The 56916-nt window shown below is 60.1% G+C and carries 53 protein-coding genes (2 of these 53 cut by a window edge); 24 read left to right on the forward strand and 29 right to left on the reverse strand.

The window, feature by feature from the left end:
- The 3 genes from BJF91_RS16105 to BJF91_RS16115 all read right to left on the reverse strand — a co-directional run.
- Positions 1–431: the 5' portion of a 2-hydroxyacid dehydrogenase gene (locus tag BJF91_RS16105; protein ID WP_075615443.1), read on the reverse strand. It extends 526 nt beyond the left edge of the window; the window shows 431 of its 957 coding nt (coding positions 1–431); it begins with the start codon at positions 429–431; the stop codon falls past the left edge of the window.
- Between the two features lie 30 nt (positions 432–461).
- Positions 462–1484 carry a LacI family DNA-binding transcriptional regulator gene (locus tag BJF91_RS16110; protein WP_075615444.1) on the reverse strand — a complete coding sequence of 341 codons (1023 nt, stop codon included), beginning with the start codon at positions 1482–1484 and terminating at the stop codon, positions 462–464.
- 156 nt (positions 1485–1640) lie between these two features.
- Complete coding sequence (locus BJF91_RS16115) at positions 1641–2192, reverse strand: MarR family winged helix-turn-helix transcriptional regulator (protein WP_075615445.1); 552 nt, start codon at positions 2190–2192, stop codon at positions 1641–1643.
- Positions 2193–2412: 220 nt separating this feature from the next.
- On the opposite strand from BJF91_RS16115, the gene BJF91_RS16120 reads away from it, so the two are divergent.
- The 4 genes from BJF91_RS16120 to BJF91_RS16135 all read left to right on the forward strand — a co-directional run bounded on the left by BJF91_RS16120 (position 2413) and on the right by BJF91_RS16135 (position 7471).
- Entirely contained in the window at positions 2413–3234 is an 822-nt protein-coding gene (locus BJF91_RS16120) for a creatininase family protein (RefSeq protein ID WP_075615446.1), read from the forward strand.
- Positions 3235–3296: 62 nt separating this feature from the next.
- On the forward strand, positions 3297–4400 hold the full coding sequence (locus tag BJF91_RS16125) for a CobW family GTP-binding protein (RefSeq protein WP_075615447.1): 1104 nt from the start codon (positions 3297–3299) through the stop codon (positions 4398–4400).
- Positions 4401–4455: 55 nt separating this feature from the next.
- Complete coding sequence (locus BJF91_RS16130; RefSeq protein ID WP_075615448.1) at positions 4456–5442, forward strand: WD40 repeat domain-containing protein; 987 nt, start codon at positions 4456–4458, stop codon at positions 5440–5442.
- 223 nt (positions 5443–5665) lie between these two features.
- Positions 5666–7471, forward strand: coding sequence for a methyl-accepting chemotaxis protein (locus BJF91_RS16135; RefSeq protein ID WP_075615449.1), 1806 nt, complete (start codon positions 5666–5668; stop codon positions 7469–7471).
- 88 nt (positions 7472–7559) lie between these two features.
- Here the strand turns inward: BJF91_RS16135 and BJF91_RS16140 are convergent, their stop codons facing one another.
- On the reverse strand, positions 7560–8264 hold the full coding sequence (locus BJF91_RS16140) for an OmpW/AlkL family protein (protein WP_075615450.1): 705 nt from the start codon (positions 8262–8264) through the stop codon (positions 7560–7562).
- 383 nt (positions 8265–8647) lie between these two features.
- Here BJF91_RS16140 and BJF91_RS16145 point away from each other — a divergent pair, with 383 nt between their 5' ends.
- Together BJF91_RS16145 and BJF91_RS16150 are read left to right on the forward strand one after the other, a co-directional pair.
- Positions 8648–10291 carry a phospholipase C gene (locus BJF91_RS16145; protein ID WP_075615451.1) on the forward strand — a complete coding sequence of 548 codons (1644 nt, stop codon included), beginning with the start codon at positions 8648–8650 and terminating at the stop codon, positions 10289–10291.
- A gap of 17 nt (positions 10292–10308) precedes the next feature.
- Complete coding sequence (locus BJF91_RS16150) at positions 10309–11727, forward strand: cytochrome-c peroxidase (RefSeq protein WP_075615452.1); 1419 nt, start codon at positions 10309–10311, stop codon at positions 11725–11727.
- A gap of 270 nt (positions 11728–11997) precedes the next feature.
- On the opposite strand, the gene BJF91_RS16155 is transcribed toward BJF91_RS16150, so the two are convergent.
- Together BJF91_RS16155 and odc2 are read right to left on the reverse strand one after the other, a co-directional pair.
- Complete coding sequence (locus tag BJF91_RS16155; protein ID WP_075615453.1) at positions 11998–12588, reverse strand: GNAT family N-acetyltransferase; 591 nt, start codon at positions 12586–12588, stop codon at positions 11998–12000.
- Between the two features lie 80 nt (positions 12589–12668).
- On the reverse strand, positions 12669–13802 hold the full coding sequence (gene odc2, locus BJF91_RS16160; protein ID WP_075615702.1) for an ornithine/lysine decarboxylase: 1134 nt from the start codon (positions 13800–13802) through the stop codon (positions 12669–12671).
- 548 nt (positions 13803–14350) lie between these two features.
- Here odc2 and BJF91_RS16165 point away from each other — a divergent pair.
- From BJF91_RS16165 to BJF91_RS16175, 3 genes are all read left to right on the forward strand, one after another.
- Positions 14351–15283 carry a LysR family transcriptional regulator gene (locus BJF91_RS16165; RefSeq protein WP_075615454.1) on the forward strand — a complete coding sequence of 311 codons (933 nt, stop codon included), beginning with the start codon at positions 14351–14353 and terminating at the stop codon, positions 15281–15283.
- Positions 15284–15429: 146 nt separating this feature from the next.
- Positions 15430–16071 (forward strand): DUF1007 family protein, encoded by a 642-nt coding sequence (locus tag BJF91_RS16170; RefSeq protein ID WP_075615455.1) that lies wholly within the window; start codon positions 15430–15432, stop codon positions 16069–16071.
- On the forward strand, positions 16065–17201 hold the full coding sequence (locus BJF91_RS16175; protein WP_075615456.1) for a nickel/cobalt transporter: 1137 nt from the start codon (positions 16065–16067) through the stop codon (positions 17199–17201). Before BJF91_RS16170 ends, BJF91_RS16175 begins: the two co-directional genes overlap by 7 nt.
- On the opposite strand, the gene BJF91_RS16180 is transcribed toward BJF91_RS16175, so the two are convergent.
- From BJF91_RS16180 to BJF91_RS16195, 4 genes are all read right to left on the reverse strand, one after another.
- The gene (locus BJF91_RS16180) at positions 17183–17395 is read right to left on the reverse strand and encodes a hypothetical protein (protein WP_075615457.1); all 213 of its coding nucleotides are present in this window, start codon (positions 17393–17395) and stop codon (positions 17183–17185) included. The two genes, BJF91_RS16175 and BJF91_RS16180, sit on opposite strands and share 19 nt — an antisense overlap.
- Positions 17392–18096: a GNAT family N-acetyltransferase gene (locus BJF91_RS16185; RefSeq protein ID WP_075615458.1), complete on the reverse strand. Its 705-nt coding sequence runs from the start codon at positions 18094–18096 to the stop codon at positions 17392–17394. Before BJF91_RS16185 ends, BJF91_RS16180 begins: the two co-directional genes overlap by 4 nt.
- 110 nt (positions 18097–18206) lie before the next feature.
- Positions 18207–18911, reverse strand: coding sequence for a tellurite resistance TerB family protein (locus BJF91_RS16190; protein ID WP_075615459.1), 705 nt, complete (start codon positions 18909–18911; stop codon positions 18207–18209).
- A gap of 207 nt (positions 18912–19118) precedes the next feature.
- Complete coding sequence (locus BJF91_RS16195; protein ID WP_075615703.1) at positions 19119–19757, reverse strand: 2-dehydro-3-deoxy-phosphogluconate aldolase; 639 nt, start codon at positions 19755–19757, stop codon at positions 19119–19121.
- 159 nt (positions 19758–19916) lie between these two features.
- On the opposite strand from BJF91_RS16195, the gene BJF91_RS16200 reads away from it, so the two are divergent.
- The 5 genes from BJF91_RS16200 to trhO all read left to right on the forward strand — a co-directional run bounded on the left by BJF91_RS16200 (position 19917) and on the right by trhO (position 23511).
- Entirely contained in the window at positions 19917–20411 is a 495-nt protein-coding gene (locus BJF91_RS16200) for a CYTH domain-containing protein (RefSeq protein WP_075615704.1), read from the forward strand.
- Positions 20389–21315: a CHAD domain-containing protein gene (locus tag BJF91_RS16205; protein ID WP_075615460.1), complete on the forward strand. Its 927-nt coding sequence runs from the start codon at positions 20389–20391 to the stop codon at positions 21313–21315. The genes BJF91_RS16200 and BJF91_RS16205 overlap by 23 nt, the downstream gene beginning before the upstream one ends.
- 13 nt (positions 21316–21328) lie before the next feature.
- Complete coding sequence (locus tag BJF91_RS16210) at positions 21329–22027, forward strand: helix-turn-helix transcriptional regulator (protein WP_075615461.1); 699 nt, start codon at positions 21329–21331, stop codon at positions 22025–22027.
- Positions 22028–22095: 68 nt separating this feature from the next.
- Positions 22096–22488, forward strand: coding sequence for a VOC family protein (locus BJF91_RS16215; protein WP_075615462.1), 393 nt, complete (start codon positions 22096–22098; stop codon positions 22486–22488).
- A gap of 75 nt (positions 22489–22563) precedes the next feature.
- On the forward strand, positions 22564–23511 hold the full coding sequence (gene trhO, locus BJF91_RS16220; protein ID WP_075615705.1) for an oxygen-dependent tRNA uridine(34) hydroxylase TrhO: 948 nt from the start codon (positions 22564–22566) through the stop codon (positions 23509–23511).
- 18 nt (positions 23512–23529) lie between these two features.
- Here the strand turns inward: trhO and BJF91_RS16225 are convergent, their stop codons facing one another.
- The 10 genes from BJF91_RS16225 to BJF91_RS16270 form a co-directional block, all read right to left on the reverse strand.
- Positions 23530–23865, reverse strand: coding sequence for a hypothetical protein (locus BJF91_RS16225; protein ID WP_075615706.1), 336 nt, complete (start codon positions 23863–23865; stop codon positions 23530–23532).
- Between the two features lie 108 nt (positions 23866–23973).
- Positions 23974–24726, reverse strand: a complete 753-nt coding sequence (locus BJF91_RS16230) for an EAL domain-containing protein (protein WP_075615463.1) — start codon at positions 24724–24726, stop codon at positions 23974–23976.
- 123 nt (positions 24727–24849) lie between these two features.
- A complete protein-coding gene (locus BJF91_RS16235; RefSeq protein WP_075615464.1) occupies positions 24850–26223 on the reverse strand; it encodes a GH1 family beta-glucosidase in 1374 nt (457 codons plus the stop codon).
- Positions 26224–26372: 149 nt separating this feature from the next.
- Positions 26373–27545 (reverse strand): Gfo/Idh/MocA family protein, encoded by a 1173-nt coding sequence (locus BJF91_RS16240; protein ID WP_075615465.1) that lies wholly within the window; start codon positions 27543–27545, stop codon positions 26373–26375.
- 162 nt (positions 27546–27707) lie between these two features.
- Positions 27708–28760, reverse strand: coding sequence for a sugar phosphate isomerase/epimerase family protein (locus tag BJF91_RS16245; RefSeq protein ID WP_075615466.1), 1053 nt, complete (start codon positions 28758–28760; stop codon positions 27708–27710).
- Positions 28761–28857: 97 nt separating this feature from the next.
- Complete coding sequence (gene xylA / locus BJF91_RS16250) at positions 28858–30165, reverse strand: xylose isomerase (protein ID WP_075615467.1); 1308 nt, start codon at positions 30163–30165, stop codon at positions 28858–28860.
- Between the two features lie 192 nt (positions 30166–30357).
- Positions 30358–31806, reverse strand: coding sequence for a xylulokinase (gene xylB, locus BJF91_RS16255; RefSeq protein WP_075615468.1), 1449 nt, complete (start codon positions 31804–31806; stop codon positions 30358–30360).
- Positions 31807–31816: 10 nt separating this feature from the next.
- On the reverse strand, positions 31817–32854 hold the full coding sequence (locus tag BJF91_RS16260) for a LacI family DNA-binding transcriptional regulator (protein WP_075615469.1): 1038 nt from the start codon (positions 32852–32854) through the stop codon (positions 31817–31819).
- 285 nt (positions 32855–33139) lie between these two features.
- Positions 33140–34717: a DHA2 family efflux MFS transporter permease subunit gene (locus BJF91_RS16265; RefSeq protein ID WP_075615470.1), complete on the reverse strand. Its 1578-nt coding sequence runs from the start codon at positions 34715–34717 to the stop codon at positions 33140–33142.
- A gap of 133 nt (positions 34718–34850) precedes the next feature.
- A complete protein-coding gene (locus BJF91_RS16270; protein WP_075615471.1) occupies positions 34851–36128 on the reverse strand; it encodes an HlyD family secretion protein in 1278 nt (425 codons plus the stop codon).
- A 165-nt stretch (positions 36129–36293) separates the two neighbouring features.
- Here BJF91_RS16270 and BJF91_RS16275 point away from each other — a divergent pair, with 165 nt between their 5' ends.
- The 3 genes from BJF91_RS16275 (at position 36294) to BJF91_RS16285 (ending at position 38696) form a co-directional block, all read left to right on the forward strand.
- Positions 36294–37001, forward strand: coding sequence for a TetR/AcrR family transcriptional regulator (locus BJF91_RS16275; RefSeq protein WP_075615472.1), 708 nt, complete (start codon positions 36294–36296; stop codon positions 36999–37001).
- Between the two features lie 91 nt (positions 37002–37092).
- Positions 37093–37860, forward strand: a complete 768-nt coding sequence (locus tag BJF91_RS16280) for a TerC family protein (RefSeq protein WP_075615473.1) — start codon at positions 37093–37095, stop codon at positions 37858–37860.
- A 107-nt stretch (positions 37861–37967) separates the two neighbouring features.
- A complete protein-coding gene (locus BJF91_RS16285; protein WP_075615474.1) occupies positions 37968–38696 on the forward strand; it encodes a sulfate transporter family protein in 729 nt (242 codons plus the stop codon).
- Here BJF91_RS16285 and nth read toward each other — a convergent pair.
- Positions 38683–39435, reverse strand: a complete 753-nt coding sequence (gene nth / locus BJF91_RS16290; protein ID WP_407639887.1) for an endonuclease III — start codon at positions 39433–39435, stop codon at positions 38683–38685. The genes BJF91_RS16285 and nth overlap by 14 nt on opposite strands.
- Positions 39436–39570: 135 nt before the next feature.
- On the opposite strand from nth, the gene BJF91_RS16295 reads away from it, so the two are divergent.
- From BJF91_RS16295 to BJF91_RS16305, 3 genes are all read left to right on the forward strand, one after another.
- Positions 39571–40053, forward strand: a complete 483-nt coding sequence (locus tag BJF91_RS16295; RefSeq protein ID WP_075615476.1) for a DUF2244 domain-containing protein — start codon at positions 39571–39573, stop codon at positions 40051–40053.
- 270 nt (positions 40054–40323) lie between these two features.
- Positions 40324–41208 (forward strand): methylated-DNA--[protein]-cysteine S-methyltransferase, encoded by an 885-nt coding sequence (locus tag BJF91_RS16300; RefSeq protein WP_075615477.1) that lies wholly within the window; start codon positions 40324–40326, stop codon positions 41206–41208.
- 31 nt (positions 41209–41239) lie between these two features.
- Positions 41240–41770: a hypothetical protein gene (locus BJF91_RS16305; RefSeq protein ID WP_139310717.1), complete on the forward strand. Its 531-nt coding sequence runs from the start codon at positions 41240–41242 to the stop codon at positions 41768–41770.
- Positions 41771–42498: 728 nt separating this feature from the next.
- On the opposite strand, the gene BJF91_RS16315 is transcribed toward BJF91_RS16305, so the two are convergent.
- Positions 42499–42951, reverse strand: coding sequence for an Lrp/AsnC family transcriptional regulator (locus tag BJF91_RS16315; protein WP_075615480.1), 453 nt, complete (start codon positions 42949–42951; stop codon positions 42499–42501).
- 118 nt (positions 42952–43069) lie between these two features.
- Here BJF91_RS16315 and BJF91_RS16320 point away from each other — a divergent pair, with 118 nt between their 5' ends.
- A complete protein-coding gene (locus BJF91_RS16320) occupies positions 43070–44044 on the forward strand; it encodes a nucleoside recognition domain-containing protein (protein ID WP_075615481.1) in 975 nt (324 codons plus the stop codon).
- A 43-nt stretch (positions 44045–44087) separates the two neighbouring features.
- Here the strand turns inward: BJF91_RS16320 and BJF91_RS16325 are convergent, their stop codons facing one another.
- Entirely contained in the window at positions 44088–45065 is a 978-nt protein-coding gene (locus BJF91_RS16325) for a sugar-binding transcriptional regulator (RefSeq protein WP_075615707.1), read from the reverse strand.
- 274 nt (positions 45066–45339) lie between these two features.
- Here BJF91_RS16325 and tal point away from each other — a divergent pair, with 274 nt between their 5' ends.
- Positions 45340–46296: a transaldolase gene (gene tal / locus BJF91_RS16330; protein ID WP_075615482.1), complete on the forward strand. Its 957-nt coding sequence runs from the start codon at positions 45340–45342 to the stop codon at positions 46294–46296.
- Positions 46297–46382: 86 nt separating this feature from the next.
- Here tal and BJF91_RS25180 read toward each other — a convergent pair whose 3' ends face one another.
- Positions 46383–46985: an SH3 domain-containing protein gene (locus BJF91_RS25180; protein ID WP_075615483.1), complete on the reverse strand. Its 603-nt coding sequence runs from the start codon at positions 46983–46985 to the stop codon at positions 46383–46385.
- A gap of 408 nt (positions 46986–47393) precedes the next feature.
- Between BJF91_RS25180 and BJF91_RS16340 the strand changes: the two genes are divergently transcribed.
- Together BJF91_RS16340 and BJF91_RS16345 are read left to right on the forward strand one after the other, a co-directional pair.
- Positions 47394–48299, forward strand: a complete 906-nt coding sequence (locus tag BJF91_RS16340; RefSeq protein WP_075615484.1) for a DMT family transporter — start codon at positions 47394–47396, stop codon at positions 48297–48299.
- Between the two features lie 184 nt (positions 48300–48483).
- Complete coding sequence (locus BJF91_RS16345) at positions 48484–49830, forward strand: prolipoprotein diacylglyceryl transferase (protein WP_075615485.1); 1347 nt, start codon at positions 48484–48486, stop codon at positions 49828–49830.
- A gap of 101 nt (positions 49831–49931) precedes the next feature.
- Here the strand turns inward: BJF91_RS16345 and lysS are convergent, their stop codons facing one another.
- The 5 genes from lysS to BJF91_RS16370 all read right to left on the reverse strand — a co-directional run.
- On the reverse strand, positions 49932–51428 hold the full coding sequence (lysS, locus tag BJF91_RS16350; RefSeq protein WP_075615486.1) for a lysine--tRNA ligase: 1497 nt from the start codon (positions 51426–51428) through the stop codon (positions 49932–49934).
- 24 nt (positions 51429–51452) lie between these two features.
- Positions 51453–52907: a glutamate--tRNA ligase gene (gene gltX / locus BJF91_RS16355; RefSeq protein WP_075615487.1), complete on the reverse strand. Its 1455-nt coding sequence runs from the start codon at positions 52905–52907 to the stop codon at positions 51453–51455.
- 489 nt (positions 52908–53396) lie between these two features.
- Positions 53397–55157 carry an SLC13 family permease gene (locus tag BJF91_RS16360; protein WP_075615488.1) on the reverse strand — a complete coding sequence of 587 codons (1761 nt, stop codon included), beginning with the start codon at positions 55155–55157 and terminating at the stop codon, positions 53397–53399.
- Between the two features lie 183 nt (positions 55158–55340).
- Positions 55341–56678, reverse strand: coding sequence for a tetratricopeptide repeat protein (locus BJF91_RS16365; protein WP_075615489.1), 1338 nt, complete (start codon positions 56676–56678; stop codon positions 55341–55343).
- Positions 56675–56916, reverse strand: partial view of an HlyD family type I secretion periplasmic adaptor subunit gene (locus BJF91_RS16370; RefSeq protein ID WP_075615490.1) — the 3' portion only. It continues 1129 nt past the right edge of the window; only the last 242 of its 1371 coding nucleotides appear in the window; its start codon lies beyond the right edge, outside the window; the stop codon is at positions 56675–56677. The genes BJF91_RS16365 and BJF91_RS16370 overlap by 4 nt, the downstream gene beginning before the upstream one ends.

Genomic DNA, 56916 nt, shown 5'->3' on the forward strand with positions numbered 1-56916 from the left:
CCGCGCAGGGAGAGCGGCGACAGCGCGAATGGTCCCTCACTCTGCCAGCGCCCTTCCCGCAGATAGGTCTCGGCCTGGTAAAACCGCCTGATCGTGTTGATCAGCAGCGCAATCGTGGTGTCTGCCACTTCGTCATCCAGCACGTCAGGCGTGTTGGTAACGATAACATTTCTGGACGCGGCTTTGGCCACATCCACCCCGTCATAGCCGACGCCGAAATTGGCGATCACTTCCAGGTTTGGCAGCCGGTCGATCAGTGCGCCCGGCACCGCGCCGGCAATGGCAATGCCCCGCACCCGGGCGGCATCGGTCTCATCAAGTTCAACCGGCTGGCCGGGCGGGGTTTGCAACAGCTCGAAACGGGGCTGCAGCCGCTCGATAACGCGCGGATGGATCTTTCCGGGAACGAGGATAACGGGTTTGTCGGTCATGGATTGGTGTCTCTATGCTTGCTGTTTCAATCAGTCCCGATGGTGGATCGGACCAGTGGATTGTCGAATGCGCATTTCCGGCTTGATCAGATGAAGGCCGTCAGGCTCATGGCTGCCCGCCAGCTTATCCAGAAGCGCGCGCGCCGCAAGCCTTCCCACTTCCGCCTGGCCGTTCGAGACTGTGGTCAGCGCCGGCGTGGCAATCGAGGCTTCCTCCAGATCGTCATAGCCGGTCACCGAGATATCGCGGCCCGGCACCAATCCGGCGCGGGAAATGCCATTCATCAACCCGATGGCGACCAGATCGTTCCAGCAGACGGCGGCCGTCGGCTTTTGCGGCAAGGAGAGGAAATTGACAGCAGCCTCGAAGCCGCCCTGCTTGGTGCGGGGGCCTGGAATGCGCAAATTGGGATCGACGGCGATGCCGGCCTTGCGCAGCGCATTGACATAACCCTGGTACCGGTCGCGCCCAGTCGAGGTCTGGTCGGTGCCACCGACCATGGCAATCACCCGGTGACCGAGGCCGATCAGATGGTTGGTGGCCAGCGAAATGCCATAGGTATCGTCGCCGCGATAGGTCGGTAGCGCCAAACCATCCATGGTTCGGGCAATCAGGATGGCCGGCATGCCATTGTCTTCCGCCAGCATCAGGTCCTCGGGCGGCGAGCCGATGGCCGGCGACATGATCACCCCGTCGCCTCCCAGCTGCAGCAGCGTCTCGATGAAGGTCCGCTGCTTTTCAACCGAGTCGTAATGGTTGGAGAGGATGAACGTCTGGCGGCTGCGGTCGAGTTCGCTCTCGATGGCTTTCAGGATTTCGCCGTAGAAGGGGTTCATGATGTCATGCACGACAACGCCGATAATGCCTGATCGTGATGTGCGCAGGCTCGCGGCGCGGCGGTTGTAGATATAGCCGAGCAGGCGCGCCTGTTCCTTGATCTTTTCACGGGTGTCGCTAGCAACCAGCGGACTGTCGCGCAGGGCGAGCGAGACGGTGGCGGTGGACAGGCCGAGGCTTTCGGCAATCGTCGATAATTTGATCTTTTGCGCCACGGCTCCCCCCTTGTGACCGGCACCCACCAGAGTCGATACCGGCCGACCCAAGGGCCCGGGCCAGACGACCTTTAAACTGTTTAATTAAAGGGTTGAAAACACCATGGCAAGCCGCAGACGGCAGGAAAGAGTAGCCGGATCAACCGGCCCAGCAGATCACTCCGCAGCGAGGTCTTCGCTTTCGTCAATCGGCTCCGGCAGCTCCGCCGGCATCTGCGCATGCAGATTGTCCTCGACGACCGCCAGAAGCTTCATCAGCACCTTGATTTCCTTGCCGCTGAGGCCTTGGGTCGCCTGGCGCTCCAAGGCTTTGTTGGCGCTGGAAATCCTGTCCACGGTCGCCCGGCCGGTCTCCGTCAGGTACACTTTGGTCTGGCGCCCGTCGGCGTCCGAGCCGCGCCGCTCGACAAAGCCTTGGGCTTCCATGCGGCCGATGGTGCGGGTCATGGTCGGTGCCTTGACGCCCAGCCGCTGCGCCAGCAGGCCGGGTGTCAGGCCCTCTTCCGCTGCCAGCAGCAGCACTACGCCCTCCTGGCCGGAGTAAAGTCCGCTGCGGGTCAAAAGCCTTGTCTGCACGGTGCGCAGGCTGCGCGACGCCTGGGTAATGGCCGTGCCGAGATCGCCGCTGATCTCAAGCCTCGCCTCGCGTTCGGCATCTTTCAGCTTGGCGGACTTCTTCTTTTTCTCGGACTTGTCCTTCTTGGCCATGTAACCCCATCCTTCGCAACAAAGTTCTGTTCGACAGCCGACAATCCACAGGAGCGCGATGATCGCACCACGGCCTGTACGCCGGTTTATTCCTAGCATAAATCGCGGACATGACTGCATAATTACTGAAACGGACCGTGACATCCCTACTGTCATCAGCCAATCGTCAATCCACGCGCAGATACTCCATCGATCAAGCCAGACAGGAACCGGCAGAGCAATGCCCCATCCACACAAGCATTTCGCCAGCAACGATCCGAGCCTTCCCCCGGCAGCCCGGGCCGACTGGATCGCCGTGCTGCCACTTGGCGCCCATGAGCAACACGGACCGCACCTGCCCTTCGAGACTGACACGATCATTGCCGCCGGCGTCACCGAAAGGCTTATCGCCGCCCTGCCCTCCCATCTGCCGGTCACTTTTCTGCCGGTGGAGCCGGTGGGTTATTCCATCGAGCATATGGATGTGGCAGGCACGCGCACGCTCGCCTTCGACGAGGCCGTCCACCGCTGGCTGGGCATGGCGCAAACTCTGTCTGCCCAGGGCGTCCGCAAGCTCGTGCTGCTCAACGCACACGGCGGCAACGCGCCGCTGATGACCATCGTGGCGACGGAGGCCCGGGTGCGGTTCGGCATGCTTGTTGTCGCCACCAGCTGGACCCGCTTTGGCCAGCCGGAAGGCCTGATCAAGCCTGAGGACAAGGCCATCGACATCCATGGCGGCGATATCGAGACCTCGGTCATGCTGGCTTTGCGCCCGGATCTGGTCGCCATGGACAAGGCGGAGAATTTCGCATCGCGGCAAAGCGAATTTGCCACCCGCTTCACCCATCTGCGCGCCTACGGCCCGCATGCTTTCGGCTGGAAAATGTCGGACCTCAACCCCAAGGGCGTTGCCGGCAACGCGGCACTGGCCACGGCTGACAAGGGCGAACGGCTGCTTGCACATGCCGTGCACGGGCTCATCGCACTTCTCGAAGATATCCATGCCTTCGATGTGGAGAAAGCCTTTGAACTGCCGCACCACTCATCCTATATGGGGTAATAAAGTAACAAGGGCGGCGCCTGCCGCCTTCCCACAGCTGTTTTTCAAGCCTCGAGGTTCCCATGAGCGAAGCTGCCGCAAGACCCACTCCCGTTACCGTGCTGACCGGTTATCTCGGCGCTGGCAAGACCACGCTTCTCAACCGGATTCTGTCTGAGAACCACGGCAAGAAATATGCTGTCATCGTCAACGAGTTCGGCGAGATCGGCATCGATAACGACCTGATCGTCGAATCCGACGAAGAAATCTATGAAATGAACAATGGCTGCGTCTGCTGCACGGTGCGCGGCGACCTCATTCGCGTCGTCGAAGGCCTGATGCGCCGCAAGGATCGGTTCGACGGCATCATCGTCGAGACGACAGGTCTTGCCGATCCGGTGCCGGTCGCCCAGACCTTCTTCATGGATGACGACGTGCGCGCCAAGACCGAGCTCGACGCCGTCGTCGCCCTTGTCGATGCCAAGCATCTGCCGCTGCGCCTGAAGGACAGCCGCGAAGCCGAAGACCAGATCGCCTTTGCCGATGTCGTCGTCGTCAACAAGGCCGACCTCGTCAGCCATGAAGAATTGCACCGCATCGAGGACATCGTGCGGGCCATCAACCCGTCAGCGCGGATCTACACCACCACGCGCTCCGGCGTCGACCTGTCGAAAGTGCTGAACCAGGGCGCCTTCAATCTGGAACGGGCACTGGAAAACGATCCGCATTTCCTCAGCAACGATGACGATCACGTCTGTGGCCCCGATTGCGACCACGATCATCATCATCACGCCCACGACCATCACGACCATGACCACCATCATCACGATCATGATCACGGCCATGATCATCACCACCATGACCATGGCCCCTCGCCGATCCATGACGTCACGGTGACCTCGATTTCGCTGCGCGGCGGCGAGATGAACCCGGATCGTTTCTTCCCCTGGATCCAGAAAGTCACCCAGACGGACGGCCCCAACATCCTGCGCCTGAAGGGCATCATCGCCTTCAAGGGCGATGCCGAGCGCTATGTGGTGCAGGGCGTGCACATGATCATCGAAGGCGATCATCAGCGTCCGTGGAAGGATGGCGAAAAGCACGAGAGCCGGCTGGTATTCATCGGCCGCGAACTCGACCGCGAAAAGCTGGAAAAGAGCTTCAAGGCCTGCGAGGCCGCAGCATGAGGCCCGCCGCTTTCTCTCTGGCGATCGCTGACACCAAGACTGGAAAGACTGCCTGATGCCGACTGTTGCACCGCTTGATCTGGAAGGCCACGTCCTGACGGCGGCCTTCCTGGGAGACATCCCCGTTTTCGTGACCGCCGCAGGCTCCATCCACCGCCTGGATGGCGGGCAACAGGTGAGCGAGACCGGCTCCGGCCTGCTCACCGTCGTCAAGGACGCCGACAGCCAGACTTTGCTGACCGGCGGCGAGGACGGCAAAGTGCTGCGCATCGCCCATGACGGCACGATTACCGAGCTGGCCCATGCGCCCCGCAAGTGGATCACCGCTGTCGCCGCCGGGCCGCAGGGCGCCATCGCCTATGGCTACGGCAAGTCTGCTTTCGTGCGGCTCGCCAGCGGCGCCGTGCATCAATATGACGAGGAACGCTCGGTCGAAGGCATCACCTTCGCGCCAAAGGGCCTGCGCATCGGCATCGCCCGCTATAACGGCGTCACGCTGCGCTTTGCCGCAGCCGAGGGCAAGCCGGTCGATCTGGAATGGAAGGGCGCCCATACCGGCGTCAGCTTCTCACCAGATGGCCGCTTTCTCGTCACCACCATGCAGGAAAATGCCCTGCACGGCTGGAAGCTAGACGGTGCCAGCAGCGATACCCGCCATATGCGCATGACCGGCTATCCCGCCAAGGTGAAGTCGATCTCCTGGTCGAACAAGGGCAAGTGGCTCGCCTCTTCAGGGGCGCCGGCCGCTATCGTCTGGCCCTTCTCCTCCAAGGACGGCCCTATGGGCAAGGCGCCGTTGGAACTCGGTACCCGCGCCAATATCATGGTTAGCCAAGTGGCGTTTCATCCCGTCGAAGAGGTTCTCGCCATTGGCTTCATCGACGGCATGATCCTTGCCGTACGGATTGCCGATGGCAAGGAGGCGCTGTTGCGTCGCCCCGGCAACGGCGCCATTACCAGTATGGGCTGGAGTGCAAGCGGCAAGTTGTTATGCTTCGGTTCCGAAGCTGGTGATTGCGGTATCATTGATATCAGTGGATGAATTAAAGTAAACTACAACTATAAATGTGAAACCAGGGCGAAGGCCCTGGTTTTTTTATTTGGATGCCATTCCTTTTCTTAAGGGTCCCGTAACCAAGCGGCGACTAAAAATATAAAAGTTAAAAAAGCACCTGGAAAATTACCGAAGCTGTTCGATTTACGGATCAAGATTTAGATTAAAGGGCCGAATAAGCCTCCCAGCCCAGAGCGCAGCGGACGACACGATGAAACTCAGCATATCTTCCACGGTCATAATATCGGGCGTCATCCTTGCCGTCGGTGTTGTCGTCACCCTTGCTACCGCTATGCAGACGCTGCAAAGGCTGAAGGTCAACGGGCCCATCTATCAGCAGATCGTCGATAGCAAGGATCTGATCGCTGACATTCTTCCGCCACCGCTCTACGTGGTCGAGACCTATTCGCTGGCCAATGAAGCGGCCCTGCACTCCGATGTCGCCGCCGCCAATATCGAACGGATGAAACTGCTGAAATCGCAGTATGTCGAGCGTCGCGATTACTGGAAAGGCACGACCCTGCCCGACAGCCTGCGCAACAAGTTGCAGCAGGACGTGGTGGTCAAGGGCGATGCCTTCTGGAAGCAGATGGACGATGTCGTCGTGCCGGCCCTGAAGGATGGCGATCAAGCCGTCCTGAAACCGGCCCTCAATGAACTGAAGCAGCGGTTCCATACTCATGAGGCCGCCGTCAACGAGCTCGTCGACATGGGCACTGCCTATGGTAAGCAGATGGAGACAGATGCAGCGGATGAAACCGCCTCGCGCGAAACCATCAGCTACACCTTTGGCTCACTGCTGATTGCCCTCAGCCTGGCCTCGATCTTCATCGTCCGTCGCCGGGCGCTGTCGCCGCTCAACCATATAACATCAGCTATGACAGCAATGGCGCACGGCGATCTCGACACGCCGCCACCTTATGCCACGCGCGAAGACGAAATCGGCGACATTGCCAAGGCGCTATCTATCTTCCGTGATGCCGGCCTTGAGAAGCGCCGCATGGAAGCAGAAGCAGAAGCCGGCCGGGCGCTGACCGAAGAACAGCGGCGCCAGCGCGAAGAAGAGCGTGCTGCCGAAGCACAGGCTCTTCGCCGCGTGGTCGAAGAACTCGGTGACGGCCTGCACCGCCTGGCCGAATGCAACATGCGCATGACGCTGGACAAGCCTTTCGACGCGAAGTTCGATGTCCTGCGCCGCGACTTCAACGAATCGATTGCAACGCTGCAATTGACGCTGAAACAGGTCTTGAGCGAAACGGGGCATCTGCAGACCAACAGCCGCGAAATGCGCGGCGCTGCCGACAACCTGGCCAAGCGAACCGAACAGCAGGCGGCAGCCCTCGAGGAAACCGCTGCGGCTCTCGAGCAGGTCGCAGCAACCGTCAAGGCATCGGCAAACCGCACCCGTGAAACCCGCGCCCTGGTCAAGGACGCCCGCGAATGCACGACTGCATCCAACGACGTCGTCAACAATGCCATCACCGCCATGCAGCGCATCGAGGGTGTGTCCCGCGAGATCGGCACGATCATCGGCGTGATCGACGAAATCGCCTTCCAGACCAACCTTCTCGCCTTGAACGCCGGCGTGGAAGCCGCACGTGCCGGCGAAGCCGGCAAGGGTTTTGCCGTCGTCGCCCAGGAAGTCCGCGAACTTGCCCAGCGCTCCGCTGGCGCTGCGCGGCAAATCAAGACGCTGGTCGATCGTTCCAGCACCGAAGTGGCCACAGGCGTCGAACTGGTGGGAACAGCCGGCGGTGTCTTGACCAAGATCGGAAGCTTCGTTGAAAGGATCGATGGCAATATCGATGCAATCGCCACCTCAGCCGAGGAACAGGCCGTCGGGTTGCAGCAGATCAGCAGTTCCGTCAACAGCCTCGATCAGATGACCCAGCAGAATGCCGCCATGGTCGAGGAAACCAATGCCATCAGCCAGACATTGGCCGACGGCGCCATATCGCTCGCAACACTGGTCAACCGCTTTCAGCTGCCGACAGACACCATGGCGCGGGCGGCCTGATCCATCGGGTTCAAATCAATCGAAAATGGCGGCAAAGGCCGCCATTTTCTTTAATACGATAATCTCTTTTGCTCCGGGCAAAACTGCCTCAGAAGCGATAGGTGACGCCGGCGCCAACCATCCAGGGGTCGAGCTTGGCCGTGCCCTTGACCTTCGCGCCTCCCACCGTGGCGTCGAAATCCGGCCGCAGATAGTATTTCTTGACGTCGACGTTGACGCCCCATTTGTCGTTTATCATGTAATCAAAGCCGACCTGAACGGCAGCGCCGAAGGTGTTCTTGACGTCGAGCTTGGTAGCAGCACCGCTCGAAGACTGGTTATAGAACATCGTGTAATTGACGCCAGCGCCGACATAGGGCTGGAACTTGCCAAAGTCGGTGAAATGATATTGCAGCGTCACTGTCGGTGGCAAGATCCAGACCTTGCCGAGCTTGCCCAGGCTGCCAATCGAACCATCGGCGTTGACGTTGGCCGAGGTCGTGCCGAGAATCAGTTCGGCGGCGATATTGCGGGTGAAGAAATAGCTGAAGTCGACTTCAGGCGTTACGCTGTTGCTGTAGGACAGGTCGGAGCCGCCGATGCCGTTCACCGAACCGCCGTCATTGGGAATCACAGCCAGCGCGCGGGCACGGATCTGCCAGGGGCTATAGGGCGTCAGCGCCGATTCGGCTTCCGGCGCCTTCGGAACCTGGGTCAGGTCAGCGGCAGACGCGATCGGCGCCGCCAGCGCAACAGCGGCAAGCACGAAAGCGGGGGCAAAAGCCTTCAGGCCTGGGATCCGGTTCATTGACATGGTGTCTCTCCTTTTTATCTGGTGGCAGCAGATCCCCCTGCTGCGTTGCAACCGATTATTGGCCCGCGCACACCACCGTCAATTGAGCCAGATCAATCCGAGGTGGTCCCAGGGCAAGGAGTGACACTTCTGCGACCAACTGTTGCGCCCATGCATCAACTTCTTGATTCCTATCAATTTTCTTCTTTCGGAAATACGCAATCAACGAATTGTGACCGGCGATGGATCACTGCATTGGTCGCTACGCCTTGCCTGTCATGGAAGTGATAAAAACCGTCCATATCGTTTTTTCATTCCGCCGGAAGACGGGGGTCCAGTTGCAGTTTTGATGCAACAACCACGCTGTCGCCATCGCCAAGCGGATCTTGCAAAGGAACACGATCATGCCTCTTCATCCGCGCCGCGCGCTTCTCAGTGGCGGTACCGCCCTGCTCCTGTCCAGCCTCTGTCTTGTGCCCGCCGGTCAGGCGGCAGCGCCCTCCGTCAACACGGCGACGCCGATCAAGCATCTCGTGGTGATCTTTCAGGAAAATGTTTCCTTCGACCATTATTTCGCGACCTATCCCAAGGCCGCCAATATCGACGGCGAACCGGCCTTTAACGCCGCCGCCGACACGCCTACCGATATCGATACGCTCGCCCATGCCGGGCTCATCGACAGCAATCCCAACAAGACCAACACAGCCAATGGCGCCGATGCGGCTGCCCCCTTCCGGCTCGACCGCACCCAGGCGGCCACCAATTCGCAGAACCACGGCTATACGGCAGAACAAGCGGCCTATGACAATTTCGCCATGGACCTGTTCCCGGCCAATACTGGCCGTGGCACCAAGGGTGCTGCCGGCGCCTTCGGCACCAAAGGCCAGGTCATGGGCTACTATGACGGCAATACCGTCACCGCTTACTGGAACTATGCCCAACATTTCGCCCTGAACGACCACTCCTTTTCCTCGACCTTCGGCCCGTCGACGCCTGGCGCCATCAACCTCGTGTCCGGCCAGACCAATGGCGTCACCCTTCCCCCTGGCTACACGCTGGAAAAGGACGGCACCTATGCCAAGGGCGAAGTGGTGCCTGACGGCAATGGCGGCTGGACGATGATTTCCGACCTGGACCCGACCGGCGATGTCTGCTCCAAGGGCCAGACCGCGCTGATGACCGGCCGCAATATTGGCGACATGCTGAATGATCGCGGCCTGACCTGGGGCTTTTTCGAGGGCGGCTTCGACCTGACCGTCAACAATCCCAACGGCACTACAGCCTGCAAGCGGTCCACCACCTCGGCCGTGACCAAGGTCGACGAAGTCGATTACATTCCCCATCATCAGCCATTCCAATATTATGCCTCGACCGCCAATCCGCAGCATGTCAGGCCAAGCTCGGTCGATGTCATCGGCACCAACAAGGATGGCGGTGCCAATCACCAGTATGACATCAACGACTTTTACGCGGTGCTGAAGCACGGCAACCTGCCTGCCGTCAGCTTCCTGAAGGCGCCCGCCTACCAGGATGGCCATGCCGGCTATTCCGACCCGCTGGACGAACAGGAATTCGTCGCCACCGTGCTCAACCAGCTGCAGCAGTCGCCGGACTGGAAGGACACCGCCGTGGTCCTGCTCTATGACGATTCAGACGGCTGGTACGACCACGCCCATCACGTGGTCAATCCGTCGTCGATCCCGGTCAAGGGCTATGACGTGCTGAACGGCGCAGCCTGCGGCGCGGAAGGTTCGGTCGGCACGCCACTGCCCGGCGTCAACGGTCAGCCGGTTCAGGGCCGTTGCGGCTATGGCACGCGTCAGCCGCTCCTGGTGATTTCGCCCTATGCCAAACAGAACTACGTCGATCATACGCAGACCGACCAGACCTCGGTCATGCGCTTCATCGAGGACAACTGGATGGGCGGTCAACGGCTGGGCGGCGGCTCCTTCGACGCGCTGGCGGGCTCGCTGAACGGCATGTTCGACTGGAGCAAGCCGCGTACCGACACGCTGATCCTCGACCCGAAAACCGGCCTGAAGAGCTGACCGGACCAGGACCCGACATGAACATGATCGACAGACAGTCGCGCCTATCCTTCCTGGCTCTAGCCCTCCTCAGCGTGGCCGGTGCCGGGCTTGGCTGGGCGGCCCAGGGCGAAACAACGGGGCAAGGAGCAGATCCGGCCGGTAGCCGACCATCGGCAGCTTCATCCGGCGAATCGGCAGCCCCGCTCAGTGCCGTCGCGCAATTGGGCAAGGCGATTTTCTTCGATCAGAGCCTGTCGGGCAGCGGCACCATGTCCTGCGCCACCTGCCATGATCCGGCGCATCACTATGCGCCGGCCAATGGCCTTATCGTGCAGCTGGGTGGTCCTGGCCTTGACCGGCCCGGCATCCGCCCGGTGCCGAGCCTGACCTACAAAATCGCCACGCCGGCCTTCTCGGTCGGCGCGGAAAACCCGGCAGAGGAAGCCGCCGAGGCCTCGCCGATGGCCGAAGCGTCTGGCACCGCGCTTTCCCAGCAGGCAACACCGGTCGCCGGCCCCATGGCTGGCCAGCCGGTGGTAAAGGCGGATGCGCCGGCCGACAATGCCGTGCCGCAAGGCGGCATGTTCTGGGATGGACGCGCCGACAGCCTCGAGGATCAGGCGCTCGGACCGCTTCTGTCGCCCTTCGAAATGGCCAATCCCGACGCCAAAAGCCTCTATGACAAGATCAGGACCCGCTATGGCGCGAGGCTTGCCGCCCTGTTCGGCAATCAAGTGCTGGACGATCAGTCGATGGCGCTGTCAGAGGTTGGCTTTGCGCTGGCTCGCTATCAGGTGGAGGAGCCCTCGTTCCACCCCTATTCCAGCAAATACGACGCCTATCTGCGAGGCCAGGTCAAACTGAGTGCGGCCGAGCAACGCGGGCTTGCCCTGTTTGACGATGCCAAGAAGGGCAATTGCGCCTCCTGCCATCTCGACAAGAGGACTGATGATGGCCAGATGCCGGCTTTTACTGATTATGAATTCGAGGCGCTGGGCGTGCCACGCAATCCGGCCATTCCCGCCAATGCCGATCCCCGCTATTTCGATCTCGGCATTTGCGGTCCGCAGCGTAACGACGATTTCGCCCATCAGCCGCAAAATTGCGGGCTGTTCAAAACCCCGACCTTGCGCAATGTCGCAGAGCGCGGCGTCTATTTCCACAACGGGGTCTATCACACGCTGGAAGAAGCAACCCGCTTCTACGTCGCCCGCGACACCGATCCAGCCAGCATCTACCCAAAGAACCCGGACGGCAGCATTGCCAAATTCAACGATCTACCAGAGACCTATCGCAGCAATATCGACGTGATCGACGCGCCAATGGACCGCAAGTTAGGTCAGCCGCCGGCTCTCAACGAGGCGGAAATCGCCGATGTCGTTGCCTTCCTGAAGACGCTCAGCGATGGCTGGAGCGACGACAAGGCCGGAAAAACGACTGCGCAGCAACAGTAGCGCGGTGCCAGGACATGTCAGCGAAGGCCTCGAAAGGCCTTTCCTGGCACGCTCCGAAGAAGCCAAATCAAGAGTCGTACCGCCGGTGGATTACGGGCAGGCTCAATCAATCGCCGCTCTTTCAGAGGTTCCGGAAGACTTGATCGTCTCTACCGGGATCGTCCATGGCACAGCCACGCTATCAAGCCGCCGCCGAGGCTCGCTGTTGCTGCGCAGAATCCTCGGACTTTTCAAGCCCGAGGGTATTCTTCAATTTGGTAGGAAGTTGCTTTAAGCCGCCTTGCGCCGCAGAGGGGCCGAGAGCTTACGGCCCGATGCGGTGATCATTCCGACAGCACCGTCCAGCCAGCCGGGAACGAGCTCGAGCGCCAGGAAACGATCGCGCGCGAACGGGCCGGGCATAACGAGATGCGCGGTCTTAGCAGCAAAGAAGCCGAAACGCTCGTAGTAAGGCGCGTCGCCAACCAGCAGCACGGCGCCATGACCACGGGTCTTGGCTTCCATAAGAGCAGCGCGCATCAACTGCGAACCGATACCCTTGCCCTCATGGACGCAATCGACCGCCAGCGGGCCAAGCAGCAGCGCGTCGACGACCTGACCCTCGGCATTGACGCCGGCTTCGATATTCCACAGGCGCACGGTGCCGATCACATGGCCCTTGCGGTCGCGGGCAACTAAAGCCAGGCCTTCGGCCGGCACGCGGCCACGGCGGATCTTTTCAGACGACTTCTTGCGGCGATCCGCGCCCATGACGCGATCGAGCAGCGCTTCGCGCGCAACGACGTCGGCGGGGGTTTCAGCATCGATCTTGAAGGCCGGCGGCGCAAAAAATGCGCGCACGGTGTCGAGAACAGCGGTCATGGCGACCTCCTGTACAAAGAGCGTTCAAAATGGGGATGAGGCATCCGTGCCGGGCTTCAGTCAGCCCGGCATGGGCACAATCAGATCACGTAAGCCTTCAGCGGCTCGAAGCCGTTGAACGCCACCGCCGAATAGGTGGTGGTGTAGGCGCCGGTGCCTTCGATCAGCACGTCGTCACCGATTGTCAGCGACAGCGGCAGCGGGTACATGTTCTTCTCATAGAGAACATCGGCGCTGTCGCAGGTCGGACCAGCCAGAACGCAGGGCTCCATTTCGTCACCGTCATGGGCGGTGCGGATCGGGTAACGGATCGCTTCGTCCATGGTTTCAGCCAGACCGCCGAACTTGCCGATGTCAAGGAACACCCAGCGATGAGCGTCATTGTCGGACTTCTTCGAGATCAGCACGACTTCAGCCTTGATCACACCGGCATTGCCAACCATGCCGCGACCGGGCTCGATGATGGTCTGCGGAATGTTGTTGCCGAAATGCTTCTTCAGCGAGGCGTTGATGGCCTGGCCATAGGCTTCAGCCGACGGAATGTCGCGCAGATACTTGGTCGGGAACCCGCCGCCCATGTTGACCATCTTCAGGTAGATGCCCTGCTTGGCCAGCTGTGCGAAGACGCGCTTTGCATCGCCGAGTGCCGCATCCCAGGCATCGACCTTCGTCATCTGCGAGCCGACATGGAAGGACACGCCGAAGCTTTCCAGGCCATGCTGGTGGGCATAGACGAGAACGTCGACGGCCATCTGCGGCACGCAGCCGAACTTGCGCGACAGCGGCCATTCGGCGCCTTCGCCATCGGTCAGAACCCGGCAGAATACGCGGGCGCCAGGAGCGGCACGGGCAATCTTTTCGACTTCTTCATGGCTGTCGACGGCAAACAGGTTGATGCCCAACGCATGCGCCTTGGCAACGTCCCGTTCCTTCTTGATCGTGTTGCCGAAGGAGATCCGGGCAGGCGTCGCGCCGGCGTTCAGCGCCATTTCGATTTCGGCCACGGAGGCGCAATCGAAATTGGAACCGAGCGACGCGAGCAGCGACAGGATTGCCGGCTCCGGATTGGCCTTGACGGCATAGTAGATGGCGCTATCGGGGAGCGCATGGCGGAATGCGCCATAGTTATCGCGCACGACATCGAGATCGACCACGAGGCAAGGGCCTTCCGGGCGACGGGTGTTGATGAAGTCGAGGATACGGGCGGTGGTCATGGCGATCCCTTCCATAGTATAATGAGCCCGGAATCCTGGGGATTCCGGATGGACAAAGTGCGCAGACACCTCGAACGGAACCAGTCGGTGGAGACACTGGTACCGTACGAACGCTCTAACGCGGGCGATGGATCGACGCCCTCTTGCCTGAGAGCATTGATCCGCTTTGTCTGCCATGGATTGGTTGGGGAACCCGACCGCACTTCCGGCAATGATGGTGTGCCTCTTCAGTGACCCCGGCTGATGGAAAGCCGGCAGAGACTAGAAAGGCCCGCACCGTCGTTGCTTCAAGGTGTCCTCGCATTTCCCGGTTGGCCGGGATAACGACTGGAGGGGTTAATTCCAGGTACCTTACCGATTTCCTCACCACATCGAGGATCGGCGGACACCCACAGGCACGTGCGACTTTGGGCAAGGACGTGATTAAGAAAAACGACCGTCATAATCAAGCGTTTTTTGCAAGCCCTACAAAGTTTTTTATGGCTTTTATTATTGAACGAACCCGGCCTATTGTTCACACTGATTTTCAACCATAGGAAGATGCCCTTTTGGACACTCTGACCCGCATCCGCGCTTTCATCGATGTCGTTGAAGCAGAAGGCTTTTCTGCCGCAGCGCGCAAGACCGGACGCTCCAAGGCGCTGCTGTCGAAATATGTGCGCGAACTCGAGGACGAATTGGGGGCCCTGCTGCTCAATCGCACCACGCGGCAATTCTCGATGACCGAAGCCGGCCATACCTATTATCGCAGCGCTGCAGACATCCTCAAGGAGATCGACAATCTCGCTGATTTGGTGCGCGAGAACAATGTCGGCATCCGCGGCAAGATTCGCATCACCGTGCCGCGCAGCTTCACCGACGCAGAAGTGGGTCAGTCACTGATCGATTTTGCCCTGCAGCATCCGGATCTCTCGATCGAGATCGTAGCCGAAGACCGCTTCGTCGACCTGATCGAGGAAGGCTTCGATCTTGGCATCCGCGTCACTCGGCTGGACGATTCCGGCATGATCGCCCGCAAGCTCGCCGATTTCAGGGTCTATGCCTGCGCCAGCCCCTCCTTCCTGGAAAAGCATGGCCCACTGAACCAACCGCAGGACCTTGCCAAGGTGCCCGTCCTCATAGACACCAACAATACTCGCGGCCATGGCAGCCTGCGCCTGCGCCAGCCGGATGGGGAGGCCTTCACCGTTGCCATCTCAGGGCCGCTCGAAGTCAACAGCCCGCAAACCACACTGCGCGGCGCGCTCTCTGGCCTCGGCGTTGCCATGCTGCCGGATTTCGTCGCCAAGCGCTATCTGGAGAGCGGCGAGTTGATCTCGCTGTTCGAAGATTACATGCCGTCGGGCAGCGGCATCTACGCCGTTTATCCGCATCGCCGCTACCTGCCCGCCAAGGTCCGGGCGCTGGTGGATTTCATGCACAATTGGTTCAAACGCAACGGCGCCTGCCATCCCAACCCCGCGCCGTCGGCGGAGACCTGACACCGGCTCGTTGGTCTTCACGTTTTTCTTGACCGCAGGCGCGGCCCCATTTTGGTCCTATTGCTTGGCCACCAAGCTAGCGGATATAAACAGGCTTTGCCGCATCGAAGCGGCTGCGCGCGATAACGGCAGTGGATAGGGCGAAGATGAACATGAGACGGGCTCTTCTTGCCGGTGTTTTCAGCCTCTGCGCGTCCGCCGCCCTCGCTCATCCGCATGTCTTTGTTCAGGCACGCCTGGAAGTGGTGGCCGGCCCTGACAATACAATCAAGGAATTGCGCAATACCTGGCGTTTCGACGAGGTGTTCTCGTCCAGCGTCATGCTCGATTTCGATAAGAACGGCGATTTGAAACTCGATCATAGCGAATTGCAGGACATCGCCAACACGATCCGCAGTTCGCTCGGCGATTACGATTACTTCACCTTCATCACCGCCAGCGGCGCGACCATCAAGGCGACCAAGCCGCAGGTGTTCAATGCCGATTACAAGGACAACCAGTTGCTGGTGTTCTTCATCACCAAGCCGGAAAAGCCGATCCCGATCAAAGGCAATCTCAGCTTCGGCGTCCATGATCCGACCCTTTACACAGCCATCGACTTCAAGCAGGACAGCGATATCGTCGAAACCGGTGATGCGCTGAAAAAATGCAAGCGAACGGTGGTTCGCCCCAATCCCGACGACGTGATCAAGCAGAATCAGGCTAGCCTGACGGAAGCCTTCTTCAACGACCCGACCGGAACCGACATGGGCAAGCTGTTTGCAACGAGGCTCGATCTGGCATGTTGACCCGCAGCCCTTGTCCGCGACATCACCGAGCGCTGCCGTGCATCACGGCTGCCCTTGTTGTCTGTCTCACGGCATCGCTTGCGCATGCTGGCTCGCCGCTTGGCATCGGCACGGCGGAACCCTCGTTTCAGATGGATGGACCGCTGGCAGGCGTCATGCTGTGGATCAATACTCATCAGCAGGCCTTCTACCGGGCGCTGACCACGGCGCTCACAGGCATGCGTGAAGATCCCCACCAGCTCTGGGTGCTGATCGGCCTGTCCTTTGCTTATGGCGTCTTTCATGCCGCAGGCCCCGGCCACGGCAAGGCGGTGATTTCCTCCTACATGGTCGCCAATGAGCTGGAGTTGAAGCGCGGCATCGCCATTTCCATCGCCTCTTCGGTCCTGCAAGGCATTGTTGCCATCGTCACGGTCGCTGCGATGTTCCTTCTGCTGCGCGGCAGCGGCATCACCCTGACCCGGGCGACCGATGCGATGGAAGCGGCAAGCTTCGCCTTGGTGATTGCCTTCGGTGTCTGGCTGCTGGTGCGCAAGCTCAATGAGATTTTCCGCCACCGCCGCCCTACGCCAGTCTTGGCCAGCGCCGGCGGCACCCAAGCCGCATTCCCCTCCGGCCCGCTTGGCGATCTCTTTGCCGCAAGCGATTTGTCCGCCAAGCCGGCCAGCACCGGCCTGCGCTTCCAGGCTTATGCGGCCGAGGGCGACCGTGAGGTGCCACCGCCGGGCGAGATCTGCGTCGATTGCGGCCGTAGCCACCTGCCCGCACCCTCAATGGTCAGCGCGGAGCATTTCAGCCTCAAGGAAGCCTGGTCGGCCATCGTCGCCGTGGGCCTGCGGCCCTGTTCCGGCGCATTGCTGGTGATGACGTTTGCGATGCTGAACGGGCTTTATCTCGGCGGCATTCTGTCGGTCTTCGCCATGGCAGCCGGCACAGCAATCACCGTCTCAGCGCTTGCCATCATCGCCGTCGGCGCCAAAAGCCTGGCAGTGCGCATGGCCGGTGCAGGATCACACACCGCCTACCGGATTGGCACGGCCATCGAAATCGGCGGGGCGCTATTTATCATCCTGATCGGCAGCCTGCTTCTGGCCGCCTCGCTGCAGGGATATCACCTATCGTCGGGATGACGGCGCTGATAGCGGGCGCGCAGCCAGAAGATCAGGAAGAAGGACAAGAGTACCGCTGAGCCAACGGCAGCCGCCAGCAGCGGCGAAAACTGGCCGATCCAAAGCACGATATTCGGCAGGAACAACATCGCAAGGCCGAAGCCAAGAATGATAACGCCGGCGGCAATCGCCGATTGCTTGTCACGCGGGCTCATGCGGTTGTCCCAAGTTCGGCGCGAATATCGTCGAGCCGCTTCTTCTGCCGCCCGTCTGCATCGAAATTCTCAGGGGCAAGCCAGGCCTCGTAACCCGCCTTCACCACGGGCCATTCGCCGTCGATGATCGAAAACCAGGCGGTATCGCGGTTGCGGCCCTTGGAAATAATGTGCTGGCGAAACACGCCTTCGAAGGTAAAGCCATAGCGCAGTGCGGTCACCTTGCTCGGCTCGTTCTCATTGTGGCATTTCCACTCGTAGCGGCGATAGCCGAGATCCTCGAACACATGCCGCGCCAAGAGATAATGCGCCTCGGTCGACAACGGCGAGCGCTTCATGGCCGGGCCATGCGCCACCGAGCCGACTTCCACGACGCCGTTTTTCGGATCGGGCCGCATCAGGCTTGCCATGCCGACGATGGCGCCATCGGCCTTGGAGCGGAAAATATGGGTGATCAGGCTGCCGCTGGCATTGGCGCTTTCCAGCCAGTCGCAAAAAGCCTCGACACCGGAAAAATCGTCACCGGGGAAAAAGCGCAGCGCCGCATTCACGCCGCCCTCGCCATTCGCTCCGTCGCCGCCAAGACCATCCCAGAGCGCCTGGCCATGCTCGGCGCGCACAAAAGGCTCGACAACGACGTATCGGCCCTCGAGCCGGACAGGCGCCGGCGAGGCAACGGAATAGGTCTTCAAATCCTGCATGATATCCCCTCTGCGTCGGCTTCAGGATTAGGCCAGCGGAAGGAGGAAGGCAACGGGGTTTTCACCCCGCTGCACTCAGCTATGAACCGCCCCAGATGGGGCCCCACCAATCAGCCCGAGACCTGCTCGACCTTGGCAGCGGCAACTGTCGCTTCGATATGGTCGATAAGACCGTCGGGAAGCGCCAGTCGTCCGGCGAGAAGGTCGAGATAGCCGCGCTCGGCCCGTGTATCGGGCTCGATCGTCAGCCGTGAAGCGGTGTAAAGCTCCACCTTCTGCTCTTCCGTGCGCGCCGCCGCAACAAGGGCGTCGAGATCGGTGGGATTGTCGAGCTCAGTGCGGATAAAGGCCTCGGCCTCGCCGCCGAGATCCTCGACTTGCAGCTTCTCCATGATATTGGCGCGCTCAGCCGCATCGATATGGCCATCGGCCTTGGCGGCGGCGATCATCGCCTTGATCAGGGTCAGCGCGAAATCATTGCTGATCGCGGTCTGCGGATCGAAGGCGGACCCCTCCGGCGCCGGGGCCAGTTCCGGCAGGGCGCGCAGTTCTTCCGGGGCCTTGCCGGACTGATAATTGCGGTAAGCGCGATAGCCGAGACCGGCCACCAGCGCCAGCCCGCCGAGCTTCAAGGCACCGCCGGCCAGCGACCGGCCGGTCTTGGTGCCGAGCAGCACAGACATCAGCGCACCGGTCTTCCAGGGATTGCTCTTGGCATAAGGTGCGGCGTCATCGCCCCTCTGGCGAACCGAGCCGCCGATACCGGGAATTTGCGATCCCAGCAATTGCGTGAGGAGCTTCTTGGCGTCGATCATTATTGTCTCCCATCTAGAGCATAATCCGACCGGAGTGAAACGAGGATCGATAAGATTATGCTTCAAAAAAACCGTTAGAATGCCGATCTGATTCAATCAGATCGAAAAGCGCTCTAACTGCGATAGAACAGAAATGGGAACGCCCGCATCTTTTCCCAAGACGCGGGCGCGAGAATTCAACCAAATACGGTTTCAAAAGCCGATCTATCAGCCCTTCAGAGCGCAGGCTTCAACCGCAAGCTTGGTGATCCCGGCCCAGTCGCCAGCGGCAACCAGTTCCTTCGGCGCCACCCAGGAGCCGCCGACGCAGACGACGTTGGGCAGAGACAGGTAATCCCGGGCGTTCTTGAGCGAGATGCCGCCGGTTGGGCAAAACAGCGTGCCTGCGAGCGGTGAAGACAGCGACTTCAGATAGGCCGCGCCGCCGGCCTGTTCGGCCGGGAAGAATTTCAGCACTTCATAGCCTTTTTCGCGCAGCGTCATCACTTCGCTGGCCGTGGCCGCACCCGGCAGCAACGGCACATCGGAGCCGGCAACCGCGGCGATCAATTCCGGCGTGGTGCCGGGGCTGACGATGAATTGCGAGCCTGCCTTGATGGCTGCCTCGAAATGCGCGGGGTTGAGAATGGTGCCGGCACCGGCAACGGCGCCTTCCACTTCGGCGGCAACCCGCGATATTGCCTCGAGGGCGGCAGGTGTGCGCATGGTGATTTCAATCGCCTTCAAGCCGCCGGCGACCAGCGCCCGGGCCAGTGGCACCGCCGTTTCGACATCGTCGATGATCAGCACCGGAACAACTGGCTGAAGCTTGAGCACGGCCAAGAGTTTGTCAGTCTTCGCAGTCATGAACATGTCCTTCAAACGATTAGATTGTCTTTGATTACCGCGCCGTTGCCGTGATGTCGAGGCAAATGCGCACACGATCAGGTCCATTGGACGGGGAACTATTGTCAAAGCTGCGGCATACTATAGAGTGAAATTGCCCTAACGTGATGGAAAACAGCGATGGCAAAGGAAATCGAACGGAAATTCCTGGTCCGCAGCGACACCTGGCGGCAGCATATCAGCAAATCCAGCTGTTTTCAGCAGGGCTATATTCTGTCCGATACCGATCGGTCGCTGCGCGTGCGCATCCGCGACAAGGCCGATGCGTTGCTGACCGTCAAGATCGGCCATGTCGGCTTGAGCCGTGACGAATTCGAATATGAGATCCCGCTCGCCGATGGCCTGGAAATGGTCGCCATGGCCCAGGGCAATGTGATCGAAAAGACCCGCTACAATGTCGAATATGGCGGTTACCTCTGGGAAGTCGACGTGTTCGCCGGCGCTCATGACGGTCTCGTCGTGGCAGAAGTCGAGCTCGAACATGATCGCGAAGATCCACCGCTGCCCCCATGGGTTGGTCGGGAAGTGACCGGCGACCAGCGCTATTCCAACCAATGGCTGGCGACATCGGCACCGCAGGCGGAAAGGCGCAATGGCCTATCGCTTAAGGCTTGACCTGAAGCCGGCTGCTGCTGCCGCCGAAATGTTGGCAGACCTGCTGCAATCAGCCGCCAATGACCTCGAAACTAGTGCCGATACCGAGCAAAGAGCGCGGGACCGTGCCGTGCATATCGCACGGCGTAAGCTGAAGCGGGCTCGCGCGCTCTACCGGCTGCTTGCACCTGCCATTCCCGACCTGCGCCGCAAGGAAAACGGCCGGCTGCGGCAGATCGCCCGCAGTCTGTCTGGCCTGCGTGATGCCGCAGCCCTTCTGGAAAGCATTGAAACACTACAGGACGCCGCCGTCAGCGACGAGGAAATGCATGCGCTGGACCAGGCCTGGACGGCTCTGTCGCAGCGCCATGAGCGCCAGGCGAATACCTTTCTTGCAAGCCAGGCCGAATTGATGCGCGACGCCGCCGATGGCTGCCGCGAGGCTGCCGAGCAGGCCGCCCGTATCGATTTCGACGATCGTCCAGCCAAGGCGGCAAGGATCGTCGCCAAAGCCTGGAAAAAGACCTTCAAGCGTGCGGCTTCAGCCATGGACGCCTGCCAGGCCGGCGGCGAAGGCGAGAGCTATCACGCCCTGCGCAAGGCTACCCAGACCTATTGGATGCACCTGTCGCTGCTACGCGATCTGTGGCCGAGCGCCATAGAGATGAAGCGGACGGCGGCCAAGCAATTGGCCGATATCCTCGGCCAGGAGAACGATCTCTCGGTGCTGACCGCCGCCCTCGATACCGAGGCCGGGCTATTTGCCGATGGCGAGACCCTGTCGCATCTGCTCGCAATCATCATCCGCCAACAGCAGACCCTGCGCCGCCAGGCACTGGACGCCGCTGAAGTATTGTTTGCCGACGGGCCGGATCTGGAGTCCTCGGTCATCGAAGCTCTGTGGCTCAGAGCCAGCGCGCAGTAAGCGGATAAACATCATGAGCCGGTCGGAACGCCTCTTGTCGCTGCTGCAGATTCTGCGGCGCCACCGCCGGCCGGTGACAGGTCAGGTGCTGGCGGACGAACTATCGATTTCAATCCGCACGCTCTATCGCGACATTGCCACGCTGCAGGCGCAGGGAGCTGCGATAGAAGGGGAAGCCGGGTTTGGTTACGTGCTGCGGCCTGGCTATATGCTACCGCCGCTGATGTTTAGCCCCGAGGAAATCGAAGCGCTGGTGCTCGGTACCCGCTTCGTCGCCCAGCGCACCGACCGCCATCTCGAGGCCGCCGCCCGCAATGCGCTCGCAAAAATCACCGCCGTGCTGCCCGATGAGCTGCGCCACCGCCTTAATGACGATAGCCTGTTCGTGGGACCGGACATGCGCCCGAAGCCGGCCGCCGAGCCGGATCTCAGCCTGATCAGGCAGGCGATCCGCGCCGAACACATCCTTGAGGTCACCTACCGCGATCTGAAGGACACCGTCAGCAGCCGTCAGATTTGGCCCGTCGCGCTGACGTTTTTTGAAAGCGCGCGGGTGGTGGTGGCCTGGTGTACGCTCCGGCAGGACTTCAGGCATTTTCGCTGCGACCGGATCGAGACCTGCCAAATCGTGCCGCAGCGCTACCCGGTGCGCCGTGCCAAGCTGATGAAGCAATGGCGCGAGAGCCACGCAATTCCCGACCGGCTGTTTTGAAATCCTACTGCCATTTTTTGGCAGTAGATCGCGCTAAGACAGGGGCGTCAACAACGAGGAGACGTTCCATGACTGCCACCACTCACCCGACACCGACGATGATCATTCTCTATGTCGATGCGCCGCCAGCCAGCGCCGCCTTTTATGAGAAGCTGTTCGGCATTGCCCCGGTCGAGCTGTCCGCGACCTTCGCCATGTTCATCCTGCCGCATGGCCTGGTCTTCGGCCTCTGGTCGCGCCATACGGTCGAGCCTGCCGCAGCCGGCACGGGCGGTATGGGCGGCGGCGGTGAGCTGGCAATCCGCCTCGACACGGCAGATGCCGTCGACGCGCTGCATGCGCAGTGGCAGGCGCTCGGCCTGACCATGCTGCAGGCGCCCGTCGAATTGGACTTCGGCCGCACCTTCGTTGCCACCGATCCCGACGGCCACCGCATCCGTGCCTTTCATCCCTCGGCCTGACTTGACGAAACTCAAAGCGCGGCACGGCAATTGAAATCCGTTGATTCCCATCGGCATTGGCAGTATTTCGCTGCCATGACCGACGATTTCAAAACCCCTCGCCATGAAGAGGGCGGCGCCTTCTGCGTGGCCGCGCTTTATCATTTCGCCGCCTTTCAGCGTTTCGAGAGCTTTCGCGAGCCGCTCGAGGCGCTGTGCAAGGCCGAAGGCGTCAAGGGCACGCTGCTGCTCGCCCATGAAGGCATCAATGGCACGATTGCCGGCACCGATGCCGGCATTGCCAATGTTCTCGCCTTTCTGCGCGCCCAGCCGGAATTCGCCAGCCTGGAGCACAAGGAAAGCCGGGCCTCGAAAATGCCCTTCCTGCGCATGAAGGTGAAGCTGAAGAAAGAGATCGTCACCATGGGCGTCGAGGATATCGACCCCAACAAGATTGTGGGCACCTATGTCGATCCGCAGGATTGGAATGCGCTGATTTCCGACCCGGAAACCATCGTCATCGATACCCGCAACGATTACGAGACCGCCATCGGTATTTTTCGCGGTGCGGTCGACCCGCAAACCAAGACGTTTCGCGAGTTTCCCGACTGGGTGAAGAACAATCCCGGCCTGCACAACAAGCCGAAGATCGCGATGTATTGCACGGGCGGCATCCGCTGCGAAAAGGCCACTGCCTTCATGAAGAGCCAGGGTTTCGACGAGGTTTACCACCTCAAGGGCGGGATCCTGAAATACCTCGAACAGGTGCCGGAAGAACAGAGCCTGTGGGACGGCGCCTGCTTCGTCTTCGACGAGCGCGTCTCCGTTACCCACGGCCTGAAGGAAGGCGAGCATCAACTCTGCCACGCCTGCCGCAACCCGATCACGCCGGACGAACTGACCTCACCCTATTACGAGGCCGGCGTGTCCTGCAGCCATTGCTATCCCGAGCGCAGCGAAGCCGATCGGGAACGCTATCGCCAGCGCCAGAAACAGATCGCATTGGCCAAGCAGCGCGGCACCCGTCATATCGGCAGCGACTGATTTGGGTCGGCGGTTTCATTACCGCTTATGCTGTTTCTTGACGGTGTCGATCTCGTACATCAGCGCCCTGAATGCGATGATCGCCTCGCTATCGGCAATTTTCTGGTCTTTCACCAGCGGCTCCAGCACGTCGATCACCAGGCGCAGTGCATCTTCGATCCGGCCAAGCTGCTTGCCGTAGCTGGCCACGCCGCTCAAAATATCCTTCTCCACTTCAGGATTGGTGGAAGGCCCCAGATCGATATTGAAGTTGAAGAGGCTCGCCTGCCCGACCTGTGTCGGACTGTAGACCCAGGTCCACGGATTGATCGCCTGACTGACATTGCCAGACAGCGGCAGTTGTAAACGTCCCATGCCCATTCCCCTTCGCCAAAACAACCCTGACGAGAAGAATGAATTATTGCGGTGCAACATGCAAGCCGCAGCTGGGAGCATTGGTCGAGGCAGGAGGTTTGCTGAATTTCAGCTGACGAGGCCTTGATGCAGGATTGGCGTCTCAAACGCCTCGAAAGCCGGCCGGCCCAGCGCATAGCCCTGGATATGATCGACACCGAGATCGATCAGCGCCTGCATTTCCTTGGCCGTTTCAACGCCCTCGCACACCGGCAGCACGTCAAGTTCCTTCAGCATTCTGATCGTATGACCGACGACGATCTGCTTGGCCCTGTCAGCGTCGATGCCGCGTACCAGGTCCATGTCGAGCTTGACGATATCAGGCTGAAATTTTGCGAGAAGGTTGAGGCCGGAATGACCGGCGCCGAAATCGTCGATGGCGGTCTTGAAGCCCAGATCCTTGTAGGTGCGCAGGATATTGAGCAGATGCACCGTATCGATCTCTTCACCCTCGGTGAATTCAAAGATGATGTTTTCGACCGGATAATCCAGCCGCTTGGCGGTCGCTAGCGTTAGGCGGATACAGGCGCGGGGGTCATAGACGGCATTAGGCATGAAATTGATCGACAGCAGCGCATCCGGCGCCTGGTGGCGCAGATTGGAGGCGAGTTCCAGCGCCTTCACCCGGCATTGCTGATCGAAAGCGTAGCGATTGCCTTCCGTGACCTTGGAAAGGATAGAGCCAGCACCGGCGCCGTCGACACCGCGCACCAGGGCCTCATAGGCAAAAACTCGGCCACCGCGAAGATTGACGATCGGCTGGAAGGCCATGGAAAAGGCCAGGTCGAAACCCTGGCCATCGCGGCAACCAGCACATCCCATCGTCACACTCCCGCAGCTTGCCCATCGATCTCGCGGCCGTCAGAGCTAGCTCAAGCGTCAACCGCCCAGCCCGCAACCAGACTATCCAAGATGCGACATTAGCGGCAAATTCACATCAAGTAATTAAGAAATATCTTCAGTTTGTCCCGAAACGCTTCTGGCAAGAGTGGCGTACCATTGACCGCTCTTTTTCACGGTACGCACCTGGGTACCGTAATCGACATGCACCAGCCCGAAACGCATCCGGTAGCCTTCCGCCCATTCGAAATTGTCCATCAGGCTCCAGGCGAAATAGCCTTTCACCGGAAAGCCCTCGCCGATCAGGTCGGCCACGGCGCCGAGGTGTTCGGCATAGTAATCCAGCCGCGGCTGATCATCGATCACGCCATCGACCGGCTCCGTATTATAGCAGGCACCATTTTCGGTGATGTAGCATCGCGGCAGGTCATAGCGGCCGTAGAGGCCTTCAACGAGCACGGTCAGCGCCGGCGCGTAGACTTCCCAGCCTATATCGGTTTTGACCGGAGACACCGGCGGCGCCTCGACAGTCGCAGGAAAAACCGCCGTAGGCTCCGGATCGTGGGAGACGCGCATCGGCGTATAGTAGTTCAGACCCCACCAATCGAGCTTTTGCGAGATGACGGCGAGATCGCCATCCTCGATGACAGGCATTCGGTCTCCGAGTGCGTCCATGAAATCATCGGGATAGGCACCCTTGAAGACCGGATCGAAGAACACGCCGTTGTGGAACTGGAAGGCGCGCTCGACAGCGGCCTGATCCTCGGCACTGTCTGACCCGGCAATGACCGAATGTGCGTTCAGCACCAGTCCTGCCGGCACCTGCGGCGCCACTTGGCGGATGGCGTCTATGCCCAGGCCATGGGCCAGATTGGTGTAATGCAGCGCATGCAGGGCGGCATCCATATTGCGCTCGCCTGGCGCATGCACGCCGTAGAGATGCGAGAGCCAGACCGAGCACCAGGGCTCATTGAAGGTCGCCACCGCATCCAGCCGATCACCAAGACGCGCCATGACCAGCTTGGCATAGCGCTGGAACGCATAGGCCGTGGAGCGCGCCGTCCAACCGCCATCCCCGGCCAGCGCCAGCGGCAGATCCCAATGATAGAGCGTCGCATAGGCCTTGATGCCGCGCTCCTTCAGACCGTCGAGCAGCTTGTCGTAGAAATCCAGCCCGGCCTCGTTCACCCGGCCCGTACCATCAGGGATGATGCGCGGCCAGGCGATGGAAAAGCGATAGGCGGAAACGCCCATGTCCTTGATCAGATCGAGATCGTCTTCCCACCTGTTGTAATGATCGCAGGCCACGTCGCCATTGTGCCGCCCGAAAACCCGGCCCGGCATATTGGCAAAGGCATCCCAGATGCAGGCCTTGCGCCCATCCGCCTTGGTCGCCCCTTCGATCTGATAGGCAGCCGTGGCCACGCCAAACAGGAAATCATCCGGAAACCGGGCTGCGAGGGTATTGGCATCGGTCATCGGAGCTTCCTTTGCGGTTGGTCTGCCGGACGTGTCACAGACAAAGCCGGGCTTCGTAATCAACGCGGTTTAAACCAAGGACATGACAGGGGGAAGCCGAATAGACTATCCCCCTGCATTTCCAGTGGCAGAAAGAACTCGGCTTACAGTCAAACTCGCACCCAGGCTCCGTTCTGCTTGGATGACTCGATACAAGCAGTCACGAAGGCGACGCCCTTCACGCCGTCATCGACAGTCGGAAAGACCACGGCAGGATCGACCGCTGCGCCTGTCCGAGCCGCGTAAATCGCCTGGGCCGCTTCCGAATAGATCGTGGCGAAGGCTTCGAGATAGCCTTCAGGATGACCTGACGGAATGCGGGTGACGCGGGCGGCAGCGGAGCCGGCACCGGCGCCACTGCGGGTGATCAACTGTTTCGGCTCGCCAAGCTTGGTGAACCAGAGATAGTTCGGATCGGCCTGGGTCCATTCGATCCCGGCCTTGGTGCCGTAGACACGAACTTTCAAGCCGTTTTCATGGCCGGTCGCCACCTGACTGCACCAGAGCAAGCCCTTGGCGCCGCCGTCGAAGCGTAGCATCACATGGGCATTGTCATCGAGCCTGCGGCCCTCAACGAAGGTATGCACATCGGCTGCAAGTTCGCTCAAGGCCAGGCCCGAGATGAAGCAACCGAGATTATAAGCGTGGGTGCCGATATCGCCGGTCGACCCCCCAATGCCCGATTGCGCCGGATCGGTGCGCCAGACCGCCTGCTTGGCGCCAGTCTGCTCGACAGGCTCAGTCAGCCAATCCTGCGGATATTCCATCTGCACCAGCCGGATCGTGCCCAGCGCACCGCTCTGCACCAGTTCGCGGGCATGGCGCACCATGGGATAGCCGGTGTAATTGTGGGTGAGGATGAACAGCGCCTTGGATTTGTCTGCCAGGTCCTTCAGCTGTTTCGCATCGTCAAGGTTGGAAGTCAGCGGCTTGTCGCAGATCACATGAATGCCGCGCGCCAGAAACGCCTTGGCGGCGGGATAGTGCATGTGATTGGGGGTAACGATCGACACCGCCTCGATCCCATCGGGGCGGGCGGCCTCCTTCTCGGCCATCTCCTCGAAGGAGCCGTAGCAGCGGCTGGGGTCGAGCCCGAGATCGCGGCCAGACGCCAGGGACTTCTCCGGTGTCGACGACAGGGCGCCCGCAACGAGGTCATAATGATCGTCCAGCCGTGCCGCCATCCGATGCACCGCGCCGATAAAGGCACCCTGCCCGCCGCCGACCATGCCCAGCCGGATCTTTGCCGCACGCTGCTGCGTCTTGCTTGCTTCAATTGCCATCGTGAATTCCTCCTTGAGGTCTGCGATACCCCCTCTGGCTGCCGCAATCTCCCCCACAAGGGGGGAGAAACCGGGCTGAAGCCCCCTGCCTAGAGCAAAGACCAGCCGCCGTGTTAAGCCCCTCCCCCTTGTGGGGAGGGGTTGGGGAGGGGTCTTTTCCTATTACAATCCCAGCATCCGCCGGTTGGCTGCCTCGTCCGTGCCGCTGGCGGCGAAATCGTCAAAGGCGTGATCGGTAACGTGGATGATCAGCGCCTTGACCAGTTCTGCGCCTTCGCGGGCGCCATCCTCGGAATTCTTCAGCGCGCATTCCCATTCAACCACAGCCCAGCCGTCGAAATCATAGGCCGCGAGCTTGGAGAAGATTGCGCCAAAATCCACCTGGCCATCGCCCGGTGAGCGGAAGCGACCGGCGCGGTTTACCCAGCTCTGGTAACCGCTATAGACGCCCTGGCGACCATTGGGATTGAATTCCGCGTCCTTGACGTGGAACATCTTGATCCGATCCTTATAGATGTCGATATGATCGAGATAATCGAGGCATTGCAGCACGTAATGCGAGGGATCGTAGAGCATGTTGGCGCGGGGATGATTACCCACCCGCTCCAGGAACATCTCGAAGGTTACGCCATCATGCAGATCTTCGCCGGGATGGATCTCGTAGCAGACGTCGACCCCATGCTCATCGGCATAATCGAGGATCGGCCGCCAGCGGCGCGCCAACTCGTCAAAGGCGGTCTCGACCAGTCCGGTCGGGCGCTGCGGCCAGGGATAGATGAAGGGCCAGGCAAGCGCGCCGGAAAAGGTGCCATGAGCGGTGATGCCGAGATTGCGCGAGGCCTTGATCGCATACTTGACCTGCTCGACCGCCCATTGCTGTCGCGCCTTGGGGTTGCCGCGAACCTCAGGCGCCGCAAAGCCATCGAAGGCCTCGTCATAAGCCGGATGCACTGCCACCAACTGGCCCTGCAAATGGGTGGAAAGCTCCGTGATCTCGACGCCGTTGCTGCGGGCAATACCGGCCAGTTCGTTGCAATAATCTTTTGATTCCGCGGCCTTTTTCAGGTCGATCAGCTGACTTGCCCAGGTCGGCACCTGCACACCGAGATAGCCCTTTTCCGCCGCCCATTTGGTAATAGCATCCCAGGAATTGAAGGGTGCGGCATCGCCCGCAAACTGGCCAAGAAACAGGCCCGGCCCCTTGATCGTCTTCATATTCATCTCCTCCAAAATGATACTGAAACGTTGCAGTTGATCTAGCAAAGATTGTGCGCGGGGAAAACCTCCTTTTCCCCGCGCACAACAAATTCCGTCAGACGTAACGGTTGACGACGTTTTCCAGCAGCTCCTGCTGGCCGGATTTCGGCTGCGGATTGATGTTCTCGCTCTCGACGCGGGCGGCGATGCTTTCCAGCGTACCGCTGGCCAGCATGGACTTGGCAGCATCGCTGTTCCAGCAGGCATAACGGTTGGCGAGCGGAGCCGACAGAGCCTTGTCTTCCACCATCTTCGCGGCCGCTTTCAGGCCACGGGCGCAGCAATCCATGCCGCCGATATGGCCGATCAGCAGGTCGGCCGGGTCGATCGACTGGCGGCGCAGCTTGCTGTCGAAATTGGTGCCGCCGGTCGTAAACCCACCAGCCTGCAGAACCTGGTAATAGGCCAGCGCCATTTCCGGAACATTGTTGGGGAACTGGTCGGTGTCCCAACCGGACTGGTAATCGTTACGGTTCATGTCGATCGAGCCGAAAATGCCGAGCGCATTGGCAAGCGCCAACTCGTGCTCGAACGTATGACCGGCGAGGATCGCATGACCCTGCTCGATATTGACCTTCACTTCCTTCTCAAGCCCGTAGTTCTTCAGGAAGCCGTAGACGGTGGCAACGTCATAGTCATACTGGTGCTTGGAGGGCTCCTGCGGCTTCGGCTCGATCAGGATCGCGCCCTTGAAGCCGATCTTGTGCTTGTATTCGACGACCATGTTGAGGAAGCGGCCCATATGGTCCAGCTCCTGCTTCAGGTCGGTGTTCAAAAGGGTTTCATAGCCTTCGCGGCCGCCCCAGAGCACGTAGTTTTCACCGCCGAGCTTCAGCGTCGCATCCATGCAGGTCTTCACGGTCGCAGCGGCAAAGGCGAAGACATCGGGATCGGGATTGGTGGCAGCACCCGACATGTAGCGGCGATGCGAAAACATGTTGGCCGTGCCCCACAGCAGCTTGATGCCTGTTTTGGCCTGCTTTTCCGCGAAGTAATCGACGATTTCGTTGAGATTGCGGGTGTTTTCGGCAAATGTCGCGCCTTCCGGACGCACATCGGCATCATGGAAGCAGTAATAGGGCGTCCCGAGCAGCTGGAAGAATTCGAAGGCGACATCGGCCTTCATCTTGGCCGCGTCCATGCTGTCCTTGAACCAGGGCCGCTCGAAGGTATTGCCGCCGAAAGGATCGGTGCCCGGCCAGACGAAGGTATGCCAATAGGCGACCGCAAAGCGCAGATGGTCTTCCATCCGCTTGCCCAGCACCACTTCATCGGGATTGTAATGGCGGAAGGCTAGCGGATTGGTGCTGCCTTCGCCTTCATACTTGATCTTGGCGATATCGCCGAAAAAGCCTGTAGTCATGGGTATTCCTCCTAGTGTCGGTTATTCGTGAAACCCCCTCTGCCTGCCGGCATCTCCCCCACAAGGGGGAGGAGAGCGCAGACGGCTGCCCTTTGCCTTCCAACGACAAAAGCAGGCGGGGCGGTAAAGCCCCTCCCCCTTGTGGGGAGGGGTTGGGGAGGGGTGCCTCCCGATCTTGAAATTACTGTCTTCTTACAAAGCCTTGATCGCCGGATAGAGCGCCCGGTAGCGCTGGTAGGCGGCCTCGTAGCCGTCGCGCAGGGCGGCAACCGGTTCGATGCTGGCTTCCGTCGGCGGCGCGGAGCAGACCGAGACCGGATCGGCACCTGTCGCGGCGATCAGGCCGAGCCGGGCTGCGCCGAATGCGGCGCCGAAGTCGCCATCAGCAGGGATATCGACGGGAATGCCGAGCGTGGTGGCGATCGAGGCGAGCCAATAGCGCGAGCGCGAACCGCCGCCGATCGCGGTCACCCGTGACAGGCTTGACCCGGCCGATTTCAGCGCTTCCAGGCTGTCCCTGATAGCAAAGGATACGCCCTCCAGCACGGCCTGGGTCAGCACCGCGCGGCTGGATTCATGGCCGAGGCCGATGAAGGCGCCGCGGATTTCCGCATCATTGTGCGGCGTGCGCTCGCCCGAGAGATAGGGAAGGAAGGTGACGCCGCTTGGCGCGTTCAGCGTATCGCCAAGCTCTGCCGTCAGGTCGCCGGCCGGTTTGCCGCTGATCGTGCTATACCAGTTGAGCGCATCGGTGGCCGACAGGATCACGCCCATCTGGTGCCAGGTATTGGGAAGCGCGTGGCAGAAGGCATGCACGGCGCTTTCCGGCTTCGGCAGGTAGGAGCCATTGGCGGCAAACAGCACGCCTGATGTGCCGAGCGAAACGAAGGCATTGCCCTCGACGACCGTGCCCATGCCGCAGGCAGACGCTGCGTTGTCGCCGGCGCCGCCGGCCACCACCACCCCCGAGCCCATGCCGAATTCCGCTGCCAGGTCAGGCCGCAGCCGGCCGGCTTCGTCAGTGCCTTCCACGAGGGCGGGCATATGCTCTTGCCCGAGATCTGTCGCGGCCAAAAGCTCCGGCGACCATGCGCGCTTGCCAGTATCGAGCCAGGAGGTGCCGGCAGAGTCCGACATTTCGGAGAGATATTCGCCCGTCAGCCAGAAGCGCAGATAGTCCTTCGGCAGCAGCACCTTGGCCACCTTGGCGAAAATCTCGGGCTCATTATCCTTCACCCAGGCGAGCTTCGGCGCGGTAAAGCCCGGAAAGACAATATTGCCGGTCAGTGCCCGGAACCGCGGATCCGCATCGAGGGCCGCGGCCTGCTTGTAGGAGCGCGTATCGTTCCAGAGAATGCAGGGCCGCAGCACCTCGCCCGATTTGTCGAGCAGCGTTGCGCCATGCATATGGCCGGAAAGGCCGATGCCCTTCACGGCAGAGAGTTCGGCGGAAAACTGCGCCTTCAGCCCAGCAATCGCTTCGCGTGTTGCCCGCAACCAATCGGCCGGCGCCTGTTCCGACCAGCCGGAATGCGGGCGCGAGACTGACAGCGCGCCATTGGCCGAGCCGATCACCCGCTGGTCCGCATCGATCAGCAGCGCCTTGACGCCTGATGTGCCCAGATCCAATCCGAGATACATAAAACCTCCCTTATTCTGCCTGTTCCGGCAGGTTATCTTTCAAGAATATGTCAAGCCGGATGCGCTCCTGCGCCGCCAGCATCGCCCCACCATCGGCCTTGGCCTTCAGCACCCGAATGGCGCTGCGCACTTCATGACCGGCATCCTGGTTGAGCACCGCGTCGATCAGTCCCGACAGCAGCGCCGCGCGCGTTACCGGCGTCAGCTCATGGGCAATCACCAACGGTCGACGCCCGGGCTGCAAGCCCTCGAGCGCCTTGACCAAACCCCGATTGCCCGCGCCCAGACTATAAAGGCCGATGATATCAGCAGCTTTTGACAGAACGCCCCCCAGGAGAGCTTCGACATGCAGCGGATCGTCTCGACCTTCCAGAACCGGCAACAGCGTCAGCTGCGGAAAGTCGGCAGCCATGACGGCGGCAAAGCCCTCAAACCGGTCGCGATGGTCGCGCACCAGCATCGAACCGGCCATGATGGCGACCGTTCCCTTGCGTCCGCCAGTAAAACGACCAAGCAAGCTTGCGGCCGTGCGGCCTGCGGCAATATTGTCGATGCCGGTAAAATGGTCGCGCTCCGAGCCACTGAGGTCGGAGACCAGAGTGACAACGGGAATACCGGCGCGGCGCAGCCGTGACACACCAGCGGCGACATCCGGCGCATCGACTGCCACAAGCGCGACGCCAGCGGGCTTCAGCGCCTCAGCTTCATCCAGTGCAGTCACAAGAGAGGCGGTATCGAAGGCTACCGTATCCAGAATCGTGATCCGCATGCGTTCCATGCCGGCGCGCCGCGCCGCATCGAGCACTTCGGCTCTTAAGCCCGCCATAAAGGAATTATCGTTGGCCGGGAGGATGAACACAAAGTCATAGGTCCGGCTCTTGGCCAGATTGGCGGCGGCCAGATCGCGCACATAGCCAAGCGTGGCGACAGCTTCCTCAACCTTACGGCGGGTCACGATGCTGACACCGGGGCGGTTGTTGAGCACCCTGTCGACGGTTGCAAGGCTGACCCCTGCATGCGCGGCTATGTCGTGCACTGTCGGCTTCATCTCGTCTCCCGTAACGCCGTCTCTCTCAGCAACGATACTCATGCCAAGCTCGTCAGCGTCATCCGCTGCCTTCGTAGCGCAAGATGCGCGGCCCGTAAATGAGTTTTTGATGTACGTACATCAAAAACTGACAAAAAAAGGCCGCCGGCTGAGCGGCGGCCAAGTCTTCTGCGGTGGATCGCGGGGGATAAACGGCCTGCTTCGTAAAAAGTCGGCCGCACTGACGGGGGGTCTTTGCCCGACGATGCCTTGACCTTCCCGCCTCTATCGGGCGGTTACGACCAATCAGTGCGCCGCATCCGCGGGCACGGCACCTTCAGGTTTTTTGATCATGCTAGAAAGAAATGTAAGTGCAATAAACATAATCGTGAGGCCGAGGAACACGTCCATGAAGGCCATAATCCAAGCCTGTTGATTGATCATGCCTGACAGCTTTTTCAGCGCCGCGCTGTCGCCGTCGAGACCAAAGAAAGCATAGTTGCCGGACACGGTATCAAGCCAGTTCAGGGCTGCCGGACGGCTTGCATTGATATGTTCGACAAGGCGCGCGTAATGCTCGTCCGTGCGCCGGGTCAGCATCGTGTTGATCATCGCCAGGCCAACGGCACCGCCGAGATTTCGGGTCAGGTTGAACAGGCCCGAGGCATTCTTGATTCGCTCCGGCGGCAGCGTGCCCAGCGCGATATTGTTGATCGGGACCATGCAAATCATCAACGAGCAGCCACGCAGGATCTGCGGCACCAGCAACTCGTAAAAATCCCAGTCCGCCGTCATGCCGGTCACCATGTAAGTGCCAAGCCCGAAGCCGATAAACCCAACCGCCATCATCACCCTGAGGTCCATCTTGGACGACAGAATGCCGGCGATAGGCGCCGTAGCGAACATGGCCAGACCCGATACGAACATGGTCTCGCCAATCATCAAACTGTCATAGCCCCGCACTCTGCCGAGATATTGCGGGTAGAGATAGGTCAGGCCGTAAAGCCCCATGCCCATCACGAAAGAGAACAGCGAGCCAAAGGCAAAATTGCGGTTCGAAAAGGCCTTGAGATCCACGACAGGCTGCTCGGCCGTAAAGGCACGATAGAAGAAGGCGACGCCGCCAAGGGTCATCAGCACGGCGCCCCAGACGATGCGGTCGTCGTTGAACCAGTCCTTGCTATTGCCCTCTTCCAGCACATATTCCATCGCCCCGAGAAACAGTGCCATGGAAAACAGGCCCCACCAGTCGAACTTCGCCATCAGCGATCGATCCGGCCGGTCGAAATTGACGCAGATCCAGACGGCGATCGTGACGATGATGCCGGGGATGACGTTGATCAGGAACAGCCAGTGCCAGGACATCGCGTGGCTGATATAGCCACCGACCGTCGGGCCGATGGTCGGCGCCAGCGTCGCCACCAGGCCGATGATCGGCGAGACGATACCGCGTTGGGAAGGCGGAAAAATCGTAAAGGCCGCAGCATAGACCGAGGGGATCATGCCGCCGCCGATAAAGCCCTGGATGGCGCGATAGATGATCATCTGCTCGATATTAGTGGCCGTGGCCGCAAGCGCGCTGGCAACAGTGAAGCCCGCCGCAGCACAGGAAAAAAGCACCCGCGTCGAGACGATCCGGGCCAGAATGCCCGACAGAGGAATCATGATCACCTCGGCAATCAGATAGGCAGTCTGCACCCAGGACACTTCTTCCGAACCGGCGCCGAGACCGGCTTGGATTTCCGAGAGCGAGGCCGAGACGATCTGGATGTCGAGGATCGCCATGAACATGCCGAACACCATAGCCAGGAAGCCCACCATCTGGGCTCCGCTGACCTTCTTCGGCTCTGCATATGCTGGTGCTAGGGTTGCACTTGCCGTCATGATCTTGCCTCGGCTTTCCGTCTACCGGCCTTCGAGTGCCCCAACCGAGAGCACCGGATGTTTTCGAGAACCGGTTCCCATGTTTCGGTCCGATGCTCTATCTTTGCGGGCGCTCGCTTTGTCGCAAGCGCTGTTACTTGCTCTCAGCAGGCTTGGCTGCGGTATCGGCCTTGGTGCCCTGGTTGGGCGCCGTGCGCGTGTCGACATCGACGACAACGCTCAGGCCGGCGCGCAAAATGCCCTTGTCGAGCACGTCCTGGGGGACGGCGATACGTACAGGCACACGCTGGATGATCTTGGTGAAATTGCCCGTGGCATTTTCCGCCGGCAGCATCGAGAAGACCGAGCCCGAGCCGGCAGCAATCGACACGACGGTGCCTTCGATATCGTGCTCTTTATAGGCATCGACTTGCAGCCGGGCCTTGGAGCCGGGAACGATGCCGGACAGCTGTGTTTCCTTGAAATTGGCGTCGATATAGAGCCGGCTGACCGGCACCAGAGATGCAAGCCGCTTGCTGCTGGACACGAGATCGCCGACCTGCACGGCAAGGTTTCCGATGACACCGTCATAGGGCGCGCGCAGTACAGTGAAATTCAGATCGCGCTGCGCCTTGGCAACGGCCAGGTCCGCGGTCAAAACAGCAGCCTGGGCCTCGGCTTTCTGGGCCTTCAGCACGTCAATGCTGGACTGGGCAGAGGCAACGGCGGCAACCGCTGCATCGACATTCGCCCGGCCGACATCCAGCGACGACGTCGCCGTATCCAGTTCAGCCTGCGACATGACGGACTGGGCGCGCAGGTCGGTGACACGCTTGAACGAGAGCATCGCGGTGCGCAGAGTAGCCTCGGCGGAGGCCTGCTGTGCCTTCGCCTGCATCAGGCTCGCCTCCCCACCCTTGACCTGGGTCTCGATCCGGTCGACCGTCAGCTTCTGCGAGGCCAGTTGGCTCTTCGCCTGATCGAGAGCGATCCGGTAATCACCGTCATCCAGAGTGGCGATCACGTCGCCTTTCTTTACATGGTCATTATCGGCCACCAGCACGGTTTCGACGTAGCCGGTCACCTTCGGGGTGATAACAGCGATGTCACCGCCGAGATAGGCGTCGTCGGTCGAGATCATGAACCGACCTTCTGTCCAGTAGTTATAGCCGAAGTAGCCGGCAGCACCGAGAACAGCGATCAACACGACCGGGAGAACCGGGCTGCGGCGCTTCTTGACGGGAGCCTTTTGGCCGGCAGGAGCGGCAACCCCTGCAGATGCGCCAGTTTCGGCCTTGGCGCGTGCGTCACGCGCCACTGCGTCGCCGGTCTCAGCTTCTGCCGCATCGTTCATCACGGCATCATCCTGAGAAACCGTATGATCCGACGTATCGACGGCGCGTACCGCGCCCTTCCTTGGAGACACAGACATTGAAGACCACCATAGCAGCAGAAAGCGAAATCAGTCGAACGGAACGTTCGGTTCGATTTGACTTAGGCTAAATCATGGCGCATATCAAGTCTGGAAATGCAAGTCCGCTACCTAAAGTTACTTTTAGCGTTACGAATGTCACACATGAGCGAAGACGCAAGCAGCATGACAGCTAACGACAGTGAAAAGCCCTTGGACGACAAGGCCGTTCCGGGCGCAAGCGGCCGGTTTGCCGCAGGCGAAGATCCGGCCAAGCGAGACCAGATTCTGGAAGGAGCCAAGCGTGCCTTCATGAAGCATGGCTTCGATGCGTCCAGCATGAACGACGTTACCCGCGAGGCTGGCGTCTCCAAGGGCACGATCTATGTCTACTTCCAAAACAAGGAAGATCTGTTTGCGGCGCTGATCAATACGCAAAAGCAGAAATTTGCCGCCGTGCTGCGCGACATTCTGGCTGAAGACGCTGATCTGCGCACGGTTCTGCGCAATTATGCCAGTGCCTTTTCAAATTACATTTTGACCAGCGAGATGATGCCCGCCATGCGCATGCTGCTGGCCGTGCGCGATCGCATGCCGGTGCTGTGCCAGAGTTTTCTGCGCTCAGGCCCTGAAAACGCCCGCGGCGTGCTGGAAAGCTTCCTTGAAGAGCGTGTGAAAGCTGGCGATCTCGACATTCGCGACATCGAACTGGCCGCACGGCAATTCATCGAACTGGCGACCGGCGCCTTCTTCAAGCGGCGCCTGTTCGGCGAACTTGAGGAGGCACCACCGCAGTCCGAGGTGGATTATGTTGTCGAAAGCGCTCTCGACATCTTCATGCTCGCCTATGGCCGCAAGACTGCAGCAGATTGCGGCACGTCAGCCGAAACCTGAAAGCGCCCGGATTGCCTGACGCGTCCCTTGTTGCGACGCGGTAGCGCTCCTATCTGTGGACCCACATCTTTGTCTTGGGGGACATGACTGAATGCAGGACATTACCGCTTTGCTCGCCGATCCGGCAGCCTGGATCGCGCTCATTACGCTTATTGCCATGGAAGTGGTGCTGGGCATCGACAATCTCGTGTTCATTTCCATTCTCACCAACAAGCTGCCGGAGGAGCAAAGAGAAAAGGCCCGCAAGATCGGCATCGGCCTTGCCCTCGTCATGCGGCTCGGCCTGCTCGGCACCGTCGCCTGGATCGTCAAGCTGACGACGCCGGTCTTCACCCTGTTCGACCACGGATTTTCCTGGAAGGACATGATCCTGATCGCCGGCGGCCTGTTCCTGGTGTGGAAGGCGACCAAAGAGATCCATCATACCGTCGACCCCGTCGACAAGGACGAGGACTTCATCGCCTCTTCGGTCACGACAACCATGGGCGCGGCCATCGGCCAGATCCTTCTGCTCGACCTGGTCTTCTCTGTCGACAGCATCATCACCGCCGTCGGCATGACCGAGCATGTGGTCATCATGGTGATCGCGGTGGTCTTCGCCGTGACCGTCATGCTGCTTGCCGCCAACCCGCTCGGCCGCTTCATCGAGAAGAACCCGACCGTCATCATGCTGGCACTCGGCTTCCTGCTGATGATCGGCATGACCCTGATTGCCGATGGCATGGGCTTCCATGTGCCCAAGGGTTATCTCTATGCCGCCATGGCCTTCTCCGCCCTGGTTGAGGGCCTGAATATGATGGCACGACGCAAGAAGAGCCGCGACAAGGCCGCACTGGCCGCCCGCAAAAAGCTGCACTGAAATATCACGCCGGAGAGGAAGACCAACCTCTCCGGCTTACTCTTGCGCAGAGCGCCAGCGCCTCCCACATCAGCCTCATTCGTTCCGGCCTGACCTTGGAGCCGCCCGTGATCTTCGATGCCGCACTCGCTTCGCTCAACAACCTGTTTGCGCCGGAAACCCGCGCCGTGTTCTGGAAGGTGCTTGGCTTGACGATCGCCGCGCTCGCCGGGCTTTGGCTGGCGCTGCGCGAGACCTTCATTCTCTATCTCTGGCCCTGGTTTGCGAGCTTTTTTCCCGAAATGCCGGAATGGACAGGCTGGCTGACACTGCTCTTCGGCATCGCCGCCAGCATCGGTTTGGCCTTTGCGCTTGCCTTGCTGCTGGCGCCGATCACCGCCATCATCGCCGGCCTGTTTCTCGACGATGTTGCCGAGGTCGTGGAAAAGCGCGATTATCCCGCCGACAAGCCCGGTGTGGCCATGCCGATGGGCGATGCCATCCTGCAATCCCTGCAGTTCTTCGGCATCGTCATCCTCGGCAATGCTATTGCATTGCTGATGCTGTTTATTCCCGGCGTCAACATGGTCGCCTTCTTCCTGGTGAACGGCTATCTGCTCGGTCGGGAATTCTTCGAATTTGCAGCGCTGAGGCTGCGCCCAAAGGCCGAGGCGCTGGCTTTTCGTGCCAAGCATTCCGGCACGATCTTTCTCGCCGGCCTGGTCATCGCGGTCTTCCTGGCCATCCCGGTGCTCAACCTGCTGACGCCACTGTTTGCAGCCGGCCTGATGGTGCATCTGCACAAGAAGCTGACGCTGCGCGACCCCTCATTCGCCAGTAACCTCATTCGCCAATAATCTGAGCCGGTAGCTCGACCAGCGGCGCCGGGATATCGCAGGTCTTTTCCGGCGATTTGCAGATATCCGCGATGACGCAGCGCTCGCATTCCGGCTTGCGAGCCTTGCAACAGTAACGCCCGTGCAGGATCAGCCAATGATGGGCGTGGAACAGATACGGCTCTGGAATGATCCGCATCAGCTTGTCCTCCACCTCGTCAGGCGTTTTGCCCGGCGCAAGGCGGATGCGGTTGCCGATCCTAAAGACATGCGTATCGACAGCCATGGTCGGAACACCGAAGGCCATGGACATCACCACATTGGCGGTCTTGCGGCCCACGCCCGGCAGCGTGACCAGCTCTTCGCGGGTGCGTGGCACTTCGCCACCGAAATTCTCGATCAGTATGCGGCTCAGCGCAATGACATTCTTGGCCTTGTTGCGATAGAGCCCGATGGTCTTGATATAGTCGCGAACCCGGTCTTCACCGAGATCGAGCATTTTCTGCGGCGTATCGGCCACGGCAAAAAGCGCCCGCGTCGCCTTGTTGACGCCGGCATCGGTGGCCTGGGCCGAGAGCGCAACGGCGACGACCAGCGTGAACGGATTGACATGCTCAAGCTCGCCCTTCGGCTCCGGGCGCTGCACAGAGAAGCGCCGGAAAATCTCCGTCAGTTCCGCCTTGGAATAGGCGCTACGGGTGGCAGGCTTTTTTGCCGCAGCCACATTTGACTTTTTCGCGCTTTGGGTGCTGGATTTCATCTTGATGACTATCAAATTAGAGTTTGTCAGGCAAATTAGAGTTTGTCAGGCAAATTAGAGTTTGTCAGGAAATGTGGAGCCCGGTTTTCCCGAACAGACAAACGACAACAAACGAGGTGTGTGGGGAGCCGCGCCATGGATGAGAGTGCCGAACAGCCGATTTTTGCAGCCGAACTGGTACCCTATCGCTCGCTCGGGCGAAAGGGTTTCCGCATCATGCTTGGCCTCTCCGGCCTGATCTGCCTGCTCTATGGCGGCTTTTTCATCATCACAGGCGCCTGGCCGATCGGCTTCTTCTTCGGGCTGGATTTCCTGCTGCTCTATGGCGCCTTCCGGCTGAACTACCGCGCCGCCAAGGCCCGCGAAGAGGTAATGGTGTCGCGCACCAGCGTGTCGGTGCGCAAGTTCACGCCATCTGGCGCCATGACGGAATTTCTCTGGAACCCGTTCTGGGCACGTTTCTTCGTGCGCCGCCACGACGAATTCGGCATTCTCTCCATGACCGTCCACGGCCAGGGCCGCTCCACCGACATTGGCACCTTCCTCAACCCCGACGACCGCGAAAGTTTCGCCAAGGCTTTTCGCGGGGCTCTCGCGACGGCGACGCAGAGGATATAGTGCCTGGGAACTCCCCTCATCCGGCTGCCGCCACCTTCTCCCCACAAGGGGGAGAAGGACGTATGCCGCTCACCTCCCTCCGATAATGAACGTCGCGAAGCTGCGGCGTTAGTGGCTGCCCCTCGCCCCCCATTCTCCTCAACAAGAAAGTGGGGAGAGGGATGCCGAGCGCAGCGGAGGCAGGGTGAGGGGTTCTCTGACTCAACCCGCAAGAATCGGGTGGCAGCCCCAAGAAGAACATGCTTTCTGAAGGCACAGGAGAGATTTGCCATGTCCTTAGCCTCAAGTCTGCAAAACCCGACCACCGACATCACCCCCGAAGGCGACGATTACGAGACCGTACGCCGGGTGATCGAAATGCTGACGCTCGATTATCGCGAGCAGCCAGCGCTGGAAACCATTGCTGTCAGGCTCGGCCAGTCACCGACACAATTGCAAAAGACCTTTACCCGCTGGGCCGGGCTATCGCCAAAGGCCTTCCTGCAGGCGGTGACGCTTGACCATGCCAAGCGCCTGCTGGGAAACGAGGGCCTGCCGCTGCTGGAGACCGCGCTGGAGCTTGGCCTGTCGGGACCGGGGCGGCTGCATGACCTGTTCGTCAGCCATGAGGCGATGTCGCCGGGCGAATGGAAGGCGAAAGGCGCCGGCCTCACCATCCGCCATGCCTTCCACCCCTCCCCCTTCGGCCAGGCACTTGTGATGATCACCGATCGCGGCCTTGCTGGCCTCGGCTTCTGCGACCCCGGCGAAGAACCCGCCTGCTACGCCGACATGGCCGGCCGCTGGCCCCTCGCCCATTTCGTCGAAGACCGCGCCACAACCGAGATCTATGTGAAGCGGATTTTCGACCCCAATGCCTGGCAAGCAGAACAACCACTGCGCGTCGTGCTGATCGGCTCCGATTTCCAGGTGAGGGTCTGGCAGAGCCTGCTGCAAATCCCGCTCGGCCGCGCCGTCACCTATTCCGACATCGCGCAAAACATCGGCCAACCCACCGCCAGCCGCGCCGTCGGCGCCGCCGTGGGCCGCAACCCGATCTCATTCGTGGTGCCGTGCCATCGGGCGCTGGGCAAAAGCGGGGCGCTGACGGGGTATCACTGGGGGCTGACGCGGAAGCGGGCGATGCTTGGGTGGGAGGCTGGGTGCGTGGGGTGATTGACATACCGGTATGATGGAGGTCTGCTTTGTGGCCAAAGCGGATGACGTTCTTGCAGCGATACCGAAACTACTAATATCCAGACAGATTGACGAACGTGGATGGAGCTTACGAGTGAGTTTTTTAAAGCAGCGTTTTTCCAAGATTATATACATTATTATATTTGCCGTCGGAATCTTTAGTGCATATTTTTACTATCTCGTTGCCACCGACTACCGCAAGAATCCGGCCAGGGTCGCCTTCATCTTGAACATCTCGGAACTGCCACGGTCGGTCCGAGATATCGAATGTTCAGCAGGTGCAATCACTGACTTGATAGTCACCTGTGCATTCAGAGTTCACTCCGACGATTTTCAGCCCCTACTCAGCGGATGGCGCTTCAAGAGTGACGAGGTTTCCGGTGACGGAAGAGATTATGGGACAGACGCGAAAGTAGGCCCATCGTTCGATGCGGCGTTGCAGTATTCCGTCTATCCTGAAAGTTTCAAAAGGGGTGGCCGCGTCGATCTTGTGACAAACAGAGACCAGACTATGGTCGTGGCGAACCGATACGAGGAATAAATTCTGCTATGACCGCTATGGCCTTTTGCCGAAATAATTTCCGCATTCGGCCAGAGGTCACCATATGGTGCTTATGCTGGCTCAGATAGCCGCGATGGATAATTATATGAAGTCGTACATGTTGCTTTACTTGGTTACTGCGTTCGTCGCGCAATTCACATCGACAGCGAGTGCTGGAACTGCTGAGCCTCACATTCAACGTATTCAGGCAGCGATTGTGCTTAAGCAAGTCGTGGAGCCCATAATCGGTGAAGCGCAATGCAGGGCTGATAGCAAGTGCGTGATTATTTCCGACACTAATACTGGCGTTAAGGCCACTGTGGAACGCCGTGGCGAGGGTCCATATGGAGGTTCACGATTAACCGTCGATTGCCCTGGGGATTGTTCATTCGCGTCAGGGAAAATAACCACCTCTTTTTACAGCGAAAGAGAGTTTGATCTCTTTCGTGGCGCGGACAATCATATTGAGATACTTCCGGTTCTGAGGCCTAGAACCAAGCTTGGAAAGATAGTCCTAATCATCGAATAGGGGACACATTATCCGCTTGTGACGTAAACCGTCCGTGCCCTCAACCAACCACCCCAACAACGCCCGCGCCGCCGCCTCGTCCGTAATCAATGTATGACACCCGATCCGCTTGATCGTCGCCGACGATCGCAAGCGCTCGTTGATCAGGTGATCAACGGATTGGCCGTTAGCGCCTACCGGTCCCTCGCCCCCTAACAGGTCAAAGACGAATTGCCGTCTCCTCTTTTGCGGTTCTGATAATCATCATCGTAAAAAAGCGGGCGACATTCGTCTCATCAGCGAACAGCCTATCGCAAAGCCCCTCGAACTCCTCCATGTCACGCAGACGCAGCATGAGAACGACATCCGTTGCCCCTGTTACGGCATAGGCATGAGAAACTGCCTCTTCGGCGGCGGCCGCTTTGAGAAAGCGCCGCATATGTGGCTCTCCGTGCAGTTTTAGCTCCACGCTCACCAGCGCCTTGATTCCGCGTCCCGCCTTTGCCGGGTTCAAGACAGCGACAATTCTGTCGATGATCCCCGACTTCGTCAGCCGTTGAATGCGACGCAGGCAACTGGATGGGGACAATCCGACCTCATCCGCCAGAGCCACATTCGTGCGCGATGCATCCTGCTGCAAAAGGTTCAAAAGCTTTGTGTCGATCCGGTCCATCACCACAGCTTACCGGGCGAGGAGGCATTTGCAATAAAATTGCAAAGACACGCAATCTATGACCGCAAATTCGAAACGGATCAGGCTAGCAAAGTTGGTAGCCAAACAGGAACCTCCGATGGTGCTTTCAAAGCCTTTCATTCAAAACACGATGGACACCCTTCGGATCTACTGGGTCCTGATCCGCATTACAGTTCCGATCGCGATTGTTACGGAAGTTCTTTCCAGACTGGGGATCATTAAAGCGGTAGCGCCGGCCTTCGCGCCTATTATGAACGTGTTCGGGCTCCCACCGGAGTTGGGTCTGGCATGGCTCACCGGCATGCTTGTCGGTATATGGGGTGCCGTTCCCCTTATCTTCACCCTCGCTCCCGCATCAACTCTCAGCATCGCGGATGTAACCGTCTTTTCCGCTCTCATTCTTTTTGCGCACGGTTTGCCGCTTGAGCAGAAAATCATCCAGAAGGCGGGTCCGGGCATGACCGTGACAACGCTGCTGCGGATTATCGGCGCTTTGGTTTACGCATTCATCCTGCATCAGGTCTTGTCTGCCACCGGCTGGCTATCCGCTCCGGTCCATCCAGCGTGGCTGCCCGCAAGCAATAGCGCCACTTGGCCCGATTACTTTTGGGACCTTGGGCAGACGATGGTTTCGATGCTCGTCATTCTCTTCCTGCTGTCCTGGGGGCTTGAGCTTCTGAAGCTGGCAGGAGTGCTCAAGTTGCTAATGGCAGCCCTGTCGCCGCTCCTGCGCCTGGCCGGCATTCGTGGCGAGGCCGAACATCTGACCGCCGTAGGCCTTTTCCTTGGAATTTCCTACGGTGCTGGACTGCTCATTCGTGAAGCACAATCGAACCGAATAGAACCGCGACAGATCTTTCTTTCATGTGCCTTCATGGGCTTCGCCCACAGCATCATAGAAGACACGCTACTGATGATTTCGATTGGCGCTGACGTGCATGGCGTTGTTACCGGTCGGCTTGTCTTTGCGGTCGCCGCAACGGCAGTGGTTGGCATGGTGCTGCGCTCACTTTCTGATAAGGCGTTCTTTCAGCGATTGTTTCGACTGAACATCGTGAAAGCAGAGGCATGAACCAGGGCGTGACGACTTAGAACCGGCAGTCATCTTTTTGGCCTCAACCAACCAATCCCAACAACGCCCGCGCCGCAGCCTCGTCCGTAATCAACGTATGACACCCAATCCGCTTGATCGTCGCCGAGATTGCCGGCGCGCGATGCGCCCCACCTGACGCAATGACGATGTGTTTGGCTTTCTTCAGCGTATCGAGATCGATTGACATCACCCGTTCATTGATAGGGTGATCGACGGAGCGGCCGTTCTTGTCGAGGAAGTTGAACATGGTGTCGCAGACGCAGCCGGCTTCGATTAGCTCGTTCAGCGTGGCGCGGCTGATGAAGCCTTCCGAAAGCGAGGTGGATTGCGGGCGGATGTCGCCGCAGGAGACGACGGCGAGGTCTAGGTTTTCGGCGAGATCGTAGAGGGTTTTCAGCCCGCATTCCTCGATCAGTGCCCGCTTGGTGGCGATGCTGTCGACCAGCAGCGGTGCCAGGAACATGTAGCATTCGGCGCCCAATTGGCTGGCCAGCCGCCAGGTGTAGTCGATGGGGTTGGTCTGATGGACGGCGACGATGCCGCCGAGCAGCGAGACGACCTTGCAGTTTTCCCGGCGCGGCGGACGAAAGCCGGCGAGCGAGGCAGTCATGGTGCGGCCCCAGCCGACGCCGATCGTGGCATTGTCGGTGACGACTTCGGTGAGGAACTGGCCGAGCGCCAGGCCGACGCTGCGGGCAATGGCCTCGGCATCCTGGCCGCTGGATGAGGGCACGACCACGGCTTCGTCGAGCCCGAAGGCCTTTTCCAGCTTCACCGCCAGCTCGACGCAATCGTCGATGCCCTCGGCAATCCAGATCTGCACTTCCGACCGTTTCAAGGCTTCATCAAGCAGCCGGATCACCGTCGAGCGGCTGATGCCCAGCCTCTCGGCTACGTCTTTCTGGGTCAGACCCTGATTGTAATAGAGCCAGGCCGCCCGTAGCCTCAGCGAGGCGGCCTCCGAATAACTGCTCTGGGTCTCCCGGCGAAGCTTTGCCACGGCGCGCATTTCCCCCATTTCCTACAGCGCTGGGCGCCATAAATGGCGCACAAAGCTTCCCTGTAGCACTTTAAATCCAATGCATGAATTATCGCAAGCCATGCAACATATGTCAAATCAAACGGACAAATGTCTTGACTTCGGCGCCATCGCTGACGATATTCAGGAGGAAGGGAGGCGTGGCTGCAACACGGGTTTTTGACAGGAAAAACCGGAACGCAAGCGCCCGTCCCACGTTATTACATTCAACCGTATGACCTGAAGGAATTGACGGATGACCTCCAAACTCGAACAGCTTCGCGCCATGACGACGGTTGTTGCCGATACCGGCGACATCGAAGCTGTGGCCCGCCTGAAGCCGGTGGATTGCACCACCAACCCGACCATCGTCCTGAAAGCGCTCGGCACTGAAATGTTTGCCGATGCCTTTGAAGAAGCCATTAAATGGGGCAAAGCAAAGGGCGGCGCGTCCGACGCCGTGACCGCAGCCGTTGCCGACCGTCTGGCGATTTCCGTTGGTGCGGCGCTGGCCAAGATCGTGCCCGGCCGCGTCTCGACCGAAGTCGACGCCGACCTCTCCTTCGATACCCAGGCCTCGCTCGACAAGGCGCGCGCGATCATTGCTCAGTACAAGGAACGCGGCATCGAGAAGGACCGCATCCTGATCAAGCTCGCCTCCACCTGGGAAGGTATCCGCGCTGCCGAAGTGTTGCAGAAGGAAGGCATCGACTGCAACCTGACCCTGCTGTTTTCCAAGGCCCAGGCCATTGCCTGCGCCGAAGCAAAGGTGTTCCTGATCTCGCCCTTCGTCGGCCGTATCCTTGACTGGTACAAGAAATCGACGGGCGAAAACTATACGTCGGAAACCGATCCGGGTGTGGTTTCGGTGCGCCAGATCTACAATTACTACAAGGCGAACGGCATCGAGACCATCGTCATGGGCGCCTCCTTCCGCAATGCGGGCGAAATAGAAGCGCTGGCCGGTTGCGATCGCCTGACGATCAGCCCTGCCCTGCTCGACGAGTTGGACCAGGCCACCGGCACTCTGCCGCGCATACTCTCGCCCGAAAAGTCGACGCCGGACCCGCTGGTGTCGCTGGACGAAAAGTCCTTCCGCTGGGCGATGAACGAAGACGCCATGGCCACGGAAAAGCTGTCGGAAGGCATCCGCGCCTTCGCCAAGGACCTTGGCACGCTGCGCGGCATGGTCGCCAAGAAGCTGTCGGCCTGATCGGTTTTAGATCCAGATGAAAAGATGGCGCAGACTTCGGTCTGCGCCTTTTTTATACCCGCGAGTTTTATACCCGCGAGAGAGGGCTATTCGCCGCTATTGCCGCCTTGCGAAAAGGGATTGCCATAGCCGCCGCCATTGCCCCAACCCCCTCCTTGGTTGCCACCACCATAACCGCCTTGACCCTTGCCGCCATGTCCCTGTCCGCCTCTGCCTTTCCCGCCAGGACCGACAGGTATTTCGATGACAGGATCAACCGGCACGCCGCCGATCGTGCCCGGCGGATCGCCGCCGGTTTTCACCACGTAGCGGCCATCGACCCAGCCGCTGATACGGGGCCGATCGACGGTTGCGATCCGGCACCAGTAGCCGCCCTGGCTTTCCATGCAGTTCTGCATGTCGACGGGTGTGCCCTCCTGGAGCGCGTGGATGATGCGAAAGCGCGGTCCCGCGCCGGACAGAATCGGCAATTGTTGGCCGGGCTTCAACCCGGTTACGTGCCAGAGATAAGGATCGGGGAAATCAGGCGTGCCTTGCGCAGAACCGTCCAGGCTAGGCGCCGTGATAACAGTCTGCCCAAAGGCCGCCGAGGCAAGCATCAGGCCGATGGCGGCGGCGGCAACGACACGAAAACCGTGCGCGGCCTGACGCTCCGAGTGCGCTGGCTGAGAGTTGGCTGCATACCGCATGGAAGTCTCCTGTTGCTGGCCCCAGAGGTCAGGATCGAAAAGTGGAACCCGGTTTTCGGACATATCCGATGCGTAAACAAAACCTGGAGCATCGGGCAGAATCCGTTTCCTCGGTCCGCTGCTCTAAGATTCGGCGGATGGTAAACCCGCTGGCTGGACTGGTGCTGGACCGCAGTCACTATTTCGCGCGGTTTATAGCGCTTATCCGTTAAAGTCCGGTGGATGGCCGACAGTCGCCATGATGAAGCCTGCCCAGGGATATGTTTATCGCCGATTTGCCGCATAAAATCGGTTCGGGCGTTGTTTTCGCCGGTCGTTGGTGACAAAGTGCTTTAATAGCACCTGCGCTATTCCCCTTGTTTCAATCGGCCTCCCCTTTCGGACAGCCCCTCCCCGTTTGTTGATGTGATGAAACCGACTTCGCTTGGCTATGTCTACGCCTTTGCCGCCTACACCGTGTTTTCCATGCAGGATGGCATTTCCAAGCATCTGGGCGACAGCTATTCGCCAATCGTCGTGGCCACCGTACGCTACTGGGCCTTTGCCGCATTTGCGCTGGTACTGGCCGCGCGTAGCCGCCAGGGTCTCGCTGTGGCTGTCGTCACCCGCCATCCGATTTTGCAGATCCTGCGCGGCCTGCTGTTGGGCGGACAGATCGTCGTGTCGATCCTCGCTTTCCGCTATGTTGGTCTTGCCCATTCGCAGGCGGTGTTTGCAGCTGGCCCGATTTTCGTCGCGCTGCTATCCGTGCCGCTTCTGGGCGAACAGGTCGGCTGGCGTCGCTGGACCGCGATAATCGTCGGATTGTTCGGGGTGCTGCTTATTTTGTCGCCGCAATCAGACGGTTTCAGCGTGCTCGTCGTGCTGCCGCTGGCTTGCGCCTTGTTCGGCGCCATCTATGGCATTCTCACCCGGCTGGTAAGCCGCGAGGACCCGCCCGTCACCAGCTTTTTCTATATGTGCATGGTCGGCTTCGTTGGCGCCAATTGCCTGGCGCCGTTCTTCTTCTCTCCTATTGCCCGCCAGGACTGGTTCTGGATGATAGCGCTATGCTGCACCGGCATCGTCGGACACCTGTCGCTGATAAAGGCCTATGAATATCTGAATGCCGTGGTGCTGCAGCCAATTGCCTATTTCCAATTGGTGCTCGCATCCTTCATCGCCGTCAGTGTTTTCGGCGAGAGCCTGACGCGCAACATGGTGCTGGGCTCAGTCATCGTTGTCGGCGCCGGCCTCTTTACGGTGTGGCGCGAGCAGGTCGTGGCCAGGCGCAAAGCGCAAACGTCTCAATCTAGCGCAGAACTTACCCCTTGATTGAACCTCATGCGGGAAAAGCTTTTGTCTTCATTAACCGCGTCGGGCGATTGGTCGCGCTCAACCTCCACAGGACATGCTCAATTAAAACTTCCGCAACAAGACACTCCTAAAACAAAAGGGGTTTATATTGCCAGGTCGCTTTGGGAGCGGTCGCGGCCTTTGTCATGGAGTGCGAGTTGTCGTGAAGGGGCTATCGGGGAAATTCCGGCCATCGCGCAAACTGCTGCTGATTGTCGGCGGCATCGCTGTCCTGTGCGGCGCGACGGGGTCTGCCGCGGTCTATATCGGCCGTGAGACGCTTCTGGGCCCCTCCTATGCCGAAACGAACGGCCTGACCTGTACCGAGCTGCAATCCGCCACAATCAAGCGCAAAGACCGGCTCTGGATCCGCAAATATGTCACGACAGATGCTACCGACGGCCTGACAAGGGTCAAAACGGCACTGCGCGTAGCTCGTGCCGTGGCCGAAACGGAAACCGAAAAGCCTGATCTTATTCAGGTTGTCGTCCTCGACAAAAAAGGCCCCAAGGACCGGTCGGACGTGCGCGGCCGCGCCATCGGGGCCGACGTAATCTACGTGACCCACCCCGCCCATCTGGCCGACGCTACAAACATCCAGAGCCTCACGGCGCGCTATGTCGACAAGCCGGCCAACGCGTCCGGTGAATTCTACGGTGAGCGGGTCGAAATGTCGCTCGACGACGCCAATGCCCTGATGGCCAAGCTGACCGACAAGGCGCCCTGCGAAAAGCCTGTGGTGGCCTTGCCTGAAGGCGAAGGTAAAAAAGAGGGCGAAGGCAAGAAGGAAGGCGGCAAGAAAGGCGCGCACGGCAAGGAAGACGCCAAGGAAGGCGGCGCCCATGGCGAAGCTGCCAAGGAAGGCGAAGGCAGCGCCCATGGCGAAGCCGGCAAGGGTGGCGAAGCCGCCCCCGCTGAGGACGAGCATGGCGGCGAGGCCGCTGCCTCCTTGGAAAAGCCCGGCCTACTCGCCTCCCTGAAGGGCATGGTGTTCGGCACAGAGGAAAAGCCGGCAACCGATAGTCATTCGTCGGACGCCAAAGACGAAGCCGCACACCCCGCCGCTGGTGCAGAAAACCATGGCGACGACAGCGCTCAAAAACCGGCAGCAGCCGAATCCGATGCCAAAGCCGAAGCGGCACATGCACCGGCAGCAGCTCATGAACCGACAAAGGCACCGTCTGAAGAACCGGCGCAGGCCGAGGTCCATGGCGCAACCCCAGCGGCACCGCCCGTAGCCGCGGCCCCGCACGCCGCAGCCGCCGCGCCACAGGCACCCGCTGCTCCGGCACCCGCAAGCCCGGCTGCAACCACCGAGGCTAAACCGCAGGCAGAAGAGAGCAAGGGTTGGCTGACCTCGATCAAGTCCATGGTCATGGGTGCTGAAAAGCCGAAGCCTGAGGAGCCGGCACAGGCGAGCGCCGATGGTGCCAAGCCGCTGGTGGTCGAGCAAAAAAGCGAACCGGGCGCCCAGCCCTCGGTTCTGCCGCGCGGTATTTCGCTGCGGTAAGTTTTGAGAACAAGCCGTCTATGAAAAGCAATGCAAAAGGCCCGCTGCAAACATCTTGCAGCGGGCCTTTTTCAATTTCACCGGCGTGAGACTTTTCGGTATCAATCCGCCTTGGCGCGACGGGCCGGGAACAGAATGATGTCGCGGATCGACGGCGCATTGGTCAAAAGCATGATCACACGGTCGACGCCGATACCGAGACCGCCTGCGGGCGGCATGCCCTGATCCATGGCGTCGAGGAATTCATCGTCGAGTTGCTTGTCCTTTTCGCCACGGGCATGGGCCTGTTCGAGCTGCTCGACCATGCGCTTGCGCTGCTCTTCCGGGTCATTGAGTTCCGAAAAGGCATTGCCGATTTCCCAGGCGTTACAATAGGTCTCGAACCGTTCGACCAGGCGCGGTTCGCCCGGCACTTCCTTGGCGAAGGGCGAGATATCCTTCGGGAAATGCGTCACATGGCTCGGTTGGATCAGCGTGCCCTCGACCTTTTCTTCAAAGATGAAAGACAGACACTCGCCCCAGGTCCAATCCTTCTCCACTTCAAAGCCGGCGGCCTTGGCCGCAGCGCGGGCCTCTTCGTCGGTCTTGAGGCTCAGGAAATCGATGCCGGTGGCTTCCTTGACGGCGTCGGGCATCGGCACGCGCTTGAACGGGCCCTTGAAGGAGATTTCCTTGTCGCCGAAGGCAAATTCGGTCGAGCCGTGCACGGCCAGCGCCAGTTCGGCAAACAGCCGCTCGACGAGATCCATGATGTCCTCGTAATCGGCATAGGCCCAGTAGCATTCCATCATGGTGAATTCGGGATTGTGCCTTGTCGACACGCCCTCATTGCGGAAATTGCGGTTGATCTCGAAGATCTTGTCCGAGAGGCCCGAAACCAGCGTCCGCTTCAGGAACAGTTCCGGCGCGATGCGCAGATACATGTCCTGCTTCAGCGTGTTGTGGTGCGTCTTGAACGGGTCGGCCGAAGCGCCGCCATAAATCGACTGCAGCATCGGCGTCTCGACTTCCATGAAGCCGTCGGACTCCATGAAGCGGCGGATGCCGGAGACGATCTTCGAGCGCTGCTGGAAGCGCAGCTTGCTCTCCTCATTCGTCAGGATATCCAGATGGCGCTTGCGATAGCGAACCTCGATGTCGGTCACGCCGTGATATTTCTCCGGCATGGGCAGCAGCGTCTTGGTCAGCATGGTGATCTCTTGGGCATTGATCGTCAGCTCACCGCGCTTGGTGCGCCGCACCTGGCCCGTCACGCCGACGATATCGCCGAGATCGATCATCGGCAGCATGGCCCGCGCCTCTTCCGGCGTCGTGTCCTTGTGGCTGAAGATCTGGATCTTGCCGGAGGCATCGCGCAGGTCCATGAACATGCCGGAATTGCGCGAGGAATAGATGCGGCCTGCAACTGTGACCGTATCGCCCGATTCCGTATCCGGCGCCAGTTCCGCATATTTCTCGGCCAGCTCGGCGGTCGTGGCCGTGCGGTGGAAATGCGCGGGATAGACATCGCCGATCTGCTCGCGCAGCAGCGCGAGCTTCTGGCGGCGCACTTCGGTCGCGTCGGAGGAAAGGGCAGTTTCGGTCTTTTGTTCGCTCATCTGTCTTAAGTCCTGTACCCGAAGTTATTGCGCGCCGGCCATTGATGTCAGCACCTGGATCGCCACTTTCAGCCGCTGGCGCACGACGGAGCGGCCAAGCAGCGCCATGCTGTCAAACAGCGGCAGCGAGCGCTGGCTGCCGGAGACAGCAACGAACAGCGGCGGGGTGACGACGCGCAGCTTCCTGCCCAACCGGTCGGCAATCGCCCGCAGTTCTTCCTCGATGGTCGCAACATTCCATTCGAGGATCTTTTCGAGATCCGCCTGGACGGTCGTAACGATTTCGAGCGTTTCCGCCGGGCTGGTCTTCAAGCCGCCAAACGAGGCTGGCGTCAGGCCGACATCGTTGGCCAAGAGGAAACCGGCCAGCGGCGGCAATTCGCCAAGCTTGGTGATGCGGCTCTGGGCGAGCTTCAGGCCTTCCGTCAGCCGGTCGTTTTCCGAGGCCCAGGTCAGCACCCGGCCGAGAAATTCGTCCGGCGTCAGCTTTTCGCGCAGCCAGCGGCCATTCAGCCAGTCGAGCTTCTGGATGTCGAAGATCGCGCCGGCCTTGGACAGGTTTTCCGGATCGAACTTTTCCGTCAGTTCGTCCATGGTCAGCAGTTCCTCGCCTTCGGCGATCTGCATGAAGAACAAGCCAAGGAAATTCATCAGCGCTTCCGGCAGATAGCCCAGCGCCGAATAATAGGAAATCGAGGTCGGGTTCTTGCGCTTCGACAGCTTCGACTTGTCGGCATTGCGCATCAGGCTGAGATGCATGAAGACCGGCGGCTCGACGCCAAGATATTTGTAGATCAGGATGTGCTTCGGCACCGAGGCCAGCCATTCCTCGCCGCGCGCCACATGAGTGATCTTCATCAGATGGTCGTCGACCACATTGGCCATGTGATAGGTCGGCATGCCATCGGCCTTGAGCAGAACCTGCATATCGACGCTTTCCCACGGGATCGACACGTCGCCGTAGACGCCGTCGTGGAAATCGCAGGAGCCTTCGGTCGGCACTTTCAGGCGCACGACATGCGGCTCGCCAGCTGCAACGCGGGTTTCGACTTCCTCTGCCTTCAGATGCAGGCAAAGACCGTCATAGCCTGGCGGCTTGCCGGCTGCGCGCTGCGCCTCGCGCATCTGCTCCAGCCGGGCTGGCGAGCAGAAACAACGGAAGGCATTGCCTTCGGCAACCATCTTCTCAACGAAGGGCCGATAGGTTTCCTTGCGCTCGGACTGACGATAGGGGCCGTAGGGGCCGCCGACATCGGGACCTTCCGACCAGGTCAGGCCAGTCCATTTCAGTGCGTCCAGCACTTTCTGTTCGAATTCGGCTGTCGAGCGGGTCGCATCCGTATCTTCGATACGCAGGATGAACTCGCCACCATGCTTCTTGGCGAACAGATAGTTGAACAGCGCGATATAGGCGGTGCCGACATGCGGCTCACCGGTGGGAGAAGGAGCGATGCGGACGCGGACGCCGGAAGAGGTCATGATTTTGCTCGTGGTCACGAAGGGCGAGGATCGGGGGCGCCGAGCGCTCGCATTACGGTTGATTTGGAGATGTCGAAAAGCCCGGCTGATGCGGCTCTTTCGGCAATTCCTCTAGCTGGCCTTAGGCCATATCTGAGGCCAAGCGTCAAGGAAAACCCAAAATACCGATCCGCTATGGCGCGCGCATAAAATGTAGGACTTGGAGCAGGCTCAAACAAAACAGAAAAAATATCATGAATTGTGGAACCAATCCCGGCTCCGCTCGTTAGAGGTGTGGAATGAAGGTTACGCCTCCTGAAATGGCGGAGATAGGAAGCGCTGGGGTCCAGTTTTCTATCCCCACCCTGAAAGAGGAAGATGGGTCCGCCAACTCATCAGACCCTTGTTCTGTCTAAAGTCCCTCCGCCCGAAAGCCTGCGTTCCGCCGACGCAGGCTTTCGACGTTTCAGGACCCTGCTTTAAAAACCGTATTCTACACTCTGCCGCTGCTCACTTCAGCGGCCAGACCAGGATCAGCGCAGGAATGGTCACGCAGATGATCATAAGCGACAGCGGCAGGCCAAGACGCGGATAATCGCTGAACTTGTAGCCGCCCGGCCCCATGACAAGCGTGTTGCACTGGTGGCCGATCGGCGTCAGAAAATCGCAGCCCGCCCCGATTGCCACCGCCATCAGGAAGGCATCCGGCCGGTAGCCTAGATTATGGGCAAAGCTCGCGGCGATCGGCGCCATGACGAGAACGGTCGCGGCATTGTTGAGAAATGGCGTTACCGCCATCGCGGTAATCAGGATCACTGCCAGGGCGCCATAAGGCGGCAGGTCATGCGCGACCCGACCAAGCCAGCCCGCGATCACTTCCGTGCCGCCGGTGCTGCGCAAGGTGTCGCTGACAGGGATCAGCGCCGCCAGCATCACCAGGATCGGTCCATCCACTGATTGATAGAGGTCTTTCAACGGAATGACCTTGAAAACCACCATGGCCAGCGCTGCGGCAAAAAAGGCGATCGGAACAGGCGCGAGGCCAACCGCCGTAGAACCCATGGCGGCAATCAGGATCAGAACCGGGATCAGCGCACTGCGGGTGGTGCCGAGCAGAATCTCGCGCTCGGCAAGCGGCAGGCAGCCGAGTTCCTTGAGCACAGAGGGCAGCGCCTTGCGATGACCCTGCAGCACCAGCACGTCACCGGTGCGCAGGATCACTTCGGCCAGCCGCTCTTTTAGCCGGCGACCCTTGCGGCTAACGGCAAGCAGATTGATGCCATAGGTATTGAACAGCGAGATATCGCGGGCTGTCAGGCCCTGCAGCGCCGAACCCGGCCCGATCACCGCCTCGATTGCTGTAATTTCACCGCCCGCTTCAATCTCACCGCCTGATAGTTTCAGACCGGTCTGGCTGACCAGCCGGTCCAGCGCATCGGAGGGACCTTCGAGCAGAAGCGTGTCCTGCTCTTTAAGGATCATATCGGGAAAAGGCGAGATGCGGCTGTTACCCCGAAGGATAGCCGTGGCGATCACTTCCCCGCTTGCGGTCTTCAAGAGGTCCCGGAGCGGTTTGCCGGCCAGAGGCGAGGCTTCCGGCAGGCTAGCCTCGGTGGAGAAAGTGGAATTGCCGAGCGCTTCCTGCACCGTCGGGTTCTGGTTCTGGCGCTTGGGCACCAGCCAGTAGAACAGCATCAGGAAGACGACACCCGTCGCCGCCAGTATGGCGCCGACAGGGGTGAAATCGAACATGGTGAAAGGCGTGCCGGTCAGCTCGCCGCGCAGCTTGGAAACGACGATATTCGGCGAGGTGCCGATCTGGGTCATCAATCCACCGAGCAGCGCACCGAAGGCCATCGGCATCAGGAAGGTCGAAGGCGGCGTGCCTGATTTACGCGAAAACTGGAAGGCAACCGGCATCATGATCGCCAGCGCCCCGATATTTTTGATGAAGGCTGACAGCACCGTCACCGTCAGCACCAGCAACAGCATTTGCGCGCGGATCGAGGTGAGATTGGGAAAGAAACGCTTAATCGCGGCATCGACGAGACCGGAGCGCGCCACGCCGGCGCTGACCACAAGCGCGCTACCGACGATGATGACGATATCGTCGCTGAAGCCGGAAAATGCTTTGTCCGGTGGCACGAGGCCAAGCACGACGGCAACAAGCAGAGTCACACCTGCAACCACATCGTAGCGGACACGCTCCCACATGAAGGCAAGCATCATGAGGATAATGACGGCAAAAGCCATGATCTGTGGTGTGGTCATGCGTATCCGAACTGTCAGAGTCCGCCACACAATGTTCAAACCGTCGGATTGTTCCCTCTCCAGCGGCAATCAAAGGCCTGGAGCATTCAGTGTTTCACAGAGACAATGAATGCCCTAACCTTTTGTTTATGAAGGGTTTCGGGCTGGAAACCGTTTCGCTGTCTCACCTGGAAAAGCTCCGGATCATGCGACCTTTGCGATCAGCTTTTCCTCGAGCCGCGCCAGGATATCCTTGCACACAGCGTCATCCTTCGCGACGCCGTGCATGAGGATTTCACGAGCGGCAGCAATATCGGCGGGATCAGCGTAATAGGCGTGAAATTCGCCCAGCACCGCATAAGCCGCCATCTCGCCGGCCTCGACCGACAGTTCCAGCATCTCGCGCGCGCCCTCGAGGTCGACAGGACCGCCGATGCCCTTCATGCGGAAGCGGCCGAGATTGACCATGGCGATGGCATGGCCGTTTTCAGCAGCCATTTCGAACCACATCCGGGACTGGTTGAGATCGCCCTCTTCTTCGCCAGCGCCGGTCGCGGCAACGACGGCCATCTGGAACTGGGCGGCGACGTCGCCTTTCAGCGCCGCCTTTTCCAGCCACATCAGCGCTTCCGTGATATTGGCTGTTACGTCGATGCCGTGGCGATAGCGCCGCTCGAGATCGCGGCAGGCACGCCGGTCGCCCATGCGGCCAAGTGCGGTCAGCCAGCGAATACCGCGCGCGCGGTCACGCTCGGGATGCGCATCGTCGAGATAATATTTCGCCAGTTCCTCGATGGAGGAACGGTAGCCTTTGGCGGCAGCGGCGCTGAGCAGGCGCAACGCCTTTTCTTCATCCGCCTCAATACCAAGCCCGTTCAGATACTGCATGGCGAGGTAGTGACGGGCCGTGCTGTTGCCGGCTGCTGCCGCATATTTGAAGTAAGGCAGGGCGCGGGCGTAATCGACTTCGCCGAGATGGCCGCCGGCAAACAGCGTACCCATGCCGAGATGCGCGCGAATATTGCCCGCCGTCACCGCCGGCTCGTAGCACACCAGCGCCGTATGCGGATCGGCTTCGCCGCCGATACCTGATGCCAGCAGATAGCCTGCGAGCGCCGAGCCATCGACATTGCCGTTCTCATGGGCGCGCAAGGCATAGTCACGGGCCAGTTCCGGCTCGCAGACAAGCTGACTGACATCGCCATAAAGGCGCATCGCTGCCGGCGACGCAGGAATATCCGGATGCGGTGAAATCAGGAACAGCCGCGCGGCAAGCGACATCGCTCCGACATGGCCGGCATCCGCCGCATATTGTGCTAATCGCCGTGCCTCGGCGAGATCGGAAATCACCCCTCGCCCGCTCTCGTAGAGACGAGCAAGCTCGTAACACGCGCTGACATGGCCGCCGCGCGCGGCCTTTTTCAAGGCCGCCGCCGCAAGCGGCATGCGCCCGGCTGCAAGCTTCTTCATGCCGTGGCGATAGGCCTGGCGGATCGCAGCCCCCTTCAAGACAGGCGGCAGCACGGACAGGATATTTTTCATGGTTCGCGCATTCCCTCGCTGACGACAGGTACGACACGGTCGAACAGATAGGCAGCAACCGTCTGGTCCCCGACCACGACATCGGTCACCAGGGTCATGCCGGCAATCAGGTTGAAATCGACAGGATTGCTCTTCAAATGCGGGTCATCGATGGTGATCTTGGCAACATAGAAGCTGCGTTCGGAACCACCTGGGGCCGAAGCGCCATCGCTGCGCGAGACCTTCAAGCTGTCGGCGC

The organism is Gillisella taibaishanensis (assembly GCF_001938985.1).
Taxonomy (GTDB): domain Bacteria; phylum Pseudomonadota; class Alphaproteobacteria; order Rhizobiales; family Rhizobiaceae; genus Allorhizobium; species Allorhizobium taibaishanense.

Excerpts from the sequence above, each read along its gene's own strand:
- BJF91_RS16115 (WP_075615445.1), bottom strand. The coding sequence starts at position 2,192 with ATGGCCAAGAAGGACAAGTCCGAGAAAAAGAAGAAGTCCGCCAAGCTG.
- BJF91_RS16120 (WP_075615446.1), top strand. The coding sequence starts at position 2,413 with ATGCCCCATCCACACAAGCATTTCGCCAGCAACGATCCGAGCCTTCCC.
- BJF91_RS16125 (WP_075615447.1), top strand. The coding sequence starts at position 3,297 with ATGAGCGAAGCTGCCGCAAGACCCACTCCCGTTACCGTGCTGACCGGT.
- BJF91_RS16130 (WP_075615448.1), top strand. The coding sequence starts at position 4,456 with ATGCCGACTGTTGCACCGCTTGATCTGGAAGGCCACGTCCTGACGGCG.
- BJF91_RS16135 (WP_075615449.1), top strand. The coding sequence starts at position 5,666 with ATGAAACTCAGCATATCTTCCACGGTCATAATATCGGGCGTCATCCTT.
- BJF91_RS16140 (WP_075615450.1), bottom strand. The coding sequence starts at position 8,264 with ATGTCAATGAACCGGATCCCAGGCCTGAAGGCTTTTGCCCCCGCTTTC.
- BJF91_RS16145 (WP_075615451.1), top strand. The coding sequence starts at position 8,648 with ATGCCTCTTCATCCGCGCCGCGCGCTTCTCAGTGGCGGTACCGCCCTG.
- BJF91_RS16150 (WP_075615452.1), top strand. The coding sequence starts at position 10,309 with ATGAACATGATCGACAGACAGTCGCGCCTATCCTTCCTGGCTCTAGCC.
- BJF91_RS16155 (WP_075615453.1), bottom strand. The coding sequence starts at position 12,588 with ATGACCGCTGTTCTCGACACCGTGCGCGCATTTTTTGCGCCGCCGGCC.
- odc2 (WP_075615702.1), bottom strand. The coding sequence starts at position 13,802 with ATGACCACCGCCCGTATCCTCGACTTCATCAACACCCGTCGCCCGGAA.
- BJF91_RS16170 (WP_075615455.1), top strand. The coding sequence starts at position 15,430 with ATGAACATGAGACGGGCTCTTCTTGCCGGTGTTTTCAGCCTCTGCGCG.
- BJF91_RS16175 (WP_075615456.1), top strand. The coding sequence starts at position 16,065 with ATGTTGACCCGCAGCCCTTGTCCGCGACATCACCGAGCGCTGCCGTGC.
- BJF91_RS16180 (WP_075615457.1), bottom strand. The coding sequence starts at position 17,395 with ATGAGCCCGCGTGACAAGCAATCGGCGATTGCCGCCGGCGTTATCATT.
- BJF91_RS16185 (WP_075615458.1), bottom strand. The coding sequence starts at position 18,096 with ATGCAGGATTTGAAGACCTATTCCGTTGCCTCGCCGGCGCCTGTCCGG.
- BJF91_RS16190 (WP_075615459.1), bottom strand. The coding sequence starts at position 18,911 with ATGATCGACGCCAAGAAGCTCCTCACGCAATTGCTGGGATCGCAAATT.
- BJF91_RS16195 (WP_075615703.1), bottom strand. The coding sequence starts at position 19,757 with ATGACTGCGAAGACTGACAAACTCTTGGCCGTGCTCAAGCTTCAGCCA.
- BJF91_RS16200 (WP_075615704.1), top strand. The coding sequence starts at position 19,917 with ATGGCAAAGGAAATCGAACGGAAATTCCTGGTCCGCAGCGACACCTGG.
- BJF91_RS16205 (WP_075615460.1), top strand. The coding sequence starts at position 20,389 with ATGGCCTATCGCTTAAGGCTTGACCTGAAGCCGGCTGCTGCTGCCGCC.
- BJF91_RS16210 (WP_075615461.1), top strand. The coding sequence starts at position 21,329 with ATGAGCCGGTCGGAACGCCTCTTGTCGCTGCTGCAGATTCTGCGGCGC.
- BJF91_RS16215 (WP_075615462.1), top strand. The coding sequence starts at position 22,096 with ATGACTGCCACCACTCACCCGACACCGACGATGATCATTCTCTATGTC.
- trhO (WP_075615705.1), top strand. The coding sequence starts at position 22,564 with ATGACCGACGATTTCAAAACCCCTCGCCATGAAGAGGGCGGCGCCTTC.
- BJF91_RS16225 (WP_075615706.1), bottom strand. The coding sequence starts at position 23,865 with ATGGGACGTTTACAACTGCCGCTGTCTGGCAATGTCAGTCAGGCGATC.
- BJF91_RS16230 (WP_075615463.1), bottom strand. The coding sequence starts at position 24,726 with ATGGGATGTGCTGGTTGCCGCGATGGCCAGGGTTTCGACCTGGCCTTT.
- BJF91_RS16235 (WP_075615464.1), bottom strand. The coding sequence starts at position 26,223 with ATGACCGATGCCAATACCCTCGCAGCCCGGTTTCCGGATGATTTCCTG.
- BJF91_RS16240 (WP_075615465.1), bottom strand. The coding sequence starts at position 27,545 with ATGGCAATTGAAGCAAGCAAGACGCAGCAGCGTGCGGCAAAGATCCGG.
- BJF91_RS16245 (WP_075615466.1), bottom strand. The coding sequence starts at position 28,760 with ATGAAGACGATCAAGGGGCCGGGCCTGTTTCTTGGCCAGTTTGCGGGC.
- xylA (WP_075615467.1), bottom strand. The coding sequence starts at position 30,165 with ATGACTACAGGCTTTTTCGGCGATATCGCCAAGATCAAGTATGAAGGC.
- xylB (WP_075615468.1), bottom strand. The coding sequence starts at position 31,806 with ATGTATCTCGGATTGGATCTGGGCACATCAGGCGTCAAGGCGCTGCTG.
- BJF91_RS16260 (WP_075615469.1), bottom strand. The coding sequence starts at position 32,854 with ATGAAGCCGACAGTGCACGACATAGCCGCGCATGCAGGGGTCAGCCTT.
- BJF91_RS16265 (WP_075615470.1), bottom strand. The coding sequence starts at position 34,717 with ATGACGGCAAGTGCAACCCTAGCACCAGCATATGCAGAGCCGAAGAAG.
- BJF91_RS16270 (WP_075615471.1), bottom strand. The coding sequence starts at position 36,128 with ATGTCTGTGTCTCCAAGGAAGGGCGCGGTACGCGCCGTCGATACGTCG.
- BJF91_RS16275 (WP_075615472.1), top strand. The coding sequence starts at position 36,294 with ATGACAGCTAACGACAGTGAAAAGCCCTTGGACGACAAGGCCGTTCCG.
- BJF91_RS16280 (WP_075615473.1), top strand. The coding sequence starts at position 37,093 with ATGCAGGACATTACCGCTTTGCTCGCCGATCCGGCAGCCTGGATCGCG.
- nth (WP_407639887.1), bottom strand. The coding sequence starts at position 39,435 with ATGAAATCCAGCACCCAAAGCGCGAAAAAGTCAAATGTGGCTGCGGCA.
- BJF91_RS16295 (WP_075615476.1), top strand. The coding sequence starts at position 39,571 with ATGGATGAGAGTGCCGAACAGCCGATTTTTGCAGCCGAACTGGTACCC.
- BJF91_RS16300 (WP_075615477.1), top strand. The coding sequence starts at position 40,324 with ATGTCCTTAGCCTCAAGTCTGCAAAACCCGACCACCGACATCACCCCC.
- BJF91_RS16315 (WP_075615480.1), bottom strand. The coding sequence starts at position 42,951 with ATGGACCGGATCGACACAAAGCTTTTGAACCTTTTGCAGCAGGATGCA.
- BJF91_RS16320 (WP_075615481.1), top strand. The coding sequence starts at position 43,070 with ATGGTGCTTTCAAAGCCTTTCATTCAAAACACGATGGACACCCTTCGG.
- tal (WP_075615482.1), top strand. The coding sequence starts at position 45,340 with ATGACCTCCAAACTCGAACAGCTTCGCGCCATGACGACGGTTGTTGCC.
- BJF91_RS25180 (WP_075615483.1), bottom strand. The coding sequence starts at position 46,985 with ATGCGGTATGCAGCCAACTCTCAGCCAGCGCACTCGGAGCGTCAGGCC.
- BJF91_RS16340 (WP_075615484.1), top strand. The coding sequence starts at position 47,394 with ATGAAACCGACTTCGCTTGGCTATGTCTACGCCTTTGCCGCCTACACC.
- lysS (WP_075615486.1), bottom strand. The coding sequence starts at position 51,428 with ATGAGCGAACAAAAGACCGAAACTGCCCTTTCCTCCGACGCGACCGAA.
- gltX (WP_075615487.1), bottom strand. The coding sequence starts at position 52,907 with ATGACCTCTTCCGGCGTCCGCGTCCGCATCGCTCCTTCTCCCACCGGT.
- BJF91_RS16360 (WP_075615488.1), bottom strand. The coding sequence starts at position 55,157 with ATGACCACACCACAGATCATGGCTTTTGCCGTCATTATCCTCATGATG.
- BJF91_RS16365 (WP_075615489.1), bottom strand. The coding sequence starts at position 56,678 with ATGAAAAATATCCTGTCCGTGCTGCCGCCTGTCTTGAAGGGGGCTGCG.